Origin of the sequence: Microbacterium pseudoresistens (genome assembly GCF_013409745.1) — a bacterium.
Lineage (GTDB): Bacteria > Actinomycetota > Actinomycetes > Actinomycetales > Microbacteriaceae > Microbacterium > Microbacterium pseudoresistens.
On the sequence record NZ_JACCBH010000001.1, the window covers coordinates 2305761 to 2363431 of the forward strand.

At 69.5% G+C, this 57671-nt stretch carries 51 protein-coding genes and 1 tRNA gene (2 of these 52 cut by a window edge); 29 read left to right on the top strand and 23 right to left on the bottom strand.

What is annotated here, in order from left to right; all coding sequences use genetic code 11:
* On the bottom strand, positions 1-401 hold the 5' portion of the coding sequence (locus tag BKA02_RS11345; protein WP_179434121.1) for an MBL fold metallo-hydrolase. It extends 238 nt beyond the left edge of the window; 401 of the gene's 639 nt are visible here — the first part of the coding sequence; its start codon is at positions 399-401; the stop codon falls past the left edge of the window.
* A 143-nt stretch (positions 402-544) separates the two neighbouring features.
* Between BKA02_RS11345 and BKA02_RS11350 the strand changes: the two genes are divergently transcribed.
* Positions 545-617: transfer RNA gene (locus BKA02_RS11350), tRNA-Glu, on the top strand.
* 118 nt (positions 618-735) lie between these two features.
* Here BKA02_RS11350 and BKA02_RS11355 read toward each other — a convergent pair.
* Positions 736-1896 carry an IS481 family transposase gene (locus BKA02_RS11355; protein WP_370467900.1) on the bottom strand — a complete coding sequence of 387 codons (1161 nt, stop codon included), beginning with the start codon at positions 1894-1896 and terminating at the stop codon, positions 736-738.
* A gap of 321 nt (positions 1897-2217) precedes the next feature.
* Between BKA02_RS11355 and BKA02_RS11360 the strand changes: the two genes are divergently transcribed.
* From BKA02_RS11360 to BKA02_RS11370, 3 genes are read left to right on the top strand one after another with little or no spacing between them, the layout of a single operon-like run.
* Entirely contained in the window at positions 2218-5889 is a 3672-nt protein-coding gene (locus tag BKA02_RS11360) for a carboxypeptidase-like regulatory domain-containing protein (RefSeq protein ID WP_179434123.1), read from the top strand.
* The gene (locus BKA02_RS11365; protein WP_179434125.1) at positions 5886-6302 is read left to right on the top strand and encodes a hypothetical protein; all 417 of its coding nucleotides are present in this window, start codon (positions 5886-5888) and stop codon (positions 6300-6302) included. Before BKA02_RS11360 ends, BKA02_RS11365 begins: the two co-directional genes overlap by 4 nt.
* 25 nt (positions 6303-6327) lie before the next feature.
* Complete coding sequence (locus BKA02_RS11370) at positions 6328-8589, top strand: alpha-glucosidase (protein WP_179434127.1); 2262 nt, start codon at positions 6328-6330, stop codon at positions 8587-8589.
* Between the two features lie 31 nt (positions 8590-8620).
* Here BKA02_RS11370 and BKA02_RS11375 read toward each other — a convergent pair whose 3' ends face one another.
* From BKA02_RS11375 to BKA02_RS11385, 3 genes are read right to left on the bottom strand one after another with little or no spacing between them, the layout of a single operon-like run.
* Positions 8621-10243: a GMC oxidoreductase gene (locus BKA02_RS11375; protein ID WP_179434129.1), complete on the bottom strand. Its 1623-nt coding sequence runs from the start codon at positions 10241-10243 to the stop codon at positions 8621-8623.
* Positions 10240-11151 carry a YegS/Rv2252/BmrU family lipid kinase gene (locus BKA02_RS11380; RefSeq protein WP_343045398.1) on the bottom strand — a complete coding sequence of 304 codons (912 nt, stop codon included), beginning with the start codon at positions 11149-11151 and terminating at the stop codon, positions 10240-10242. Before BKA02_RS11380 ends, BKA02_RS11375 begins: the two co-directional genes overlap by 4 nt.
* Before the next feature lies 1 nt (position 11152).
* Positions 11153-12790, bottom strand: coding sequence for an FAD-binding oxidoreductase (locus tag BKA02_RS11385; protein ID WP_179434131.1), 1638 nt, complete (start codon positions 12788-12790; stop codon positions 11153-11155).
* Positions 12791-12816: 26 nt separating this feature from the next.
* On the opposite strand from BKA02_RS11385, the gene BKA02_RS11390 reads away from it, so the two are divergent.
* Complete coding sequence (locus tag BKA02_RS11390) at positions 12817-13422, top strand: TetR/AcrR family transcriptional regulator (protein WP_179434133.1); 606 nt, start codon at positions 12817-12819, stop codon at positions 13420-13422.
* Positions 13419-14978, top strand: a complete 1560-nt coding sequence (locus BKA02_RS11395; protein ID WP_179434135.1) for an FAD-dependent oxidoreductase — start codon at positions 13419-13421, stop codon at positions 14976-14978. Before BKA02_RS11390 ends, BKA02_RS11395 begins: the two co-directional genes overlap by 4 nt.
* Positions 14979-15000: 22 nt before the next feature.
* Here BKA02_RS11395 and BKA02_RS11400 read toward each other — a convergent pair whose 3' ends face one another.
* The 5 genes from BKA02_RS11400 to BKA02_RS11420 all read right to left on the bottom strand — a co-directional run bounded on the left by BKA02_RS11400 (position 15001) and on the right by BKA02_RS11420 (position 19842).
* The gene (locus BKA02_RS11400) at positions 15001-16311 is read right to left on the bottom strand and encodes an acyltransferase family protein (RefSeq protein ID WP_179434137.1); all 1311 of its coding nucleotides are present in this window, start codon (positions 16309-16311) and stop codon (positions 15001-15003) included.
* Positions 16312-16321: 10 nt separating this feature from the next.
* Complete coding sequence (locus BKA02_RS11405; RefSeq protein WP_179434139.1) at positions 16322-17620, bottom strand: MFS transporter; 1299 nt, start codon at positions 17618-17620, stop codon at positions 16322-16324.
* Positions 17621-17650: 30 nt separating this feature from the next.
* Positions 17651-18196: an ArsR family transcriptional regulator gene (locus tag BKA02_RS11410; protein ID WP_179434142.1), complete on the bottom strand. Its 546-nt coding sequence runs from the start codon at positions 18194-18196 to the stop codon at positions 17651-17653.
* A gap of 69 nt (positions 18197-18265) precedes the next feature.
* Positions 18266-19375 carry a DUF4349 domain-containing protein gene (locus BKA02_RS11415; RefSeq protein WP_179434144.1) on the bottom strand — a complete coding sequence of 370 codons (1110 nt, stop codon included), beginning with the start codon at positions 19373-19375 and terminating at the stop codon, positions 18266-18268.
* Complete coding sequence (locus BKA02_RS11420) at positions 19372-19842, bottom strand: RNA polymerase sigma factor (RefSeq protein WP_343045399.1); 471 nt, start codon at positions 19840-19842, stop codon at positions 19372-19374. Before BKA02_RS11420 ends, BKA02_RS11415 begins: the two co-directional genes overlap by 4 nt.
* Before the next feature lie 362 nt (positions 19843-20204).
* Here BKA02_RS11420 and BKA02_RS11425 point away from each other — a divergent pair, with 362 nt between their 5' ends.
* The 7 genes from BKA02_RS11425 (at position 20205) to BKA02_RS11455 (ending at position 27763) form a co-directional block, all read left to right on the top strand.
* On the top strand, positions 20205-21215 hold the full coding sequence (locus BKA02_RS11425) for a TerC/Alx family metal homeostasis membrane protein (RefSeq protein ID WP_179434146.1): 1011 nt from the start codon (positions 20205-20207) through the stop codon (positions 21213-21215).
* 147 nt (positions 21216-21362) lie between these two features.
* Positions 21363-22835, top strand: coding sequence for a 3-isopropylmalate dehydratase large subunit (gene leuC / locus BKA02_RS11430; protein ID WP_179434148.1), 1473 nt, complete (start codon positions 21363-21365; stop codon positions 22833-22835).
* 1 nt (position 22836) lies between these two features.
* The gene (gene leuD / locus BKA02_RS11435; protein WP_179434150.1) at positions 22837-23433 is read left to right on the top strand and encodes a 3-isopropylmalate dehydratase small subunit; all 597 of its coding nucleotides are present in this window, start codon (positions 22837-22839) and stop codon (positions 23431-23433) included.
* A 96-nt stretch (positions 23434-23529) separates the two neighbouring features.
* Entirely contained in the window at positions 23530-24885 is a 1356-nt protein-coding gene (gene murA, locus BKA02_RS11440; RefSeq protein WP_179435441.1) for a UDP-N-acetylglucosamine 1-carboxyvinyltransferase, read from the top strand.
* Positions 24885-25640: a lysophospholipid acyltransferase family protein gene (locus BKA02_RS11445; RefSeq protein WP_179434152.1), complete on the top strand. Its 756-nt coding sequence runs from the start codon at positions 24885-24887 to the stop codon at positions 25638-25640. Before murA ends, BKA02_RS11445 begins: the two co-directional genes overlap by 1 nt.
* Positions 25641-25650: 10 nt before the next feature.
* Positions 25651-26781 (top strand): NAD(P)H-dependent glycerol-3-phosphate dehydrogenase, encoded by a 1131-nt coding sequence (locus BKA02_RS11450; protein WP_343045400.1) that lies wholly within the window; start codon positions 25651-25653, stop codon positions 26779-26781.
* Positions 26681-27763: a D-alanine--D-alanine ligase family protein gene (locus BKA02_RS11455; protein WP_179434154.1), complete on the top strand. Its 1083-nt coding sequence runs from the start codon at positions 26681-26683 to the stop codon at positions 27761-27763. The genes BKA02_RS11450 and BKA02_RS11455 overlap by 101 nt, the downstream gene beginning before the upstream one ends.
* 18 nt (positions 27764-27781) lie before the next feature.
* Here BKA02_RS11455 and BKA02_RS11460 read toward each other — a convergent pair whose 3' ends face one another.
* Positions 27782-28285, bottom strand: a complete 504-nt coding sequence (locus BKA02_RS11460) for a DUF3515 family protein (protein ID WP_179434156.1) — start codon at positions 28283-28285, stop codon at positions 27782-27784.
* A gap of 23 nt (positions 28286-28308) precedes the next feature.
* Here BKA02_RS11460 and thiL point away from each other — a divergent pair, with 23 nt between their 5' ends.
* A complete protein-coding gene (gene thiL, locus BKA02_RS11465) occupies positions 28309-29304 on the top strand; it encodes a thiamine-phosphate kinase (protein WP_179434158.1) in 996 nt (331 codons plus the stop codon).
* A 2-nt stretch (positions 29305-29306) separates the two neighbouring features.
* Here thiL and rsmD read toward each other — a convergent pair whose 3' ends face one another.
* The gene (rsmD, locus tag BKA02_RS11470; RefSeq protein WP_179434160.1) at positions 29307-29882 is read right to left on the bottom strand and encodes a 16S rRNA (guanine(966)-N(2))-methyltransferase RsmD; all 576 of its coding nucleotides are present in this window, start codon (positions 29880-29882) and stop codon (positions 29307-29309) included.
* Positions 29883-29950: 68 nt separating this feature from the next.
* Between rsmD and BKA02_RS11475 the strand changes: the two genes are divergently transcribed.
* The 6 genes from BKA02_RS11475 (at position 29951) to mutM (ending at position 35203) form a co-directional block, all read left to right on the top strand.
* Entirely contained in the window at positions 29951-32152 is a 2202-nt protein-coding gene (locus BKA02_RS11475) for an ATP-dependent DNA helicase RecG (protein WP_179434162.1), read from the top strand.
* A 73-nt stretch (positions 32153-32225) separates the two neighbouring features.
* Positions 32226-32723: a pantetheine-phosphate adenylyltransferase gene (coaD, locus tag BKA02_RS11480; RefSeq protein WP_179434164.1), complete on the top strand. Its 498-nt coding sequence runs from the start codon at positions 32226-32228 to the stop codon at positions 32721-32723.
* Between the two features lie 73 nt (positions 32724-32796).
* Positions 32797-33345, top strand: a complete 549-nt coding sequence (locus BKA02_RS11485; protein WP_370467895.1) for a YceD family protein — start codon at positions 32797-32799, stop codon at positions 33343-33345.
* Between the two features lie 2 nt (positions 33346-33347).
* Positions 33348-33557, top strand: coding sequence for a 50S ribosomal protein L32 (gene rpmF, locus BKA02_RS11490; RefSeq protein WP_050721097.1), 210 nt, complete (start codon positions 33348-33350; stop codon positions 33555-33557).
* Positions 33558-33573: 16 nt separating this feature from the next.
* Positions 33574-34266, top strand: coding sequence for a ribonuclease III (rnc, locus tag BKA02_RS11495; protein WP_179434166.1), 693 nt, complete (start codon positions 33574-33576; stop codon positions 34264-34266).
* Entirely contained in the window at positions 34259-35203 is a 945-nt protein-coding gene (mutM, locus tag BKA02_RS11500; RefSeq protein WP_179434168.1) for a bifunctional DNA-formamidopyrimidine glycosylase/DNA-(apurinic or apyrimidinic site) lyase, read from the top strand. The genes rnc and mutM overlap by 8 nt, the downstream gene beginning before the upstream one ends.
* A gap of 3 nt (positions 35204-35206) precedes the next feature.
* Here mutM and BKA02_RS11505 read toward each other — a convergent pair whose 3' ends face one another.
* Entirely contained in the window at positions 35207-35872 is a 666-nt protein-coding gene (locus BKA02_RS11505; protein ID WP_179434170.1) for a TetR/AcrR family transcriptional regulator, read from the bottom strand.
* A 97-nt stretch (positions 35873-35969) separates the two neighbouring features.
* On the opposite strand from BKA02_RS11505, the gene BKA02_RS11510 reads away from it, so the two are divergent.
* A complete protein-coding gene (locus BKA02_RS11510; RefSeq protein WP_179434172.1) occupies positions 35970-37214 on the top strand; it encodes a M23 family metallopeptidase in 1245 nt (414 codons plus the stop codon).
* 16 nt (positions 37215-37230) lie between these two features.
* Here BKA02_RS11510 and BKA02_RS11515 read toward each other — a convergent pair whose 3' ends face one another.
* The 4 genes from BKA02_RS11515 to BKA02_RS11530 all read right to left on the bottom strand — a co-directional run bounded on the left by BKA02_RS11515 (position 37231) and on the right by BKA02_RS11530 (position 40801).
* The gene (locus tag BKA02_RS11515) at positions 37231-38550 is read right to left on the bottom strand and encodes an FtsX-like permease family protein (RefSeq protein WP_179434174.1); all 1320 of its coding nucleotides are present in this window, start codon (positions 38548-38550) and stop codon (positions 37231-37233) included.
* A complete protein-coding gene (locus BKA02_RS11520) occupies positions 38547-39257 on the bottom strand; it encodes an ABC transporter ATP-binding protein (protein WP_179434176.1) in 711 nt (236 codons plus the stop codon). Before BKA02_RS11520 ends, BKA02_RS11515 begins: the two co-directional genes overlap by 4 nt.
* Before the next feature lie 98 nt (positions 39258-39355).
* Entirely contained in the window at positions 39356-40486 is a 1131-nt protein-coding gene (locus BKA02_RS11525) for a GNAT family N-acetyltransferase (protein ID WP_179434178.1), read from the bottom strand.
* Positions 40487-40507: 21 nt separating this feature from the next.
* Positions 40508-40801: a hypothetical protein gene (locus tag BKA02_RS11530; protein ID WP_179434180.1), complete on the bottom strand. Its 294-nt coding sequence runs from the start codon at positions 40799-40801 to the stop codon at positions 40508-40510.
* A gap of 496 nt (positions 40802-41297) precedes the next feature.
* Between BKA02_RS11530 and smc the strand changes: the two genes are divergently transcribed.
* The 3 genes from smc to BKA02_RS11545 are packed head-to-tail and all read left to right on the top strand — an operon-like array spanning position 41298 to position 46373.
* Positions 41298-44933 carry a chromosome segregation protein SMC gene (gene smc, locus BKA02_RS11535; protein WP_179434182.1) on the top strand — a complete coding sequence of 1212 codons (3636 nt, stop codon included), beginning with the start codon at positions 41298-41300 and terminating at the stop codon, positions 44931-44933.
* Between the two features lie 22 nt (positions 44934-44955).
* A complete protein-coding gene (gene ftsY / locus BKA02_RS11540; RefSeq protein ID WP_179434184.1) occupies positions 44956-45831 on the top strand; it encodes a signal recognition particle-docking protein FtsY in 876 nt (291 codons plus the stop codon).
* A 41-nt stretch (positions 45832-45872) separates the two neighbouring features.
* Complete coding sequence (locus tag BKA02_RS11545) at positions 45873-46373, top strand: DUF2004 domain-containing protein (RefSeq protein ID WP_179434186.1); 501 nt, start codon at positions 45873-45875, stop codon at positions 46371-46373.
* A 22-nt stretch (positions 46374-46395) separates the two neighbouring features.
* Here the strand turns inward: BKA02_RS11545 and lipA are convergent, their stop codons facing one another.
* Together lipA and lipB are read right to left on the bottom strand one after the other, a co-directional pair.
* Positions 46396-47385, bottom strand: a complete 990-nt coding sequence (gene lipA / locus BKA02_RS11550; RefSeq protein ID WP_179434188.1) for a lipoyl synthase — start codon at positions 47383-47385, stop codon at positions 46396-46398.
* Positions 47382-48023 (bottom strand): lipoyl(octanoyl) transferase LipB, encoded by a 642-nt coding sequence (lipB, locus tag BKA02_RS11555; RefSeq protein ID WP_179434190.1) that lies wholly within the window; start codon positions 48021-48023, stop codon positions 47382-47384. The genes lipA and lipB overlap by 4 nt, the downstream gene beginning before the upstream one ends.
* Before the next feature lie 103 nt (positions 48024-48126).
* On the opposite strand from lipB, the gene BKA02_RS11560 reads away from it, so the two are divergent.
* A complete protein-coding gene (locus BKA02_RS11560; RefSeq protein ID WP_179434192.1) occupies positions 48127-48750 on the top strand; it encodes a TetR/AcrR family transcriptional regulator in 624 nt (207 codons plus the stop codon).
* 13 nt (positions 48751-48763) lie between these two features.
* Positions 48764-50317 (top strand): signal recognition particle protein, encoded by a 1554-nt coding sequence (gene ffh / locus BKA02_RS11565; RefSeq protein WP_179434194.1) that lies wholly within the window; start codon positions 48764-48766, stop codon positions 50315-50317.
* 106 nt (positions 50318-50423) lie between these two features.
* Here ffh and glpK read toward each other — a convergent pair whose 3' ends face one another.
* The 3 genes from glpK to BKA02_RS11580 form a co-directional block, all read right to left on the bottom strand.
* Positions 50424-51938: a glycerol kinase GlpK gene (gene glpK, locus BKA02_RS11570; RefSeq protein ID WP_179434196.1), complete on the bottom strand. Its 1515-nt coding sequence runs from the start codon at positions 51936-51938 to the stop codon at positions 50424-50426.
* A gap of 38 nt (positions 51939-51976) precedes the next feature.
* Complete coding sequence (locus BKA02_RS11575; RefSeq protein WP_179434198.1) at positions 51977-52732, bottom strand: MIP/aquaporin family protein; 756 nt, start codon at positions 52730-52732, stop codon at positions 51977-51979.
* 86 nt (positions 52733-52818) lie between these two features.
* Positions 52819-54528, bottom strand: a complete 1710-nt coding sequence (locus BKA02_RS11580) for a glycerol-3-phosphate dehydrogenase/oxidase (protein ID WP_179434200.1) — start codon at positions 54526-54528, stop codon at positions 52819-52821.
* Positions 54529-54682: 154 nt separating this feature from the next.
* On the opposite strand from BKA02_RS11580, the gene BKA02_RS11585 reads away from it, so the two are divergent.
* Complete coding sequence (locus BKA02_RS11585) at positions 54683-55657, top strand: sugar-binding transcriptional regulator (RefSeq protein WP_179434202.1); 975 nt, start codon at positions 54683-54685, stop codon at positions 55655-55657.
* 22 nt (positions 55658-55679) lie between these two features.
* Here the strand turns inward: BKA02_RS11585 and BKA02_RS11590 are convergent, their stop codons facing one another.
* Positions 55680-56810, bottom strand: a complete 1131-nt coding sequence (locus BKA02_RS11590) for a glutamate--cysteine ligase (RefSeq protein ID WP_179434204.1) — start codon at positions 56808-56810, stop codon at positions 55680-55682.
* A gap of 231 nt (positions 56811-57041) precedes the next feature.
* On the opposite strand from BKA02_RS11590, the gene rpsP reads away from it, so the two are divergent.
* Both rpsP and BKA02_RS11600 read left to right on the top strand, forming a co-directional pair.
* Positions 57042-57476, top strand: coding sequence for a 30S ribosomal protein S16 (gene rpsP, locus BKA02_RS11595; protein ID WP_179434206.1), 435 nt, complete (start codon positions 57042-57044; stop codon positions 57474-57476).
* Positions 57477-57491: 15 nt separating this feature from the next.
* On the top strand, positions 57492-57671 hold the 5' portion of the coding sequence (locus BKA02_RS11600) for an RNA-binding protein (protein WP_179434208.1). 51 nt of this gene lie beyond the right edge of the window; 180 of the gene's 231 nt are visible here — the first part of the coding sequence; its start codon is at positions 57492-57494; its stop codon lies beyond the right edge, outside the window.

The window sequence follows — 57671 nt, forward strand, 5'->3', positions numbered from 1 at the left end:
GCGTACGAATCGCCGGGGTAGTACAGCTCGTCGTTGACGAGTACGCCGACGTTCTCCACGACGGGCAGTGAGGAGTGGATGACCTCGTGCATGCCGCCGAAGAAGCGCAGTGTGAAGCTGCCCGCCGTGATCGTGTCGCCGGGCTCGACCGCCTGCACGGAGAATCCCTCGGCGAGGGCCGCCACGGCAGGCGGCCCGTAGATCACGGCGTCGGGCGCCGCATCGAGGATGCGCTCCAGATGCTCCGGAGTCCAGTGGTCGGGGTGCTCGTGCGTGATGACCACGGCGACGAGGTGCTCGAGGTCTTGGAGCGGGATCGTGAACGAGCCCGGATCGATGATGATCGTCTCGCCATGATCCTCGATGCGGAGAGTGGCATGTTCGTGCTTCGTGACGCGCATGAGATGAGTCAACCGCGTCGTGACGGACAGGGCAAACATGCCCGACACTCCCGGTAGCCCTGAGGGGCGCGTCGATTTGGCGCGCTCCGAACCGTCATGGCATACTTGAACGGTTGTCGCGAGGCGGAAACGCTGAGTAAGACGGCCCCATCGTATAGCGGCCTAGTACGCCGCCCTCTCACGGCGGTAACGCGGGTTCGAATCCCGCTGGGGTCACGATGTCCTGAGTCGCGACATAGTTTACGAACTGGTCGCGGCTCAGGGCTTTTTTGTTGTGTGGGGTGTTGACGTGTGACGCGGGGTTGGTGAGTCGGGTCATCGTTGACGGTGGGGGTCACGGGTTCTTGGCCTGGTAGTTCTTGTCGGGGTCGATGGTGAACTCGGCGATGATTTCTCCGGTGTTCATGCTGCTGACGGTGACGTCGCGGTTGTGGGTGAGTAGGAGCACCGGGGTGCCTGAGTGAGCGCGGCCGATGCCGAGGTGGCGGATCTGGCCGGCGTAGCGGAGGGTGACTTTCCCGTGCTGGTCGACGGTGTCGGTGCGGGAGCGCCATTCGGTCGTGTCGGTGGTCGTGGTCGGGGTGGCTTTCGGGAGCGCGGTGTAGGCCTGCTCGGGGGTGCGGCCTGCGAGCGCTCTGTGGGGGCGGGCGGTGTTGTACCAGGTCTGGAACTGTGCGAGCCGGGCGGCGAGGTCTTCGATCGTGTCGGGCAGTGGGCGTGCGGTGAGCCAGCGTTTGAGTGTCCGGTGGAAGCGTTCGATCTTCCCCTGGGTTTGCGGGTGACCGGGGCGGCCGTTTTTCTGAGTGATGCGGTGCGCGGTGAGGAGTTTCTCGAATCCGCCACGGGCGCCTTTGAAGCGGGCCAGGCGGGTGGTGAACACGAGGCCGTTGTCGGTGAGAGTCGAATACGGCGGCCCGTAGCGGGCGATCAGCTCGGTCATCGCGGTGACGACCATCGGGCCTGTGAACGCCGCCGCGGGCCGGATGTCGAGCAGGTAGCGGGCGTGGTCGTCGAGGAAGTCGAGGATCTCGACGCGGGTGCCGTTGGCGAGGAACCAGTGTGTGATGTCGGCTTGCCAGCATTCGTTGGGCAGATCGGCTTGGAATCGGATGTAAGAGCTGCGGGGGCGTTTGTGGGGTGCGGGGACGATGAGGCCGGCGTCGTGCAGGATCCTGCGGATCGTGGACGTGGATGGTGATCGGTGGCCTTCCTGCTCGAGGTACCAGGCGATCGTGACCGGCCCGGCGTCGGCTCCGGAGTGGGTCAGGTCGCTGCGTAGTTGGACGATCCGGTCGCGGATTGCGGGCGGGGTGGTGCCGGGCCGGTTCTTCGGGGCCCGAGAGCGTGGCGCGAGTCCGTCCGGGCCTTCGGCTTCGTAACGGTGCACGAGGGTGTGTACCCATTGGCGGGTCACCCCGAAGCGCGCAGCGGCTTCAGCATGGGTCAGGCCTTGATCGGTGACGGCGCGGACGATGACGAGATTCTTTGGTTTCACCCGTCAACGATGACCCGACTCACCGGTCAACGATCATCACCGGCAGAGCGTCGACGATGACCCGACTCAGGTGTCAACGATCACGAGCACGATCCGCGCGATCATCTGTCAACGATGTCCTGAAACCAGACACCGCTGGGGTCACGACGACATAGAGAGCCTCCGGACCAGACCGGAGGCTCTTTCTTTTTGCTCCGGCCCCGTCCGGGTCGCATCTGCGAGGCCCCTCGATTCTGAGGATAACCTGAGCATCTGGTTATACTCGTCTGGGTGCCGGGCCGAGGCTGAGGGAGGCCGACCGGCGCCAACCCAGGGGGATCCATGAGGTCGAAGTTCGCGGCCGCGTTCGTTGCAGCGCTGTTGATGATCGCATTGCCGGGGGCCGCGAACGCCGCGGTACCATCGACATCCGTTGCGGCGGAGGGCCTGACGGCGACGCCCGAACCTCGCGTCGACCCGAATGCGACGGCACACCCCGAGGCCACTCCTGCACCGGTGCCAAGCACGGCGCCGACCGAGACGCCCGCTCCGGTTCCGACCGCTGACCCCGAACCCTCGCCGAGCCCGGAGCCGACCGTCGCCCCGGAGCCCGACCGCAGTGACCCCTCCTCGCCGGCTCCGCGCTCGATACAGGCGCCCCGCGCGAAGGTGACCCCCTCCGACGAGGCCGCGGGTGCGAGCGTCTCCGGCACCGTGACGAAGGACGGCGGACAGCCGATCACGGGCGCTGACGCGCTCCGCGTCACGCTCGCCACGCCCGAGGGCGAGACGATCGACGCCCTCAGCAGCTCTGACGGCTCCTACTCGTTCACCGGCATCACCGCTGCTGCGGTCGTGGTCGGATTCGAGTCGAGCACAGGCCAGCTGGTCCGCGAATACTTCGACGGTGCCGATCGCATCACGTCGGCCACCGTGCTCGATTTCACGGATGACCCGACCGGCTCGCGCACCGCCGATGCCGATCTCGATTCGGCGGGGTTCATCTCCGGCACCGTCACCTGCGGCAGCGGCGATTGCCCGTCCAACAGCGTGACCGTGCACGCGCGACCGCTGGCCAATGGCGGCTGGAGCGGCTCGGCCAACGTTTCGGCAGACGGTTCGTACACGATCACCGGGCTCGCGGCTGGTGATCACGCCGTGGAGTTCGCCTCGACATCGTCGTACATGGGCGAGTTCTATGACAACGTCTGGAACAGCGCCGAGGCCAGCATCGTCAGCGTCACGGCCGGCGCCACGGTCAGCGGCGTCGACGCGCAGCTCGCTCCAGGAAGCACACTCCGAGGTCACGTCACTCGGGCCGACGGGGGCTCCTTTGCCACCAGTACGGTCGTCGTGTACGCATCGCCGATCGACGGCGAAGGACTCGATGTCAACATCCCCGTGGCATCCGACGGATCCTATGAGCTCACCGGCGTCGCCCCCGGAGACTACCGCGTCTACTCACTCGCGGATGACAACTCCACGAACCTGCTCGGCGGCTACTATGGCGGTTCGGACTGGGACACCGCCACGACCGTGACGATCCCCTCGGACGCGCCGATCGAGCGCAACGATCTCGACCTCACCATGGCCCTGGGCAGCGAGCTGCACGGTACTGTCGTGCGCGGCGACGGCGAGCCTTGGGGCGCATCGACGCCGGCTGTGTCGCTCTTTGAACTCGGCACCTCCGGCTCCGGGGGCACCCCGGTAGAAGCCGACGGCAGTTACGTCATCCACGCCATCCCTCCCGGTGACTACACGCTGAAGTTCCACGGTGTGAGCGACGGCGGTGTGATGTGGGGCGACCAGTGGTACAACGGTCAGATCACTCCCGACAACGCGGAGACGATCAGCTTCACCGAGGCCACGACTCTGACGGGCTACGATGCGACCCTGACCCCTGCCTACCCGATCTCGGGCACAGTGACGCTCGACAACGGCGCCGCCATCCGCGACCACGCGATCTTCACCACGCTGGAGACGCGCAGCGGCAGCACCGTGAGCTTCGGCGAGGTTCGTGTCGACGGGACTTTCGAGTTCACGAACGTGCCCGAGGGCGAGTACACCGTGAGATTCAGCGGAAATGATTGGGTGCGCGGCGCGTACTACGGCGGTGCGGAGTGGGTCGAGGACGCGACTTTCTTCGTGGTCGACGGTGCCGCGGTCACCGGCATCGACCAGGTCCTCGCTGCCGGTGTGCCGCTGTCGGGCACCCTCACCCGCTCCGACGGGGGACCCATCACGGATAACTCCGTATACGTCTGGGCGTACGACAGCGATTACCAGACCGTCGCCGGCGACTGGGTCGGCATCGGCGGCACTTACACGATTCCCGCGCTGCCGGTCGGCGAATACCGCCTCAACTTCTCTCCGCAGAGCAGTTCGCCGTTCCTCAGCGAATGGTACGACGACGCGCGCGACTTCTATACGGCCACCCCCGTGAGCGTCTCGGACACCGACACGCCGATCACGGGGATCGATGCGGAGCTCCTCGTCGGCGGTGAGATCCAGGGCACTGTGCGCGGCCCGGATGGCGAGCCGCTCGCAGACGTATCGGTGAACGCCTGGTCCGCGAGCGCGGCCATCGGCTCTTACGCATCCACGGATGAGAACGGCGAGTACACCATCGTCGGGGTTGCTCCCGGCGAGAACCAGGTGAACTTCTACGCGCCGTGGGGCTCGGGGCTTCTGAGCGAGTACTACGACAACGCACGCGATCCCGATGACGCCACCATGGTCGTCGTCGATTCGAGCACGCCCGCCACCGGCATCGATGCGCAGCTCGAGCAGGGCAGCTCGATCAGCGGTCAGGTGACTCTGCCCGAGGGTGACTATGCCGACTGCCGCATCCAGATCGCGCTGGTCGACGCATATCCCGACCCGAACCAGCAGTCGGGGGACAGCGGCGGCCACTGCGTGCCCGAGGACGGAACGTTCTCGATCAACGGCATCGCCCCGGGCGACTACAAGCTGCGACTGTTCGACAGCACGGGCGACCCGGCCCTGGCGACCGTCTGGTATGACGCCGCCAACTCGCGCGACGGCGCGCAGGTGATCACGTTCGTCGAGGGCGAGCCCACCGATCTCGACGGCATCGACTTCACCATGGTGCCTGGCGGCAGCGTCGAGGGCACCGTGTCGCGCTCGGACGGCGGGCAGGTGCGTCAGTTGACCGTGGACGCGCTCGACGCGGAGACCGGCGATGTTGTCGCCACCGGGTGGATTCCGCAGGTCGACGGTTCCTTCACGATCACGCGACTGCCCTTCGGGGACTACGTGTTCCGCACGTCCGCTCCGGGACTGCCGGACGCGTGGCACGGCGGCGACTCGCGCGAATCGGCCACGGTCGTGACGATCTCGAGCACGACGACGCTCACCGGCATCGATCTGGCCTTCGGCCAGGCCGTGGCCACGGAGCTCTCTGTGCTCAGCGGCGGCGGAGAGCAGGTTTCCACGGGACAGACGTTGAAGCGCCCGATTGTGCTCGCCACGGATGGCGACGGCAACGCCGCCTACGGGCAGACCGTTGAGTTCGTCGTATCCGGTCCGGCCGCCTTCGCGGATGGCACCACCGAAGCCACGGCGACGACGAACAGCGCAGGCCAGGCCGCCGCCCCCGTTCTCATCGCGGGCGGCGAAGCGGGCGAGGTCGTCGTGACTGCTCAGGTGCGCGGCGTGCCGGACTTGCTCGTCACGCTCCCCGCGTCCACGGTCGTCGAGGTTGCTGCGGATGCGTTGACGGCCGACATCACCACGGAGATCACCGTCACCAGCGGTCGCGCAACGCTGCTCGTCGACGTGACGAACACCAGTGACACGCCCGTCTCGGTGCGCATCACGACGCCGTACGGCACGCGGTACATCGCCGATGTCGCGGTGGGTGCGAGCATCCAGCGCAGCTTCGCCTGGGTGCTGCCGACCATCGCCGACGGGACGCTCACCGTGCGTTTGACCGATACCGCGCAGAACATCAGCGTCGACATCCCCGTCGACTACGAAGGGAACGAGGCATGACTGACACTGCGCAGACCACTCCGGGTGAGGGCGGGGGCGTCAGCCGCCGTGCCGTCATGCGCGCCGGCGTATGGAGCGTGCCCGTCATTGCCGCCGCCGTCGCGGTCCCGGCTCGCGCCGCGAGCGCCGGTGATGTCGCACGGGTGGAGTTCGAAAGCAACGACGTCATCGACGGGGCGTTCCCCTACATCTTCCTGTACGACGCGAACGACATCGGTGTGGAGGGGGTCGACGTGACCTTCACGGTCGTCTCGGGTCCGGTCGAGATCGATGGCGGTTCGATCGGTACGGCCACGAGCTTCACGGGAGGGGCAGTAGCGTTCCCGGGATACACCACGGGAACCGGGACCGCTGTGATCACCGTGCAGGTCGGGAGCCTGCCCACCCTCACCTGGAATCTCACGATCAGCTGATCCGTTCCACTGCTCTGATGTCTCTGTGACCAGGTCCGCTCCGGCATCTGCTTCGCGCCGACGTCTCGGACGTCGGTTCGCGTTCTCCGCCCTCGCGCTGTTGGCGGTCGGCCTTCTCGTCGGCGGCGTCTTCATCGCCGTCAAGCTGCCTGCGGCCTCCACGTCGCTGACCGATCCGCCGCGTGGCGACCTATCGGTCGACGCGCAGGCACGGGGCCAGTGGCGCGTCGGTGACTTCTCGGTGACGCTGGGTGCGGCGTTGACGGTCACGCACCCTGAGGCGGCGGTTCCGGTCTGGGAGACGGCGAGCGGCGACGCCTTCCTCAGCGCTGCCGAGGGAGACGCGGCCTTCATCGACGACCTCGGCCTCCTCCGCGTGCACGACGCACCGGCGTATGCGTGGGCGGATCAGACGGTCTCAGCGGCCCGGCTCGATCGCGACGTGCTCGTGCTCGCCGGCACGCTGGGCGACGATCTCGGCTGGGAGATGCGCCTGCGCGAGGGCGATGTCGGGCGACTGGATGTCGACGTCTCGGTCGATGATGCCGCGAACCGCATCTTTCTCAGCGCTGCGCTCGATGCCGACGAGGGCGTGCACGGCTTCGGCGCGCAGACGGCGGCGTGGGATCTGCGCGGTCAGCGCATCCCGCTCATCCCGCGCGAGCAGGGCATCGGACGCGGCGAGCAACCGCTGTCATTCCTCGTCGACCTCGCCGCGAGCGCCGCGGGAGGCCAGGACACGACCTACCTCGTCAGCGGCGTGAACGTCACGGATCACGGCAGGAGCATGGCGTACACGGGCACCGGCATCGCGGTCGTCGATCTCCGTCCCGATGATCGGATGATCTGGGAGGTGTGGTCCGCGGAGGCCTCGTTCTCCGTCGCTGCAGCCGACACACCGCTGGCAGCGCTGGAGATCCAGTCGGAGGGGGTCGGTGCCGCCGATGCGCCGCCGGCGTGGGTCTCCGACGGATTGATCGCCGGGTTGCAGGGCGGCACCGATGAGGTGCGCGAGCGTCTGGCGACCCTGCAGCAGGCGGACATCCCGGTCACGGCGGTATGGCTGCAGGACTGGGTGGGGCGACGCACGACCTCGTTCGGTGACCGCCTGCAGTGGAACTGGGTGCTCGATCGCGAGCAGTACCCCGGCTGGGAGGGGCTCGTCTCCGACCTGGCCGACGACGGCATCCGCGTGCTCACCTACGTCAACGCCTTCCTCTCGGAGGACAGCGGAGCCGCCTCGGCGGCCCGTGGCGACCGCGACCTGTACGCCGAGGCCGCCGAGCTCGGATACCTCGCTCTGGACGAGCATGGGGACGTGCTCGATGCAGACCAGCACGGCTTCACGGCGGCGAGTGTGGATCTGTCCAACCCGGATGCGCGCGAGTGGTTTGCGCAGGTGATCGCCGATGAGGTTGCCGGGGTCGGTGCGACGGGATGGATGGCGGATTTCGCCGAAGGTCCGCCTCCCGAGGCGCAGCTGTTCGGAGGCTCGGGCATCGAGTGGCGCGTGCGCTGGCCCGTGCTGTGGCAGGAGGTCAACCGCCGTGCCCTGGAGATCGCAGGGTTGCAGGACGACGGCTTGGTCTGGCACCGCAGCGGGGGAACGGCCTCGGCGGGAACGGCCGATGCGCTGTGGATGGGCGATCAGACGCAGGACTGGTCGCGCGAAGACGGTCTGGCCTCCACCATCACGATGACGCAATCGCTGGCGGCCACGGGCATGGCCCAGGTGCACGGCGATATCGGCGGCTACACGAGCATCGCGGTGCCGATCATCGGCGACGTGGCACGCGACGACGAGCTGCTGCTGCGCTGGGCCGAGGCGTCACTGCTCCAGCCCGTGTTCCGCACGCACGAGGGCAATCGTCCCGACGCATCCGCCCAGCCTGCGGAGGACCCGGAGCTCGCCGCGCGGCTCGCCCCGCTGCTGAGGGCTTTCGTCGCGCTCGGTCCGGAGCGTGAGCGGCTGGTAGCCGAGGATCCACTGGGGGCGAGCGCGCAGCATCCGTCGATGCTCGAGCCCGACGATCCGCTGCTGGCGGATGCCGACGGCGAGTTGCGACTGGGGCCGGATGTGCTGCTCGCGCCCGTCGTCTCGGCCGGCAAGGACGCGGTCGACGTCGTGCTGCCCGCGGGCGAGTGGCGACTGGTCTGGACGGGGGAGACGTTCGGCGAGGCCGGATCCTCGACCACGGTCACGGTGCCGGCGCCGCTCGGGCAGCCTGCGCTTCTCGTGCGCGTGGGCACGCAGGTCGATGACGAGCTCGCGGCGCTGCGGCGCTGACGGCATCGCCCGCGAGTGCTGTTCCCGGGAACTATCCCTGCGCGGGCCTGGCGTCCTCCTCGCCGCGCACAGGCCAGTGCGAGAGGGCGCGCTCGGCCATCGCGGTGATCGTGAGAGAGGGGTTCACGCCCGGATTCGCGGGTACCGCCGAGCCGTCGACGACGTGCAGGCCCGGGTAGTTCCACACGCGGTGGTACGCATCGACGACGCCGTGCTGCGGGTCGTCGGAGACGATCGCCCCGCCGAGGAAGTGCGCGGTCATGGGGATGCCGAACACCTCGGGCCATGATCCGCGCGCGTCGGCCCGCACTCCCGTCTCCTGCGTCATCCGAGCAGCGATGGCCCTGGAAGCGCGATGTGCTCCGGGGAGGTAGGTGGGGTTCGGCTCGCCTTCGCCCTGTGCGCTGGTGAGCATCCTGATGCCGAAACGGCGCGTGAGCGAGAGGGTCAGTGAGTTGTCGACGGTCTGCATGACCAGGGCGATGATGCTCCGCTCGCTCCATCGCCGCGGCGTCGCCAGGCGCAGCGCGCGCAGCGGGGCGCGGAGCGTGCGGCCCAGCAGCGACCCGATCCGCGCGGGCCACGGGCGGTCGCCGTTCACCAGTTCGGTGGCGAGCACGCTCATGGCGTTGGAGCCGGGGCCGTAGCGCACGTTCTCGACGTGCGTGCGTTCGTCGACGTGGAACGACGTGGTGATGGCGACGCCCTCGGCGAGCCCGGCATCGCGCGGCACGCGCACCGTGGTCGCCCCGTCGAGGGCTTCGGAGTTCGTGCGCGTGAGCGTGCCCAGTGCAGGGGAGAGGCGGGGGAGGGAACCGGCGCGCAGCCGGTGCAGGAGGTTCTGCGTGCCCCACGTGCCCGCCGAGAAGATCACCTGCTCGGCCGTGACGGTGCGGGTCGTGCGGATCCACGATCCGCTGCGCTTCGTCGTCACGGCGTATCCGCCACCGGGCAGTGGGCGCACGTCGACGACGGTGCGCAGCGGCTCGATGGTCACCCCGCGCCGCTCGGCGAGGGCGAGATAGTTCTTCATCAGCGTGTTCTTGGCTCCCACGCGGCAGCCGACCATGCAGTTGCCGCACAGCGTGCATCCGGTGCGCTCGGGGCCCTCGCCGCCGAAGAACGGATCGGCGGTGCGCACGCCCGGAATGCCGAGGAACACGCCGACCGGGGCATGGCGGAACGTGTCGCCGACGCCGAGGTCTTCTGCGGCGCCCTTCATGATGCGTTCCACGGGGCCCGTGTGCGGGTAGTGCTGCACGACGCCGAGCATGCGCGTCGCCTCGTCGTAGTGCTCGTCCAGCTCGCCGCGCCAGTCGTGGCCCTCGGGCCAGTGCGCGTCGGTGAAGAACTCGTCTCCGGGCCGGTACAGCGTGTTCGCATAGTTCAGCGATCCGCCGCCGACGCCGGCGCCCGCGAGCACGAGCACGTGCGGCAGCTTGTGGATGCGCTGGATGCCGAAGCAGCCCAGCGCCGGCGCCCACAGATAGCGGCGCAGGTTCCACGAGGTCTTCGCGAAGTCGTCGTCCTCGAAGCGGCGCCCCGCCTCGAACACGTGCACCCGGTAGCCCTTCTCGGCAAGGCGCAGCGCGGCCACCGAGCCGCCGAACCCGGATCCGACGATCACGACGTCGTGGTCGAACGCATCGCTCATGCGCGCCTCCCCGCGGGGAGCACGATGCGCAACGCGCCGGGCAGGATGCGGATGCGCACGGTGCCGCTGCCCACGCGCTCCCCGTCGGCGTAGACGAGCAGATCGGGCGCCGACACGGTCACCTCGCGCACGGGGCGCGAGCTCGCCTCGGGCAGAGCCAGGTGCGTGCCATTGAGCAGGCGCGGGAAGAGCCGCAGCAGCCGCAGCCGGCCGAGCGGGGCGACGCGCACGACGTCGAGCATCCCGTCCTGCGGGTCGGCGTCGGGGCACACCGGCATCCCGCCGCCATAGCTGCGGGTGTTGCCGACGGCGACGAGCGTGCCCGCCGCGGGTTCGGGCGCCTCGCCGTCGAAGGCGATCGTGAAGGCCGTGGGACGCAGGCGCAGCAGCTCGATCACCAGCGCGAGGTAGTACCTCGCCTTACCGCGGGGCCAGCGCAGGCTGTTCGTGCGCTCGCTGACCTTGGCATCGAAGCCGAGTGCCGCGATCGTGAGGAACCGGCGCGATCCTTCGGGACAGATGGCCTCGCCCACGTCGAGCGAGGCCGTTGCGCCGTGCACGATGAGGGCGGCGGCGTCCGCGGCGGCTTCGGGCGAGCCGTACGGGATGCCGAGCGCGCGGGCGAGGTCGTTGCCGGTGCCTGCCGGGATGAGCGCGAGGGGGATACGCGCCGCCGCGGCCTCGTCGACCACGGCAGCCAGGGTGCCGTCGCCGCCGACGAGCGCGATGAGATCCGGGCCGGATGCGATCGCCTCGGCCATGAGCCGCCGCGTGTCGTCCGCCGACTCGCCGGTCAGGCGCCGCGGTTCGACGCCCAGCTCGCGCAGCCGCGCTTCGGCCGCATCCGCGGCGGCGGCTCCCCGCCCGCGCCCGGCGGCCGGGTTGGTGATCATGACGACGTCGGGCACGTCACTCCGTCCCGGTCGTCGCTGCCGACCCGGAGGCGACGGGCAGCAGCGCCCCCGGGTTCATGATTCCGGTGGGATCGAGTTCGTCCTTCACAGCCCGGAGGATGCGCATCCCTCCCTCACCGATCTCGCGGGCCAGCCACGGGGCGTGATCCCGGCCGATGCCGTGGTGGTGGCTGAGGGTGCCCTCGTGGGCGAGCAGGGTGTCGTTGACCCGCGCCTTGATGCGCTGCCAGCGCTCGAGCACGTCGGCCGGCAGATTGCCGACGATCGTGAAGTACAGCGCGGCGCCCGTGGGATAGATGTGCGAGACGTGGCACATGACCAGGCACTTGCCGTCTTCGGCGGCGAAGCCGGCGCTCAGCGCATCCGTCACCGCCTCCTTCAGCGTCGGGATGTGCGACCAGGTCGTGGCGGTTTCCAGCGTCTCGCAGAACGCGCCGTGATCGAGCAGCGCATCGCGCAGGTACGGCGCGCCGAAGCGGCCCTTCGCCCAGTCCTCGGCCGGTGCGGCGCCCGTCGAGCGCCCGCCCGCCGCGGAGAGCACGGCCGCCGTGCGGTCGTGGCGCTCCTTGGTGATGCCCGCAGGGCCCTCGAACACGGTCACGGCGCTGCAGCCCTTGGAGAGCGCCTTGCCGATCCTGCCGTGCTGGGCCAGCCCGATCCCCGTCTCCGTCTCATCCGACAGGCGGATGACGGTCGGGCCGGTGCCCTGCTGCGCCACCTGGCGGAGCGCCTCGATACCGGTGGCGAAATCGGGGAAGGTCCACCCCTCGTAGCGGCGCTCCGCCGGGGTGCGATGCACGCGCAGGCCGAGCTCGGTGATCACGCCGAGCGTGCCCTCCGCGCCGACGAACACGCGCAGGAGGTCCGGCCCCGCCGCCGTGCCCGGAGCTCCGCCGAGCACGACCTCGCCGGTGGGGGTCGCCGCGCGCAACGATGTGATCATCGTGTCGAAGCGGCCGTATCCGGCGGAGTTCTGCCCCGACGAGCGCGCCGAGGCGAAGCCTCCCAGGGTGGCGTAGAGGAAGCTCTGCGGGTAGTGGCCCAGCTCGAAGCCCCGCTCGGCGAGCAGGCGCTCGGCCTCGGGCCCCGTGGTGCCGGCGAGGAACCGCGCCTCGCCGTTGACCTCGTCGAAGGCGAGCAGCCCGCTCAGCCGGCGCACGTCGAGCGCGACCACGGCTCGATGGGCGCCGCGCTCGGGGTCGAGGGCACCCACGACGCTCGTGCCGCCGCCGAACGGCACGACGGCGAGCGACGCGGCGGCGCAGTGCGCGAGCAGCGCCTGCACCTGGGCGTGGTCGGCGGGCGACACCACGGCATCCGGAGCCGTTTGCGCAGTCTCGCGGCGCCGCAGCAGGTCGGGCGTCGATCGTCCGCCGGCGTGCCGTAGGCGCGTCTCGTCGTCGGTGTGCACGGCGTCGTCGGACAGCGCGCGGAGCGTGGCGAGATCCTCGTCGTCGAGCCGTGACGGCGGGACGACGACGTCTGCGAGCGCCGCGGCCGGAGCCGGTTTGCGCACGCGTCCGACGACGGTGGGCAGCAACGCGCGCACGGCGAAGGGCAGGTCGCTCGCGAGGGCGGGATCGCCCCATCCGTTCCAGCGCGTTGTCGCGGCGGGTGTGGATTCGGAGGTCATGCGTTACAGTGTGACACATCATGCAAATGTGTCAATCATCGACCGTCGCGGATCAGGAGATCCGGCTGCCCACGTGGGAAGCCCCCGAGGCGGCGTTGCTCGACACCGCCAGCGGCATCATCGCGGCGCAGGGAACGGCGGCCCTCACCATCGCCGCGCTCTCGCGGGAAGCGGGGGTCAGTCGCCCCACCATCTACCGCCGCTGGGGGAGCGCCGACGAGATCGTGCGGGCCGCGCTGCTGCGCAGGACCGTCGGCGTGATCGCCCGGCTGGATCCGATCGCCGCCACGCGTGCCGAGATCGTCGCCGACGTGCTGCGATTCTCCGAGCTGTTCCGCGCGGATACCGTCTTCGCCCGGCTGCTGCAGCGCGAGCCCGAGGCGTTCACTCAGTACAGCATGGAGCGGCTCGGATCCAGTCAGCGGATCATCCTGCACTGGCTCGCGGTCGCGATCCGCACGGCGCAGGACCATGGAACGGTGCGCCAGGGAGCGCCCGACGACCTGGCCGTCATGGTGCTTCTCATCGCCCAGTCGGCACTGCTGTCGCACCGCGCGGTCGCCGCGTTCCTCGACGGCGAGCGGGAGCGCAACGAACTCAGCCACGCGCTCAACGGATACCTCGCGCCGTGAGCCGCGCACGCCGCCCCGTCGCCGAGCCGTCGACGTCGCCCCACCTGAACGCCGCGCGACGCTCACGCGAGCTGGATGCGGTCGCGGCAGGCACCGACATCGACCTCCTTGTCATCGGCGGCGGCGTGACCGGGGCCGGCGTCGCCCTCGACGCCGCCTCCCGCGGGCTGTCGGTGGTGCTCGTGGAGGCGCACGACCTCGCGTTCGGCACGAGCCGGTGGAGTTCGAAGCTCGTGCACGGCGGCCTTCGCTATCTGGCGTCCGGCGACATCGCCGTGGCCAAGGAGAGCGCCGACGAGCGGCACCTGCTGATGACCGCGATCGCACCGCATCTCACGCGTCCGCTGCCGCAGCTGCTGCCGTACGCACCGGGCATCGGCGTGCGCCAGAGCGTGCTGGCGAGCACCGGGATGCTGCTGGGCGACCTGCTGCGGCGCACCGCGCGCACCCCTGCATCCGTACTGTCCGCCCCGCACCGCATGACCTATGCCGAGGCGGCGGCGTCGTTTCCCGCGCTGCGCCGCGAGGGCTTGCGCGGCGGCATGGCCAGCGTCGACGGCCAGCTCGTCGACGACGCGCGGCTCGTGACCGCCATCGCCCGCACCGCCGCGTCCTACGGCGCTCGTGTGCTCACGCGGGTGAGGGCGCGCGAGGTCTCCGGCGACGGCGCCCTGCTCGAGGATGTCCTGTCCGGCACCTCTCAGCGCATCCGTGCCCGTGCGGTGGTCAACGCCGCGGGCGTGTGGGCGGGTGAGGTCGACTCCGGCATCCGGCTCCGGCCGAGCCGCGGCACTCACATCGTGCTCGATGCCGAGACCCTCGGCTTTCCCCGCGTTGCGCTCACCGTGCCGCATCCCGGTTCGATCAGCCGCTTCGTGTTCGCGCTGCCCGTGCAGCTCGGGCGGGTGATCGTCGGCCTCACCGATGTGGACGCCCCGGGCGCGATCCCCGATGTGCCCCGGCCGGAGGACGACGAGGTCGACTTCCTCCTCACCACGCTCTCGAGCGTGCTGGAGCATCCGCTCACCCGTTCCGACGTGCGCGGTGCCTTCGCGGGGCTGCGCCCGCTCGTCGACAACGGCGAAGACTCGACCGCCGACATCTCGCGCAAGCATCACGTGGCCGTCTCCGACGCCGGAGTCGTGGACGTGCTCGGCGGAAAGCTCACCACCTACAGGCGTATGGCGCAGGACGCCGTCGATCTCGCCTGTCGCCATGCCGGTCTCGCGGATTCCGGATGCATCACGCCGCGCATCGGGCTCGTGGGCGCCGCCGGGGCGACGGCGACGGATGCCCCCGCGAGCCTGCGCGCCCGATACGGCGGCGAGGCCGCAGAAGTGCTCGCGGCCGGAGGCGCACGCGGCGCCGAACGTGTCGCTCCCGACATCGACGTGACCCGTGCCGAGGTCGCCTTCGCCGTGCGCGCCGAGGGGGCGATGGACGCCGGAGATGTGCTTGACCGCCGCACCCGCATCGGCCTCGTCCCTGAGGACCGCGCCGCCGCGGAGCCCGTCGTGCAGGAGATCGTGACCGAGACCCTCGCCTCGCTCGCCTGACCGAATAGCCCCCCGCCCGGAGTCAGCGACGCAGCCGCAGTGCGCCGCCGAGGGCGAGGGCGGCGATGGTCGCCATGAGCGCGGCGGCGGCAAGGGGGAAGTCGAGCCCCCAGGCGGTGATCCCCAGGATCGGGATGACGAACACGACCACCGCGGTCGTCGTCGCCCAGTACCAGGTGCGATCGGACAACGGCGGCGCCTTCTCGAACCGCACCAGCCACAGCGAGAGCAGCCACACCGCGGCCAGCACGAGGAGCAGGAACGGAACCCGCGTCCACCACCACACGGCGCTGCCGGGGGCCGGCATCGGGATCGGGAGAAGCAGCTCGATCCCGATCAGCACCATGACCATCGGCAGATGCCACAGATACACGGTCATCAGGCGCGAGCCGATGAGGAACACGAATCCCTGCGCGGCGCGCGTGCGCATGATCGCGGTCAGCGGGCGGTGCAGCAGCGTGAGACCCGCCGCCTGTACTACGGCGAGCACGGCGAGAGGCGCGGTCGGCGGCCACTGGTTGGTGAGCATGTTCCACGAGTAGCCGCCGAGGGATACGAAGCCCCACACGAGGAGGTAGCCGGCGACGATGAGCGCGAGCAGCTGCCAGATGCGGCGCCGACGGAACCAGCCGTCGTAGAGGAAGAAGCCGACCTGCTGGGCGAACAGCCACACGAACAGCACGTTCGGCACGCCGAACAGCTCCTGGCCGAGGCCGTACTTGCCGAACTCGATGGGCTGGACGGCCAGGAGACCCCCGACCACCGAGAAGCGGAGCGTATCGACGAGCACGGCCCCGGCGAACAGCGCCAGCGGCGCCCACAGGCCGACGCGGGCATGCAACCGGATCATCCACGGCGCCAGCGCCTGTGCGAGCAGGTAGGCGGCGAGGAACCACAGCGGAGAGCCCACCCCGATCGCCACCGTCTCCACGAGCTCGGGGGCCAGACCCGACAGGCGCACGGCGCCGAGCACCACCGTGAAGAAGACGAACACGGGCAGCGCGGGGCGGGCGAGGCGGACGAGGCGTAGCCGCACGAAGTGATCCTCGTCCTCACCGCGGCGCTGAGCGGAGCGCCAGCCCGCGCACGCCGCGAACCCGCCGACCACGAAGAACAGCGGCATGATGTTCGCGATCCACGACGCGGCGTTGAACCACCCCTCGCCCTCGACGGTGCGCTCGATCACGAGGGCCCCGTCGGGCCCCTTGCCGACGCCGGAGAACAGGATGTGCGCGAAGACCACCAGCACGACGCAGACGACCCGCACGAGATCGAGCGTGAGATCGCGATCGGCCGGGATGCTCTTCTGCGCGGCGGCGGTGGGGGCGCTCATCCGCCCGACTCTATCCAGTCGGGGCGTCGCTTCGCGGCTCCGGCGCCGTGCTGTGGACGGCTGTCTCGCGCAACGACATCGTGCGGAAGAACGGTCGGGACAGGGGCAGCGTCATCAGAGCCGCCATCGCGCCGCCGTAGACGGCGAACGGAACCCAGAGCGGAGCGACCGCGGCGAGCGCGCCGAACGCGGCCATGGCCAGCGGCATCAGGCAGTCGTCTCCCAGCCGGGTGATCGACGACATCCGCCCGAGGTGATCCGGCGCGACCGTGCCGGCGAAGGTGGCGCTGAGCAGCACCGAGGCGAAGCCCGCGGTCAGACCGATGAGCAGGCATCCCGCACCCACCGCCCACGGCGAGCCGACGCCGAGCAGCACCACCGCGAGCCCCTGCACCAGCAGCGCCTGGAACCCGGCGAGCGCCTCGCGGCGCGGCCGCCAGCGCAGCACGACGACGGAGCCGATCATCGCGCCGCCGCCGATCATCGCCTCGAAGATCCCCACGGATCCCGCACCCCAGCCCTGTGCGGTGGCCTGCAGGGCGATGCCGATCGCGACCGCGGGGCCCGAGGCGAGGTTGAGCCCGGAGAGGGCGATGACGAGGATGCGGGTGGCGGGGTTCTCCCGCAGGTGGCGGAACCCCGCGGCGACGTCGTGCAGCACGGAGTCCTTGCCCGCGGTGCGCGGCAGCACGAAGCGCGGCCTGAGCCACAGGGCGAGGAAAGCGATGACCACGACGTAGGCGACCGCGTTCACCGAGGCGCTGCCGCCCAGGCCCGAGGCGGCGACGAGGAACCCGCCCACCGCCGATCCCGCCAGGGTGCCCAGTCGGGAAAGCGTCTGGCTCAGCGCCGAGTACGTCGGCAGATCGGCCGGACGCACCAGGCGCCGGGGGATCGTGCCCGCGGAGGGTTCGAAGAAGGCATCGCACACGCCGAACGCGATCGTGGCGACCAGCAGCATCGCGACCGTGGGAGCGGCCGTGAGCGTCCACGCCGCCGCACCCAGGAGTACGGCCGTGCGCAGCACGTTGACGATGATCATGACTCGGCGGGCGTCCGTGCGATCGGCGATGGCGCCGCCCAGCAGGAGCACGAGCGCACGGGGGATCGTGCCGGCCGCCACGACGAGCCCCGCCACGGCGGGCGAAGCGATCTGCACAGCCGTCCAGGCGACGGCGATGGTCCACACGGCGTCGCCGGCGTCGGAGAGCGCCTTGACCACGAGCCAGGCGTGCACGAGGCGGTCGCGGCGGAACGGCGGGGGGATGCGCAGCGCCTGCGGTTGCGCGGGTGCGTCTGTGGTGCTCATGGAGGATTCCGTGCTCATGGGTGGTGCCGATCAGATCTCGGTGGGGAAGCCGTGCGCGAAGAAGAACACCGGCTCGCGGTGCCGGCCGTCACCCGTGTCGACGGCGTCGCGCCATTCGTCGAGGGTGCGGGTGACGCGGGCCTGGAGGTCGCGCAGCTCATCCGGCGTCGCCCAGCCGATCGTGTCGGTGCTGAACGCCTGGTACTCGGCGATCTCGTCGTCGGGGCGGCGCCGGTACCGCTGCAGACGCTCGATCTGCCCGCGGATGTTCTGCCGCTCCGCCTCGCGGGCCAGCAGAGCGTCGGCAGGGGAGTCATCGAAGTCGGCACTCGACCAGCTGAGCTTCTCCCGCGACAGCGTCCACCAGCTCGCCCTGCCGTCGCCGTCGGGGGCATCGGCGCGCTCGACGACGGCGGCACGCTCCATCATCCGCAGGTGATGGCTGATGCTGCCCACCTGCGCATCCAGCCCACGGGCGAGCACCGTGACCTGCGAGGCGCCGTGCAGTCTCAGGTAGTACAGGATGCGGCGGCGCAGCGGATGCAGCACGGCGGTGATGACGGAGATCTCTTCCACATCGCCCACGCTAAGCGGGGATGTTCAACTCCACAAGAGTTCTTGTATACCCCGGAATCACGCGGAAGATCAGGTGTTTGGGCGCGCCTCGTCACGCGTCCGCGCACCTAGTCGTGCCCGCCGGACGCGCACGACCGCCCAGACGATGGCGCCGACGACCGCGGCGGCGGCCAGCCAGGGAACGAGGAACCCGAGCACGATGACGAGCCCGTTCAGCGCGGCGAGGAACCCGGCCCATCCCGCGGCGACTCCTTCGCCGAATCCGGTCGGATCGGCGCTCGCGGCCGGCGGCGTCTCGGTGAGCGAGACGGAGAGCGACGACATCGCCACCTGATCCTCGAGGTCGTCCAGCTGCTGCCGGTAGCCCTCCAGCTCGGCCTGGCGGTCGGTGAGCGTGGACTCGGCCTCGAGTAGGTCGGCCACGGATCCGGCCTGAGCCATGAGTTCCGTCAGTCGCTGCACCGAGGCCTCCGCCGCGGAGATCCGCGCCCGCAGGTCGACGGCGCTGCCGGTCACGTCGGTCTCATCGACGCTCGTGGACAGCACGGTGCCGATGCCGTCCAACACCGTCATGACCTCGACGAGGTCGGCGGCGGGAACCCGGACCGTCACCCAGCCGCTGCCGCGAGGGCGTACGGCCGAGTCGGTCGGGGCGGCGTCGTCGGAGCCGATGCGGAGCGACTCCACACGCCCGCCGTGCTCGGCAGCCAGCGCCGTGATCGCATCCGCCGCCGTGCGGAGTTCGTCGACGCGCAGGGTGGCCGAGCCGTTGACGATCACCTCGCGTGTCGCCGCGGCCGGAGCCTCGGCGACCGATCCGGCCGCGCCGCCGCCCATGTCCGCCGATTCGCGGGAATCGTCGCCGGTCACGAGATGCCAGCCCGCATTCGGACTCTCCGACGCCGCATCCGCGCCGCCGGCCGCGGCGCCCAGTCCGTTCAGCGCCGCCGGCGTCACCACGACGCCCACGGCGAAGGCTGCGGCGACCCCGGCCGCGGTGAGCCAGCCGCGACGTCGCGCTCGCGCCTTCGACGGCGATGCGGGTCGTGCGGCCCGGCGCTCGCCTGCGATGCGTTCGAACACCGCCTCTTCGATGCGTGCGATGCGCTCCTCCGACAGGGCGGGCAGATCCGGCCCTTCGGGCCGGTTCCCGGCAGGGGGGCGTGCGTCGGTGTTCATGCGGGCTCCGTCTTGGTGACCGTTCCGCGCAGGCGGGTGCGCACGCGGGAGAGACGATTGCGGATCACGGCGTGGCTGACGCCGAGCTCTTCGGCCGCCGCACCGTAGGCGTAGCCCTCGGTCGCGCACAGGCGGAAGATCTCGCGATCGAGTGCACTCATGCCGCCGAGTTCGTCGGCGATGCGGGCCGCGAGCTCGGCGGTCACGACCTGTTCCTCGACATCGACGGGATCGGGGATGGTCTCATCCGGCGCCTCGGTCGTCCTTGCTCGATCGCGGCGGATGCGTCGCAGCCGGTTGGCCGACTGGAAGCGGCAGATCGTCGCGAGCCACGGCAGCAGTGAGTCACCCGCGAGCACGAGGCCGGGAAGCTTGCGCCAGGCGACCACGAAGGTCTCCTGCACCACGTCCTCGGCCTCGCCGGGATCCTCGAGGATGCCGTGGGCGAGCCAGTACACCGGGCGCACGTAGGCGGTACAGCGTGCGGAAGGCGTGTTCGCTCCCGTTCACCGCCTGCGCGACGAGCACCGCATCCGACGCGTTCGTCATGTTCGCACCGCCCCCGTCATCCTGCTCCGATCGCTGTCCGCTGGAATCGCCCCTCGCTCTGAGAGTGTCGCGTGCAGACGAATCGTCTCAGATCGGCCGGCGACATCTTCTCGGATGACGGTCGAGCCGGTCGGATCGGCTAGCATGGCAGGGCGAGAGGGAGTATCCCGACTCACGCGTTCGTCATCACGGAGCCGTTCGGCTTCCGGGCGCGTGCCGCCTCGGCGGGGGAGAGACTTTCGGTTCTCCGCCGACCTCTCTCGAAAGGTGCCACGTCCTCGTGGAAATCCCCGTCTGGTTCGAAATCACCTCCATGGCGGTCGTCGTCGCCATCCTCATCGGCGACCTCCTGCTCATCCGGCTGCGCCCGCACATCCCCAGCGCCAAGGAGTCGACCCTGTGGGTCGTCTTCTACGTCTCGCTGGCGCTGATCTTCGCGGGGCTCCTCTGGGCGGTCTCCGGTGGGCACACCGCGGGCGACTTCATCACCGGATGGGCGCTGGAGTACAGCCTCTCCATCGACAACCTGTTCGTGTTCGTGCTCATCATGGGCCAGTTCGCGGTGCCCCGCCGTCTGCAGCAGCAGGTGCTCATGATCGGCATCATCATCGCCCTCGTGCTGCGCGGCATCTTCATCCTGCTGGGCGTCGCCGTGATCGAGCACTTCTCGCCGATCTTCTACCTCTTCGGTGCTTTCCTCATCTGGACCGCGATCCGGCAGGCCATGCCGGAAGGCGATCACGACGACGACGTGCGCCGCGAGAACTTCCTCGTGCGGCTCATCCGCCGCGGGGTCGACATCAGCGACGAGTACGACGGGAACAGGCTGCGCACGGTCGTCGACGGCAAGCGCATGTTCACCCCCATGGTGATCGTGTTCGTGGCGATCGGCGTGACCGACCTCATGTTCGCCGTCGACTCGATCCCGGCGATCTTCAGCATCACCTCGAACGGGTTCATCGTCTTCACCGCCAACGTCTTCGCTCTCATGGGGCTGCGTCAGCTGTACTTCCTGCTGGGTGGTCTGCTCGACAAGCTCCGTTACCTGCACTACGGCATCGCCGTGATCCTCGGGTTCATCGGCGTCAAGCTCATCCTGCACGCGATGAACCACAACGAGCTGGCCTTCATCAACGGCGGAAAGCCGATCGAGTGGGCGCCCGATATCAGCACGTGGGCATCTCTCGGCGTCATCGTCGTGTCGATGACGGTCGCCACGGTGGCGAGCCTGATCGCGGCGGCCAAGGACAAGCGCGCCGCCGCCCGAGACGACCCGGCTGTCCACGGGTGACCTCTGGGCCCTGCACGGCGGTGTAAACTGACCGCCATGCAGTCGGTGGCGCTCCTCCTTAGCAGCCGCGACGAGACCTCGTTCTTCTAGGCCTCCCTCGTCGCGGAGTTTCTGCGCGGGCCGCACCCGAAAACAGGAATAGGCAGCATGAGCACCGAAGCGAATACCTCTATCCGTCCGCGGACGCTGGCCGAGAAGCTCTGGGACGACCACCTGGTCGTCAAAGGCGAGAACGGCGAACCAGACCTCATCTACATCGACCTGCACCTCGTGCACGAAGTCACCAGCCCGCAGGCCTTCGACGGGCTGCGCTCCGAGGGGCGTCCGTTGCGGCGCCTCGACCTGACGATCGCCACGGAGGATCACAACACGCCCACGCTCGACATCGACAAGCCCATCGCTGATCTCACCAGCCGCACGCAGATCGAGACGCTGCGCCGCAACGCCGAGGAGTTCGGTGTGCGGCTGCACCCGCTGGGCGATGCGGAGCAGGGCATCGTGCACGTGGTCGGCCCGCAGCTGGGGCTGACGATGCCGGGGATCACGGTCGTGTGCGGCGACTCGCACACCTCGACACACGGGGCATTCGGATCGATGGCGTTCGGCATCGGCACCAGCGAGGTCGAGCACGTCATGGCCACGCAGACGCTGCCGCTGAAGCCCTTCAAGACCATGGCCATCACCGTCGAGGGCGAGTTGCGCCCCGGTGTGACGGCGAAAGACATCATCCTCGCCGTGATCGCCAAGATCGGCACCGGCGGCGGCCAGGGCTACGTGCTCGAGTACCGCGGCAGCGCCATCCGCTCCCTCTCGATGGAGGGGCGCATGACGATCTGCAACATGTCGATCGAGGCGGGCGCCCGTGCCGGCATGGTTGCCCCCGACGAGACCACCTTCGCCTACGTGCGGGGGCGCGAGCACGCACCCAAAGGTCAGGACTGGGAGGATGCGGTCGCGTACTGGAAGACGCTGCCGACCGATGAGGGCGCCGTGTTCGACGCCGAGGTCTTCATCGACGCGAACGAGCTCGAGCCGTTCGTCACCTGGGGCACGAACCCCGGCCAGGGCTCCTCGCTGTCGTCGTCGGTGCCGAATCCTGCCGAGATCGCCGACCCGAATCAGCGAGCCTCGGCCGAGCGTGCGCTGGAGTACATGGATCTGACCCCCGGCACCCCGCTCAAGGAGATCGCCGTCGACGCGGTGTTCATGGGCTCGTGCACGAACAGCCGCATCGAAGACCTCCGCGCCTTCGCGTCGATCATCAAGGGCAAGAAGAAGGCCGAGGGCGTGCGCGTCATGGTCGTCCCTGGCTCCGCGCGAGTGCGCCTGGAGGCCGAGGCCGAGGGCCTCGACAAGGTCTTCACCGAGTTCGGGGCCGAGTGGCGCTTCGCCGGATGCTCGATGTGCCTGGGTATGAACCCCGACCAGCTCGCCCCCGGCGAGCGCTGCGCATCGACCTCCAACCGCAACTTCGAGGGGCGCCAGGGCAAGGGCGGGCGCACGCACCTGGTCTCGCCGCTGGTCGCCGCGGCGACCGCCGTGCGGGGCACGTTGTCGAGCCCCGGCGATCTGGAGGCCGATGCCCTCGCCACCGCCGGCACCGAGCAGGGAGCACGCTGACATGGAGAAGTTCACCACGCACACCGGGATCGCCGCGCCGCTGAAGCGCTCCAACGTCGACACCGATCAGATCATCCCCGCCGTCTTCCTCAAGCGGGTCACGAAGACCGGGTTCGACGACGCGCTCTTCCACGCCTGGCGACAGGACCCCGACTTCGTGCTCAACCAGGAGCCCTTCCAGGGGGCCTCCGTGCTCGTCGCGGGCCCCGACTTCGGCACCGGCTCCAGCCGCGAGCACGCCGTCTGGGCACTGCGCGATTTCGGTTTCACGGTCGTGCTGAGCCCGCGCTTCGCCGACATCTTCCGCGGCAACAGCGGCAAGCAGGGCCTGCTGGCCGCGACGATCGACGAGGCCGATCTCGAGCGCATCTGGGCGCTCATCGACGAAGAGCCCGGTCGCAGCATCACCGTGGATCTCGAATCGCGCACGGCACGCATCGGCGACTTCCAGGCCGATATCGGCGTCGACGATTACACTAGGTGGCGGCTCCTCGAAGGGCTCGACGACATCGGGCTCACGCTTCGCAACGAAGACAAGATCGCGCAGTTCGAGGCGCGCCGAGAGGCGTGGCGGCCACGGACCCTGCCCGTTCACTGACGCGGCTCGCCGCCCGTGAGCCGAAGGGGGTATCCGCCCCACGTGGCTCCGGCTGCGGCCCGTGAACGAGGAGAGACCCTGGGTATGACGAGAGCGATGCAGGACGACACGATCGTCGACGCCGGAACCTCGCTGAGCGGCGACGTGCTGGCCATTCGCGGAGGGCATCCGCTGCGCGGACGCGTCGATGTCAAGGGCGCGAAGAACCTGGCGACCAAGGCCATGGTGGCTTCGCTGCTCGGCGAGACCTCCAGCGTGCTGCGCGATGTCCCCGTGCTCAGCGACGTGGCCGTGGTCCGTTCGCTGCTCGAGGTGCACGGCGTGCGCGTCTCCGAGGGCGACGAGACCGGATCGCTCGTGCTGGACCCGCGCGACGTCGAGTCGGCCCACTTCGAAGAGATCGACGCGCACGCGGGGGCCTCGCGCATCCCGATCCTGTTCTGCGGCCCGCTGCTGCACCGCCTCGGCCAGGCCTTCATCCCCGATCTCGGCGGATGCCGCATCGGCGACCGGCCCATCGACTTCCACCTCGACGCGCTGCGCAAGTTCGGCGCGATCGTCGAGAAGCTGCCCAGCGGCATCCGCCTCTCCGCCCCGGACGGGCTCAAGGGCGCGAACATCCATCTGCCGTACCCGAGCGTGGGCGCGACCGAGCAGGTGCTGCTGACGGCCGTGCGCGCCAAGGGCGAGACCGAGCTGCGCAACGCCGCCATCGAGCCCGAGATCATGGATCTCATCGCGCTGCTGCAGAAGATGGGCGCGATCATCTCCTACGAGCCGAACCGAGTGATCCTCATCGAGGGCGTCGAGACGCTGCGCGGCTACGACCACCGCTGCATCTTCGACCGCAACGAGGCCGCATCCTGGGCGAGCGCGGCCATCGCCACCGACGGCGAGATCTTCGTCGGCGGTGCGAAGCAGCAGGAGATGCTGACCTTCCTCAACGTGTTCCGCAAGGCGGGCGGCTGGTTCGACGTGCACGAGGACGGCATCCTGTTCCGCCGCGCCGGCGATCTTCAGCCCGTGATCATCGAGACGGATGTGCACCCCGGGTTCATGACCGACTGGCAGCAGCCGCTGACCGTCGCGCTGACCCAGGCGCACGGTCGCTCGATCGTGCACGAGACGGTGTACGAGAACCGGATGGGCTTCACCGACGCGCTCGTGAAGATGGGCGCCGACATCGTCGTGCACCCGCACGGGCTGCAGGACGGACCGCGTCGCGTGCCGCGTCGCGACCTCGAGCAGGCCGCCGTGATCACCGGCCCCACGCCGCTGCGCGGCGCGAAGATCGTCGTGCCCGACCTTCGGGGCGGGTACAGCCATGTGATCGCCGCGCTCACCGCCTCGGGCGAGTCGACGGTCTCGGGCGTCGACATCCTCAACCGCGGCTACGAGAAGTTCCTGGCCAAGCTCGGCGCACTCGGGGCCGACTTCGACGTTCTGGGCTGATGGCCGGCGCTTCGCAGGAGAAGACGCGCCCCAGCCTGTTCTGGCTGCTGGCCGTCGTGGTCGTGCCGATCGTGTCGTTCCTCGCGCGCGTGGAGATCCGCGGCAGGGAGAAGCTGCCTCTGAAAGGGCCGTTCGTGCTCGCGCCGAACCACTATTCGGAGTTCGATCCGCTCATCGTCGCGCTGGCCGTATGGCGGATGGGGCGTGCGCCGCGGTTCATGGCCAAGGAGAGCCTGTTCCGCATCCCCGTCGTGGGCGCCGCCCTGCGTCGTACGGGCATGATCCCGGTCGCCCGCAGCTCCTCGGCCGCGGCCGCCAAGGCCACGATGGCGCAGTCGGCGACGTTGGTGGAGCACGGGCGAGGCGTCATCGTCTACCCGGAGGGAACGCTCACGCGCGATCCCGACCTGTGGCCGATGCGCGGGAAGTCGGGCGCGGTGCGCCTCGCGCTGGCGGGGGAGATCCCGCTCATCCCCATGGTGCAGTGGGGCACCCAGAAGATCATGGGCAGATACGGCAAGAGCATCAGCTTCTGGCCGCCGCGCAAGCGCGTGCAGGTCGTCGTCGGCGACCCCGTCGATCTGTCGGACCTGCGCGGGCGCGCGGGGGAGCGCGGCGTGCTCACCGAGGCGACCGATCGTCTCATGGCGGCCATCACCGCGCTGTTGGAAGAGGTGCGCGACGAGAAGGCTCCGCCGACACGGTGGAACCCGGCCGACCACGGACAGAAGGAGACAGGTCGCCTTGACTCGTAAGACGCAACCGGTGCCCATCCCTCCGCCCGGGCCCCGCGTCGCCGTGATCGGCGCAGGAAGCTGGGGCACGACCTTCGGCAAGATCCTCGCCGACGGCGGCGCTCAGGTGGTCATGTGGGCGCGGCGCCAGGAACTCGCGCACGAGATCGACGAGGCCAAACGCAACTCCCGGTATCTGTCGGGGATCAACCTGCCGCGCACGATGGGCGCGACGCATCACCTCGCCGAGGCGCTCGACGGCGCCGAGCAGGTGTTCCTCTCGGTCCCGAGCCAATCGCTGCGCGAGAACCTCAAGGCGCTGCGGCCGCTGCTGGCCGACGTCGACGTCCCCGTGGTGAGCCTGATGAAGGGCGTTGAACGGCGCACCGGTCTGCGCATGAGCCAGGTCATCGAGCAGGAGCTGCAGTGCGATCCCGACCGGATCGCCGTGGCATCCGGACCGAACCTCGCCCTCGAGATCGCGCGCGAGCAGCCCACCGCCGCGGTGATCGCCTCCAACAGCCAGGAGACGGCGGATGCGGTGGCCCGGACGGCCCGCAACAGCTATTTCCGCACCTTCGTGAACACGGACGTGATCGGCACGGAGTTCGGCGGCGTGCTGAAGAACCTCATCGCCGTGGCGATCGGCATCGTCGACGGCGTCGGCTACGGCGAGAACACCAAGGCCTCGATCATCACCCGCGGGCTCGTGGAGATGACCGACTTCGCCGTGGCGAACGGCGCGCATCCCGAGACGCTGCAGGGGCTGGCGGGCCTCGGTGATCTCATCGCGACGTGCCAGTCGCCGCTGAGCCGGAACAACACGGCGGGCCGCCTTCTCGGTCAGGGATACAGCTACCAAGACGTGGTGAAGCAGATGCAGCAGACCGCGGAGGGCCTGGCTTCGGTCGCCCCTGTGCTGCAGCTGGCTCGCGCCGCCGGCGTGGAGATGCCGATCGTCGAGCAGGTCAAGATGGTGCTGGACGGCGCCATGGACCCGCGCGACATCGCCCCGCATCTGACCACCGACGACGACACCCCGCAGGGGGAGAGGACGCAGAATGGACAAGCAGGCGGTGGTGGTGCTCTTCGGCGGGCGCTCCAGCGAGCACTCGATCAGTTCCGCAACGGCGGGAGGGGTGCTGCAGGCGATCGACCGTGATCGCTACGACGTGATCCCGGTGGGGATCACGCGCGGGGGCGCCTTCGTGCTCGAAGACGATGACCCCGCAAAGTTCCCCCTCGATGCCGAGCACCTGCCCGAGGTCGTCGACAACGGCACCCGAGTGCACTGGCCGGAGCCCGAGGGCGAGCGCACCCTGCGCGTCGTGCGCGGCGACGGGTCGACCGTCGACCTCGGCGAGATCGACGTCGTGCTGCCGCTGCTGCACGGCACGCACGGCGAGGACGGCACTCTGCAGGGCTTCTTCGACACGCTCGAGATCGCCTACGCCGGCGGCGGAGTGCTGGATTCGGCACTGTGCATGGACAAGCACTTCATGAAGATCGCGCTCCAGGCCGCCGGCATCGCGGTCGCGCCGTGGGTGACCGTGCGACGCCGGCAGTGGGACGAGGCCGCGGATCGCGTGCGCACCGAGTCCGCCGCGCTGGGTTTTCCCCAGTTCGTCAAGCCCGCGCGTGCGGGCTCGAGCGTGGGCGTGTCGAAGGTGGAGGCGCCCGGCGAGCTGGATGCCGCGTTGGCGACGGCCTTCGCCGAAGACGACAAGGTGCTGATCGAGACGGGCATCGTCGGCCGCGAGGTCGAGGTGGCCGTGCTCGACGGCGCGGAGGGACCGCGCGCCTCGGTGCCCGGTGAGATCGTGCTCACCGATCGCGGGTTCTACGACTTCGAGGGCAAGTACCTCGGCGGCGACGGCGTGGAGGTCGTGTGCCCCGCCGAGCTCACCGAGGCCGAGGTCGCCGCGATCCAGGATGCCGGCATCCGCTCGTTCGAGGCCGTCGACGGACGCGGTCTCGCGCGCGTGGACATGTTCCTCGGCGTCGACGGCGGCATCGTCGTCAATGAGCTGAACACGATGCCCGGGTTCACCCCGATCTCGATGTTCCCGAAGTGCTGGATCGCCTCGGGGCTGAGTTACCGCGACCTCATCACCGAGCTCGTCGAGGCGGGTCTGCGGCGCTGATCAGCGTCGCCAGGGGCGTTACCCGACAGCGTCGTCGGGGACGGAGTCGGGATCGGAGCAGCGGTTCTCGGCGGGGATCGTGGTCACCGCGGCGACGAGGTTGCGGTTGGCGATCACGTCGTTGGCGCTGATCCGTGCGCTGTCGATGAACAGCTGCACGGCCGGGTCGCGGCCGTAGCTGGTGAGGGTGAGCTTCGGCATCCGGGAGTCGTCGACGAGCCAGTCGACGCCCTCCAGGGTCACGCACTGCAGCTCGCTCGTGGGCTGAGCCTTGGGCAGACCGCAACGCAGCAGCACGGCGGAGTCCTCACCGGGCGCGCCCCAGGCGGCGGTCGCCTGGGCATCGGTCCATCGGCGTTCGAGGTCGCCGATGCCCTTGACGTTGTTGAGCCGCACCGAGACGTCCGCGCAGGCGGGGTCGTTCGCGGCATCCGCGGGTTCGAGATGCACGGTCGTGCTGCAGCCGGCGAGAAGCCCCGCGGCGAGCACGAGCAGACCTGCGGAGGCGAGTCGACGGGGCATGCGTCCAGGCTACCGTTGACCCCATGGCACGACTTCCGGATCACGACCCGCGCATCGCCGACGTCTCCGAGGGCGAGCTGCTGAGGGTGATCCTCGCGCGCACGCCGCAGGCCGAGCTCGCGCAGCTCGGCCCCGGCGACGACGCCGCCGTCGTCGCGGCGCCGTCGCGATCTGTCGTGGCGACGACCGACACCCTCGTGCACGGGCCCGACTTCCGCCTCGCATGGTCGAGCGGGTACGACCTCGGCTGGAAGGCCGCGGCGGTCAACCTCGCCGATGTCGCCGCGATGGGAGCCCGGCCCACTGCTCTGCTCGTGGCCCTCGCCATCCCGCGCGACATGCCCGTGTCGTTCATCGAACGGCTCGCCGACGGCCTGCGCGAGGCCTGCGTGGCGCTGGCACCGGGATGCGCCGTGGTCGGCGGCGACCTGACCGCGTCGGATGTGCTCATGATCGCCGTGACCGCGCTCGGCGACCTGGAGGGCCGGCCCGCCGTCACCCGGTCGGGCGCGCGGGCGGGAGACGTCGTCGCCCTCGCGGGGGAGCTGGGGCAGGCATCCCGAGGCCTCGGGATGCTCTTCACCCGCTTCCGCGAGGACGGCGAGCCCGTTCCCGTGGACGAGAGCGTCCTCACCGACTCCGAGCGCACGGCCCTGGCGGCGCAGCTCCGTCCGAGCCCGCCGATCGGGCTCGGCATCGTCGCGGCGCGCGCCGGGGCGACGGCCATGATGGACGTCTCCGACGGTCTGGCGCTGGATGCGCGCCGGCTCGCCCGTGCGTCGGGCGTGAGCGTGGATCTTCACGGCGACGCTCTCGGCCCGGACCGGGCGAGCGCGCTGGGAGGCGGCGAGGACCACGGCCTGCTGGCGACGTTCCCGCGCGGATCCGTGCCCGACGGCTTCCGTGTGATCGGCGATGTCGTCGCAGCGGATGAGGCGTTCTCGATCCGGTGCGACGGACGGCCCGTCGAGGAGGACGGCTGGGATCCGTATCGCGACTGGGATGCCGCTGCCGGGTGAGCTCAGTCGGTGCCGGCGGGCCGCGCCCACCACAGCACGGTGTCGCCGTACGCGCGCTCGCGCATGGACTCGAGACCCGCGGCGCTCAGCGCCGGCGCGGAGGCGCGCCGCCCTCGTTCGATGACGACGATCGCGTCGGCCGACAGCAGCGGCGCGAGGGCGAGGAGGTCGCCGTCGACGTCGTCGGGGGAGAGGTCGTAGGGCGGGTCGATGAAGACGAGGTCATACCGGGCAGCGCCTGCCCGCCGGAGGTAGGCGCGGACGGGCGACTCGTGCACGCGGGCCGTTCCGGAGACCCCGGGGGCCTTGGCGACGTGCTGGGCGTTGCGGCGCACGATCGCCGCGGCGGGCCGTGCGCGTTCGACCAGATCGGCCGAGCGGGCGCCGCGGCTGAGCGCCTCGAGGCCGAGGGCGCCCGACCCGGCGTACAGATCGAGCACGCGTGCATCCTCGATCGCGTCGGCCGATTCGAGCCCGGAGAAGAGCGACTCCCGCACCCGATCGCTCGTGGGGCGCGTGCCCGAGCCCGGCACGTCGAGGCGCAGCCCGCCCGCCGCGCCGGAGATGATTCTCGTCACCCGCTCACCCTATGCGCTCCGATCGCGCGCGCTCCGGTCGTGTCGGCACCCGAGCCTAGACTCGTGGCATGCCCGTGAGCCTGGAGACCCCGCTCGATCTCGCGGTCGGCGCAAAGAACGCGGGCGCGCTGGAGAAGGCGTTCGGCATGACGACGACGGCCGATCTGCTCGCCCACTATCCGCGCAGGTACGCGAACCGGGGCGAGCTCACGCCCATCCTCGACCTCCCGGTCGGCGAGACGGTCACGATCGTGGCCGAGGTGATGTCGGCATCCATCCGCGACATGCGCAACCGCCGCGGCGCGATGATGGAGGTCACGATCGGCGACGGCATCGGCCGGATGTCGCTGACCTTCTTCGGCAAGCATCGCAGCCAGTTGGAATGGCGCGAGAAAGAGCTGCGCATCGGACGTCGCGGTGTCTTCTCGGGCAAGGTCGGGCGGTACAAGGGGGTCACCCAGTTCGCGCATCCGCAGTACGAGCTGTTCGATGATGAGCTCGAGGCGCGCACCAAGGCCGACACGATGGTCACCATTCCCATCCCCATCTATCCCGCCACGGCCGCATTGGCCACCTGGCAGATCCAGCGGATGGTCGAGACCGTGCTCGACGAGCTGGGAGACGTGCCTGAGCCGCTCCCGGAGACCCTTCGACGCGAGGAGGGGCTGCTGGATGCGCGCACCGCGCTCGAGCGCATCCACCGCCCGCGCACACGAGACCAGATCGCCCCCGCCGTGCGCACGCTGCGCATGCACGAGGCCCTCACGCTGCAGGCGGCGCTGCTCGAGCAGCGCCAGCGGGTGCGCTCGCTCGCGGCCGTGCGGCGGGAGGCGGCGCCGGGCGGGCTTCTGGAGCGCTTCGACGCCGCGCTGCCCTTCGCGCTCACCGACGATCAGCGCGCGGTGGGCGGGACCATCGCGGCCGACCTCGTCGCCGGGGCTCCGATGAACCGGCTCGTGCAGGGCGAAGTGGGATCGGGAAAGACGCTCGTGGCGCTGCGCGCGATGCTGCAGGTCGCCGAGTCCGGCGGTCAGGCGGCGCTCATCGCCCCCACCGAGGTGCTCGCGGCCCAGCACCTGCGCTCGATCACGGCCATGCTCGGCCCGCAGCTCGCCCCCGAGGTGATGCCCACTTTGCTGACCGGACAAATGGGCGCCGCCGCGCGTCGCAAGGCGGCGCTGCGTGTGGCCGCGGGCCAGTCCCTCATCGTGGTCGGCACCCACGCGCTCCTCGGCGAGAAGACCACGTTCGCCGACCTCGGGCTCGTCGTCGTCGACGAGCAGCATCGCTTCGGCGTCGAACAGCGCGAGGCGCTGCGGGCCAAAGGCACGAGCCCGCACGCGCTCGTGCTCACCGCGACGCCGATTCCCCGCACGGTGGCCATGACGGTGTTCGGCGACCTCGACACCTCGGTGATCCGCAGCATGCCGCCCGGGCGTGCGGGGATCGAGACGTTCGTCGCGCCGCTCGCCGATCATCCCGGCTGGTTCTCGCGGGTGTGGGAACGTGCAGCCGAAGAAGTGGAGCAGGGGCGGCAGGTGTTCGCCGTGTGCGCTGCGATCGACACCGACAAGCAGGGCGCCGTGGAGCAGGGCACGGTCGATCCCGGTGTCGAAGTCGACCCGGGCGTCGACGACGGCGAGGCTCCGACGGGACCGCGGTGGGGAGTGGTGCAGCTGCTCGCCGCGCTCGCGGTGCATCCGCGCATCGGCGGGTTGCGCGTGGCGGGACTGCACGGTCGGATGCCGGCCGACGAGAAGGACGCCGTGATGCGCTCGTTCGCACGCGGCGAGATCGATGTGCTGGTCGCCACGACGGTCATCGAGGTGGGCGTCGACGTCCCCAACGCATCGACCATGATCGTGCATGACGCCGACCGGTTCGGCGTATCGCAGCTGCACCAGCTCCGCGGCCGCGTCGGGCGCGGAAGTGTCCCAGGGCTCTGCCTGCTCGTCACCGAAGCCGAGCAGGGGACGACGGCGCGGGAGCGCGTCGAGGCGGTCGCCGCGACCCTCGACGGCTTCGTGCTCGCCGAGGTCGATCTGGAGCTGCGCGGCGAGGGCGATGTGCTCGGTGCGCAGCAGTCGGGCGCGCGCTCCTCGCTGAAGCTGCTGCGTGTCGTGAAAGACGCCGATCTGATCACGCAGGCGCGCGGGATCGCCGACGAGATCCTCAGCGCGGATCCGACGCTCGCAGAGCATCCGGGGCTTCGGGCGGCGATCGATCGTCGGCTGAGTGACGACGATCGTGCCGCCCTCGCCAAGAACTGAGGCCGGAGAAGACGCCGTGGCCGAGCCGGTAGGCTGAGCGCATGCGAGGCAGCGAGCGAGCGGGAGAGTCGAAGTGAGCAATCGGATCGCCGTCGTCCCCGGGTCTTTCGACCCGCCCACTCTCGGGCACCTCGACGTCATCCGCCGCGCGGCGTCGCTGTACGACGAGTTGCACGTGCTCGTGGTGCACAACCCCGACAAGCAGGCGATGCTGCCCGTCGCCCAGCGGCTCACGCTGCTCGAGCAGTCCATCGCCGAAGGCGGTGTGGACGGCAAGGTGATCGTCGGGTCGTGGAGCATGGGCCTGCTCGTCGATTACGCGCGTGACGTGGATGCGAGCGTGCTGGTCAAGGGCATCCGCTCGCAGGTCGACGTCGCGTACGAGTCACCCATGGCGATCGTGAACCGCCACCTCGCCGACATCGAGACCGTGTTCCTGCTGCCTGATCCGGCGCACGCGCTGGTCTCCAGCTCGCTCGTGCGGCAGGTCGCCGCCCTCGGCGGAGACGTGGAGCCGTTCGTGCCACCCGCGGTCGCCCGGTTCCTCGACACAGGGGCACGGGGCATCTGACCCGGAGCCGATAGCCACCGCTGTCCGCTCCTTCGCAGGCGGCGGCCGGTAGACTGGATCGGTGAAAACCCGACTGAACGGACCTTTCGTCATCCCGGTCCACGACATCGTGCGCCATCCCGGCGAGATGCGCGAGCACGAGCTCACCGTCTCGCTGAAGGAGCGCTGGGGCGAGGGGCTGGTGTCGATCGAAGAGGGCACCGACGTCGTTCTCGATGTGCGAGTGGAATCGGTGCACGAGGGCATCCTCGTCTCGGGAGAGGCCGCCACGACCCTGCGAGGGGAGTGCGGACGGTGCTTGGATCCGATCGAGGAGCCTGTCGAAGTCGAGTTTCAGGAGCTTTTCGCCTATCCTGGAGAGGAAGCGAACGACTTCGAGGTTCAAGACGACCACGTGGATCTTGAAACTCTGGTCAGGGACGCCACAGTTTTGGCGCTCCCGTTTCAACCGGTGTGTCAGCCCGATTGCCTTGGTCTCGATCCCGAGACCGGTGAGCGGATGACCGAGAGCACCGAGAAGGAGCAGGTCGCTCCCATCGATCCTCGATGGAGTGCGCTCCAGAAGATCACAGACCAAGGGAATGCGGCGGACCGCTCTCCCGAGAACACAGAAGGCAGCTGAACATGGCCGGTAACCCCCCGAAGCGCAAGGTCTCCCGTTCCAACACCCGCTCGCGTCGCGCGCAGTGGAAGGCGGAGGCTCCTGCCCTCGTCAAGACCGTCGAGAACGGCAAGGTCGTCTACAGCCGTCCGCACCAGGCGAAGGTCGTCACCGACTCGCAGGGTACGGAGCTGTTCCTGGAGTACAAGGGCCGCAAGGTCGCCGACGTCTGAGCGCGATCGCACGATCGTGGCAGACGAATCCGCGAAGCCTCGGCCTCTCGGTGAGAAGCTCGGAGTCGATATCGACTCCGAGCTTCTTGCGCTGGCTCTCACCCATCGCTCCTACGCCTACGAGCACGGCGGTATCCCGCACAACGAGCGCCTCGAGTTCCTCGGCGACTCGGTGCTCGGCCAGGCGGTGACCGTCATGCTCTACACGACGCTTCCCGACCTCGACGAGGGCGCGCTCGCCAAGCGCCGCGCCAGCGTCGTCTCCACGGTCGCGCTGGCCGAGGTGGCCCGTTCGATCGGGCTCGGCGAGCACGTGCTGCTGGGCCGCGGCGAGGAGCAGACCGGTGGTCGCGACAAGGATTCGATCCTCGCCGACACCACCGAGGCGGTGATCGGCGCGACGTATCTCTCCGCCGGGCCCGACGCGGCGACCGCGCTCGTGCTGCGGCTGATCGAGCCGTTGCTGGCCGATCCCGACCGCTACGGTGCGGCCGTCGACCCGAAGACGAGCCTGCAGGAGATCGCCGCGCGCATCGGCGCGACCCCGCCGCAGTATTCGGTCGAGTCGACCGGGCCGGATCACGACCGCCGCTTCACAGCGACCGTCGTCGTCGGCGATGTGACCGAAGTCGGCGAGGGCACGAGCAAGAAGACCGCCGAGATGGCCGCCGCACTGTCCGCGTGGCGCGTGCTCGACGCGCGTGCCTGAGCTCCCCGAGGTCGAGGTCGTCCGCGCGGGGCTCGCCCCGGCGCTCACCGGTTCGCGCATCCTCGCCGTCGACGTGCTCGATGAGCGCGCACTCAGCCGGCATCCGGGTGGTGCCGCCGACTTCGCTGCCCGCCTCGCGGGCGCCGGCGTGCGCGAGGTCGCGCGACGCGGCAAGTTCCTCTGGATGCCGTTGTCCGGTGAGTTCGGCGAGGCCGGTGAGACCGCGGAGGGGGAGCAGCGCGCCGTCGTCGGGCATCTGGGGATGAGCGGGCAGTTGCTGCTGCGCAGACCCGAGGCGCCGACGCAGCGGCACGAGCGCATCCGGCTCTTTGTCGCGCATCCGGATCACGGGGAGATCGCCGTCGTCTTCGTCGACCAGCGCACCTTCGGGTCGCTCGCCATCGACGTGCTCGTGCCCACGGTCGACGGCACGGCCGCGGGCTGGGGCACCGACCACGCCCTCGTGCCGTCGCAGGTCGCGCACATCGCCCGTGATCCACTCGATCCGGCCTTCGACGATGCGGGGTTCCGCGGGGCGCTGAGCCGGCGTCGCAGCGCGATCAAACGCGCACTGCTGGACCAGACGCTCGTCAGCGGCATCGGAAACATCTATGCGGACGAGGCGCTGTGGGCGGCGCGCATCCATCCCGAGACCTCGGCGCACGCCCTGTCGGCGGCCGCTGTGCGCCGTCTGCTCGCCGAGGTGCGAGCCGTGCTGCACAAGGCCCTCGCCGAGGGCGGCACGAGCTTCGACGCGCAGTACGTGAATGTCAACGGCGAGGCGGGCTACTTCGCCCACTCGCTCAACGCCTATGGGCGGGGCGGGCAGCCCTGCCCACGCTGTGGCCGACCGATATGCCGGGAGGCGTTCATGAACCGCTCCTCGCACTTCTGCCCGCACTGTCAGCGCAGTCGCGGAGCGCGCCCGGAGAGGTAGTCGTCACGGGCGTGTCGCGTCGCCGGAGCGGTTTCTGTGCATGGCGTTGTGGAAGGCCTCGGCCTCGACCGTGCCGCCACCCGTCAGCGGCGTGGGGCTCGGCGCCTGGAGCCCGTCGAGCAGGATGCCGTGGAGGCGATCCAGGAGCACGGTGCTGATCGGGGGCGGGAACGCACCGAGCGACGCGATCGCAAGGGGCGTGAGGGCGAGATCGTAGCCGGTGACGTCGGTGCGGAGCATGCCCTCCTCCTTCGCTCTCGCAGTGAGTTGTTCGATGGGGGCGACCCAGCGTTCGCCGGGGCGGTGAGCGGGATCGATCTCCATCATGCGCACCATCACGGGCAAGAGGATCGGGCTATCGCGGACGATGGCGATGGTGCCGGTGATCGCGGTACCCAGCTGTTCCCACCCGCTGGCCGTGTCGTGAATCGATGCGAACAGCTCGTCGAAGCGGGCGGCGAACCGGTCGTACAGGGCGCGGATCAGGTCGGCACCGGTGGGGAAGCGGCGGTAGAAGGTCGCCGGGCTGACCCCTGCGCGACGGGCCAGCTCGTTGAGCGGTGCATCGATCGTCCGTTCGGCGAAGTACGTCTCCGCTGCTGCGAGGATCTTCTCCCGGCTCTCCGCGACTTCGCGTCTCTCAGCGCGTTGACGTGCGTGGCCCGACATGAATCCAGGCTAGCGCGTCCACGCTTATCTGAAGTATATTGTTCGGATAACGTGGCAATTCTCGATCCCGTCGACGAGCGAGGACGTTCAGCGAATCATGCTCAGTGCACACTCACGCAGGCAGGTCCTCGTGCCGCTTGCCTTCCTGACGTTCGGCGCCATGCTCGTCTTCAGCGGATGCGCCCCCGACGGTCCCGCTCCCTCGGCGTCGGCGACAGCCGGGCCACAGGGTTCGGCGGCCGCCGACGAGGAGATCTTCACACCGCTGGTCGGCTCCGTGCTCGCGCCTCCGCTCGTCGTGGCAGGGACGGATGGGCTCGACCATGTCGCCTACGAACTGTTTCTGACGAACACGATCGGACAGGCGGTGACGATCGATGGGCTCTCCGTGGTCGGCGACGGTGCGGAACTGAGCAAGCTCGAGGGCGATGAGCTGTTGTCGTGGATCCGCATCCTGGGCTCGCCGGACCCGGGCCGGGTGCTGGTACCGGGGCAGAGCGCGACGGTGATCCTCGATGTGGCGATGGCCGAGGGAGTGACGGTTCCCCCGCAGCTGGAGCACGTCATCGAGTTCTCGCCGGCGGAGGCGATGCCGCCGATGATCACCGCTCACATGACGCAGACCATCATCGATGTCGGCGTCGATGAGTCGGAGCCCATTGTGATCGGTTCTCCGGTGAGCGGTGCGGGATGGCTCGACGGGAACGGATGCTGCGAAGCATCCGCGCATCGGAGCGCGATCAATCCTGTCAACGGCGCTCTGCATGCGCCGGAGCGGTTCGCGATCGATTTCGTGCAGCTGGATGAGGAGTCCCGCATCTTCGACGGCCCGATCGACGATCTTCAGAGCTACGCGTTCTACGGCGCGGAGATCCTCGCGGTCGGAGACGGACCCATCGTCTCGATGAAGTGGGATCTGCCCGATGAGAAGCCGGGAGCGCATCCGGTCGGCCTCGAACTGGGCGAGTACGGAGGCAACCACGTCGTGCAGAAGATCGGCGAGGGTCAGTACGCGTTCTACGCGCACCTGCAGGGAGCGAATCCGAAGAAGCTCGCCGTCGGCCAGGAGATGTCCCGCGGAGACGTGCTGGGATACCTCGGCAACTCCGGAAACACCGACATGCCGCATCTGCACTTCCACGTGATGGATTCTCCGCTGCCGCTCGCATCCAACGGGCTGCCGTTCGTGTTCGATTCGCTCACGCTCGCCGGCACGGTCGGGGATCAGGATCTGGATGTCTGCATGACGGAACCGCGACCGTGCACGATCGGCGGCCCAGGACCTGTCGGTCTGAAGAGCGTCATGCCGATTCAGCAGGACGTGATCGACCTCGCCGGGTGAGCGCGCCGCGGTCGCGTCAGCCCGCGAAGGCCGGGGCCAGCATTGCGCGGGTGGCGCGGGTCGCGAGCCACACGATCGCGATGCCGCCGGCGAGCACGAGCGCGATCGTCAGCAAGGACATCGGATCGACGATGAGCGCGATGCCCAGCAGCGGGAAGATCACGGCCACCGCGCACAGTGCCGAGCCCAGCGCGGTGATCAGCAACGGCGACATGATCGACCGGCGCCGGGCCGCGTCGACGGTGCTCATCGGCACGCCGAGGTCGTGCAGGCTGCGGTGCAGCTCACGCTGATCGAGGACCTCGGATGCCTGGGACACGCCGACCGACGAGGCGACCAGGAGGAACGACGCGACGAGGGTGATGATGAGACCGGTGCGCATGTCGGCGAGAAGCGTCAGCCCCGCGGCGTCGGCGCCCTCGGCGCTCATGGCATTCATCAGGGCGACACCGGTACCGGCGAACACGGCGACGAAGCTCGTCATCGCGACACCGGATACCTGTCGCCACGCGGCCTTCGAGTCATCCAGCACCAGGCGTGCTGCGAGCAGCCGATCGGGCGTCCGCGCACGGCGCACCTGACGACGGGAGAGCACCGACAGAGCCCATGGGCCTACGAGATTGAGCACGAGCAGCACGCAGGCGAACATCGCGGCGACCACGGCCACCATGACGACGACCTCGCGGAACGCGCTCACCTGCTGCATGACGACGACCGCGCAGACGATGACGGCGGCGGCGATGACGGCGCGAGCCCCCTTCATCCGCGGTGGGGCGGTGCGCATCCGCACGCCGAGCGGGGAGATCACCACGCGACGCAGGCCGAGCACGGCGCTCAGCGTGGCCAGCAGCAGCGTGGCCAGCGCGATCACCGCGATCCAGAGCGGGGAGAGGACGACGGCACTGGTCCCCAGCACGTGATCGCGGAAGGGAATGAGCCCGACGGCGGGCGAGATGGCGAGGTGGATCACGATGCCGACGACGATCCCGGCGGCCGCGATCAGCGTCGACTCGAGGATCGTGAGTCCCGCAACACCCGCGGGTGTGACGCCCAGCAGCCGCAGCGTCGAGAGGCGCTCATCGCGCCGCCGTGCCGACAGGCGTGCCGCACCGGCGCCGAGAGTGCCCAGAGGCACGACAAGCAGCACGAGGGCGATCGCGGCGAGCACCGGATAGGTGACGTCGCCGCCGTCGGCCCAGCCCCAGAACGACTGCGCACCGCCGACGACGGTGAGGATCAGCGCGCTCACGATCGCGAACGCGATCATCGGGATCACCAGCGTCGCGCCCTGCCCGCGTGAGGGGCGTAGCAGCATCCGCATGGTCGAGGCGTTCATGCGCGGGCCTCCTCGAGGATCGCACCGTCGCGCATCGACAGCACGCGGCTGCAGCGCGCAGCCACCTGAGGGTCGTGCGTCACGACGACCAGCGAGCGGCCCTGACCGGTCGTGGACCGCAGCAGAGCATCCATGACCTCACCGGATGTCGTGGAGTCCAGGGCGCCGGTGGGCTCGTCGGCGAAGACGACGTCGGCCCAGGTGACCTGGGCGCGGGCGATGGCCACACGCTGCGCCTGCCCGCCGGACAGCTCGCCGATACGGCGATCCTCCATGCCGGTGAGCCCCAGCGAGGCGAGCCATCCGGCTGCGCGCTGCGTGGCCTCGGTGCGCGAGACGCCGGTGATCATGGCGGCCAGCGCCACGTTCTCGATGGCGGTGAGCTCGGGGATCAGCAGTCCTTGCTGGAACACGAAGCCGAAGTGCTCGCGGCGCAGCGTCGAGCGGGCTGTCTCGGATCCGGCGGACACGTCGATCGCCGCGCCCGCGGAAGGTCGGAAGGTCACAGTGCCCGCATCCGGCACGATGATGCCGGAGAGCGCATGCAGAAGCGTCGTCTTGCCCGACCCGGATGCGCCCATGATCGCCAGTGACTCGCTGCGCTTCAGTGTGACGTCGACACCGGCGAGCGCGCGCGTACTGTCGAAGCTCTTGGTCAGTCCGCTCGCGAGGAGGACGGGGTCGGGAGATGTGGCGGAAGCATTCATGATCCCAGCCTCGTCATCGGGCGCTCCGATGTCGTCGGCCCGCAGAGTGAGGATCGGCGCGGCGCCTCATCCGCAAGGATGATCCTCACCCCGGCGAGTCACGACAGCAGTTTCTTCCACGCGCCCTCGTAGCCGATGGGGGCGAATCCGATCGCCTCGTTGATGCTGAGCATCGGGCGGTTCTCCTCCGCGTTGTAGGTGACCACGCGTGCGGACTCGGGGAAGCGCTCGTGCCAGCGCAGCAGCCCGGCGCACTTCACGAGCATGCCCAGCCGGTGACCGCGGTGCTCCTTGAGTACCAGAGTGTCGAACTGGTGAGAGCTGTCTGACGGGCGGTCGATACTGATGGCGAGCTCGTTGAACGCGCACAGCTCGCCGGTCTCGATGTGCTGCGCCGCCGTCACCTGCACGGTGAAGCCCTTGGCGGCTTGACGCTCCTCCATCTCGGCGACGCGGGCGGCATCCCACATCTCTTCGGGCATGCCCATCTCGGCGTCGGGGACGTCGGTCGACATGCGCGACTTCAGCCATGCGAAGCCATCGATGTGCTCGGGAGGGGTGGGCCACATCCACTGCACGATGCGATAGTCGCCCGCGTGCTCCTGCGCGCCGTCCCGGTGTGTGCGCAGCAGCCGTTCCGCGTCGGCGGTCCAGAAGAATGCGCTGACGCGTTCGATCTGTTCGAGGCCGAACCCCGTCTGCTGCAGGAATCGTGCGGAGTGGTCCAGAGGAATGGAGCCGAAGCCGGTCGGTGCCTCCAGACGCCCGTCGGAGCGACCGGTCGACCGGTGCTCGGCCCAGCCGAGGAGCTTGGTCACGCCGACTGCGCGCAGCTGCTGCTCGACCTGCGCGAGCGCGGTGGTGCCGATGCCGTGGCCGGAGTGCGCCGCGAGCACCGCGATCGTGAGGATGGCGGTCTCGCCGCCGGAGTCTCCGAGGATGTCGACCGCGACGCATCCGATGAGCTCGTCATCGCGTTCGATGTACCAGTGCTGCTTCCGGGTCGTACGCGATGAACGGAGCACGGGGAGGAGTTCGTCCGCGGTGAGAGCGTCGTCGGTGCGCCCGGTGGACTCCAGGATCGACGCGTTACGGACGTCGGCGTAGGCGCGCAGCAGAGCGGACGGCGCCGCGTCCGCCCGTGCGGGAAGCACGAGGGGACGCAGCGTCGCGCCGGCGGCGAGCAGAACCGGCTCGGCCGCGGCGATGGTGTCGATGTCGTTCGTCATGTCGTCTCCGTTCGATGCGCGTCAGCGCAGGGTGGTGAGTGGCGAGGCGTAGCGCAGCCGCTGCGCCTCGTACTCGGCGAGCAGGCGCTCGCGTTCGGTGTCGCGATGGTGCCGGGCGGCCAGATCGGCGTTGTCCCTGGCATGCCGCAGAAGTCGCAGCGCCAGGCGCAGCGAGAGCCGCTCGGCGAGGGAGAGCCGGCGCAGGTCTTCGTCGCGCGGCAGCTCTATGGACAGGGGACGGGTGCCCTCGGGGGGTTGCGAGAGGGCGAGATGCTTCCAGGAGTTCTCCTGGCGAGCGGGGAGCGTCGTGTTCACGATGTCTCTTTCGGTGGGGCGTGGCGTGCAGACGGATGTCTGACGCGGGGATGCCCGACCGCTCCGTCGACGACGAGGCGGAAGGCGTAGGAGGATGATGATCCGGAGCGGATCGAGAGGCGCGGACACCGGTCAGAGACGACGGCGATGCGCGGGTGTCACGGATGCCGAAGTCGGCGGAGCGGACACATCCGGTGGGAGCGTCGAGACGGACGCGGAACCGGGACGGGGAGCGGTGCTGCTACGCGACCGCGGGGCGGAGTCCGCCGACGGAAGCGACCGCGGACGCGCTGATCCCCGAGAATGGGGTGAAATCGATGCGAATCATCATGGCGGTGCCTCCTTTCCGGTGCCGTACGGTCAGTCACGCTAGCGAAGCGCGGGAGGGCGCGTCAAGCGAAACGCCGGAAACTGCCGTGACAGCGTGCCAGACGCGTCATCGCCGAGCCGTCGGATACCGTGGGAGCGTGATCCGACGCGGACCGATGGCGTGCGCATGCACCTGAAGAGCCTGACCCTCAAGGGGTTCAAGTCGTTCGCGCAGCCCACCGCTTTCGCGTTCGAGCCCGGCGTGACTTGCATCGTCGGCCCGAACGGCTCGGGCAAGTCCAACGTCGTCGACGGCCTGGCCTGGGTGATGGGCGAGCAGGGGGCGAAGACCCTTCGCGGCGGGAAGATGGAAGACGTCATCTTCGCCGGCACGTCGACGCGCGGCCCGCTCGGTCGTGCTGAGGTGCAACTGACGATCGACAATGCCGACGGCGCACTGCCGATCGAATACGCCGAGGTGACGATCAGCCGCACGCTGTTCCGCAACGGTTCCAGCGAGTACGCCATCAATGGCGAGAACTGCCGGCTGCTCGACGTGCAGGAGCTGCTGAGCGATTCGGGGCTCGGCCGCGAGATGCATGTGATCGTCGGTCAGGGCCGGCTCGACACGGTGCTGCAGGCCTCGCCCGAAGACCGCCGCGGGTTCATCGAAGAGGCCGCCGGCATCCTCAAGCATCGCCGCCGCAAGGAGAAGACCCTTCGCAAGCTCGACGCGATGGAGAGCAACCTCACCCGGCTCAGCGACCTCGCCGGTGAGATCCGCCGGCAGCTGAAGCCGCTCGGCAAGCAGGCCGAGATCGCGCGCGAGGCGCAGACCATCGCCGCCGTGGTGCGGGATGCGAAAGCCCGGCTCTTCGCCGACGACGTCGTGGCGCTCCGCGCCGCGCTGGCCGACCACACGCGCAACGAACGCGAACGCCACACCGAACGGATCGTGCTCAGCGAACAGGCCGATCAGATCCGCGCCGAGATCGCGCGACTCGAGGATGCGCAGAACTCCGCCGCCGTCGACGAGGCACGCCGCGTCGCCTTCGGGCTCGAGCAGGTGCAGGAGCGGATGCGCGGGCTCTACACGCTGGCGAACCAGCGTCTCGCGCTGCTGGGCACCGACGAGGACGATGCCGCCTCCGCGGTGACCGTCACCCAGGGCATCATCGATGAGGCCCGCGCGGAGTCGGACGGCATCGCCGCAGGTATCGGCGCCGCGCAGGACGCCGCCGAGGAGGCCGCGCGCGACGTGATGCGCGCGCGAGCCGAACTCGACGCGCTCGACGTCGACATCGCCGAGCAGAGCGCGCTCGTCTCGGCTCACGACATGCGACTGACCACGCTGCGCGGCCAGGCCGATGCCGCGGCGTCGGCGCTCGCCGCCGTGCGCGGTGCGGTGCTGCGGCAGCAGAACGCACTCGACGCGGCGCATGCACGACGCCGCGAGGCCGCCGAGGCGCGCGAGCAGATCGAAGAGGGCGAGGCGCCGCAAGGCACCGCGGCAGAGCACACCGAGGCGTACGAGCGCGCGCAGGCCGGGGCGACGGCCGCGGAGAGCGCGCTGGAGGCGCTGCGCGAGAAGCTGCACGCCGTGGAGCGAGAGGCCGAGGCGCTGACGGCGAAGGCCGCAGCGCTCAGCAGCGCCATCGCCGTGAGCGGGGGAGCGGCCGAGATCGCGGCAGGAGGCGGTTCCGGCATCCGGGGGCTCGTCGGCGATGCCGTGCAGGTGAAGGCCGGCTTCGAGGCCGCCATTGCCGCCGTGCTCGGCCCTCTCGCCGAGGGTGTTCTCGTCGACGATGTCGCCGCGGCCTTCGCCGTGGCCGGAGCCCATGACGACGTCGGCACCTATGACATCGTCATCGCCGAGTCGGAGGCGGGCATCGCGTCCGCGATCGCCGACCTCGACGTTCCCGGTGCGACTCCCGCCATCGACGTCGTCACCGCCCCGGCCGGGGTCATCGGGGTGCTCGCGCACGTGCTCGTCGTCGACAACCTCGACGGTGCGCGGCGCGCCCGTGCCGCCGCCGGCGCCCTGGACGGGCCGATGCCGACGATCGTCACCCGTGCGGGCGATGTGCTCGCGGCGCACACCCTGCGCACGGGTTCCGGGGGAGAGCGCTCCCGCCTGGAGCTCGTCGCCGAGCGCGACGCCGCGGTGGAGCGTCGAGATGCCCTTCGGCTCGACGTCGAGCGGATGCGCGCTGAGCGCGAGGACGCCGTCGAGGGCGTGGAGAGGGCCAGGCTCGCCGCCCGGGAAGCGCTGCGCACGCTGCGCGAACACGACGCCGCCTTGGCCGCGCACACCGAGCAGGTGAACCGGGTCACTCTGGGTCACGAGTCTGCGATCGCCGAGTGCGAGCGGCTCGAAGCGGGCCTGGCGCAGTCCCAGGCCGCCGTCGCCGAAGCCGAGGCGAAGGCGGAGGCGGCCAGAGCCGAACTCGATGAGACTTTGGAGCTGCCGCGGCCGATCCTCGACGCCTCCGCGCGCGACGGGCTCCTGGACGCGCTGGAGGCCGCGCGGGAGGCCGAGGTCGACGCTCGTCTGGGCGTGGAGACGCTGCGGGAGCGCGTGCGGGCCGCGCAATCGCGTGTGGCGAGCCTGGAGCGACAACGCGAGAAGGAGAAGGACGCCGCGGCCGAAGCGGCTCGCCGCGCCATCATCCGTCGTGCGCAGCGCGAAGCGGCAGGGGCCGTGGCGGAAGAGCTGCCCCGCGTGCTCGACTCGATCGCCGGTTCGGTGACCGAGGCGCGTGTGGTGCTCACGGATGCGGAAGCCGCGCGGACCGCGCAGAACGAGGAGCTCACGGCACTGCGCGGCAAGGAGAGCTCGATCCGTGAAAGGCTGGCCGGTCTCACCGAGAGCGTGCACGGGCTGGAGCTGCAGATCCACGAGAAGAAGCTGCATCTGACGAGCCTGCTCGAACGGGTGAGCTCGGAGCTTGCGCTCGACGAAGACATTCTCGTTTCGGAATATGGTCCCGATCAGCTCGTTCCGCGTGATCCGGCGATTGATGCCGATCGTGAGGAGTCCGTGGCCGAGGATTCCGTGGCCGAGGAGTCCGGAGAGGATTCCGCCCAGGACGACGCCTCGGACGACGAGGTCGTCGCGGGCATCCCGTACGACCGGCGCATCCAGGAGCGGCGCTTGCGAGAGGCCGAGCGCAAGCTCGCCCAGCTCGGCCGCGTCAACCCGCTGGCTCTGGAGGAGTTTGCGGCGCTCGAACAGCGGCACGCGTTCCTCACGGAACAATTGGCCGACCTCACCAAGACCCGGCAGGATCTGCTGACGATCATCGCCGATCTCGACGAGCGGATGCAGACGATCTTCGCCGACGCCTTCGAAGATACGAAGCAGGCCTTCTCCGAGGTGTTCCCGCTGCTGTTCCCCGGTGGCGCGGGCAGCATCTCGCTCACCGACCCCGACGACCTCCTCAACACGGGTATCGAGGTCGCGGTGCGGCCCGTGGGCAAGAAGATCGAACGGCTCTCGCTCCTGTCCGGAGGGGAGCGCTCGCTGGCGGCGGTGGCGCTGCTCGTGGCGATCTTCAAGGCCAGGCCCAGCCCGTTCTACATCCTCGACGAGGTCGAAGCGGCACTCGACGACGCGAACCTCGGTCGTCTGCTGACCGTGTTCGAGCAACTCCGTGAGAGTAGCCAGCTGCTGATCATCACGCATCAGAAGCGCACGATGGAGATCGCCGACGCCCTCTACGGCGTCTCGATGCGCCAGGACGGCGTCTCCGCCGTGGTGGGCCAGCGCGTCGGAGACCGCGCTTCCCGCGACGCCGCGCGTGCCGACGGCGACGCGGCCTGAACTGCCCGCTTAGGCTGGAGGCATGGCGGAGAAGTCCTGGTCCCTCACCCGCGCGCTGCGCGGCATGTTCGTCAAGCCCACGATCGACGAGACGACCTGGGACGACCTGGAGACCGCGCTCATCACCGCCGACTTCGGCCCGGACATCACCGAGCGCATCGTCGACGAGCTCCGCGAGAAGGTCGAGCGGTTCCGCACCACCGATCCCGCCGATCTGCAGCGGATGCTGCGCGAGACGCTCGAGGAGCACTTCGCCGCGTTCGACACCACGCTGAAGCTGACCGAGCGCCCCGCGGTGGTGCTCGTCGTCGGGGTCAACGGCGTCGGGAAGACCACCACGATCGGCAAGTTCGCCAAGTTCCTGCGCGGCTACGGCCGCAGCGTCGTGGTCGGCGCCGCAGACACCTTCCGCGCCGCCGCCGTCGACCAGCTCGCCACCTGGGCCGAGCGCGGCGGAGCGAGCATCGTGCGGCCCCAGCACGAGGGGCAGGATCCGGCGTCGGTCGCCTTCCAGACCATCGAGCACGCCAAGAGCACGGGCACAGAGATCGTGATCGTCGACACGGCAGGGCGGCTGCACACCAAGGGCGGGCTCATGGACGAGCTCACGAAGATCCGGCGCGTGATCGAGAAGCAGGCGCCGATCAGTGAGGTACTGCTCGTGCTCGATGCGACGACGGGGCAGAACGGCGTCATGCAGGCCGAGGCATTCCTCGAGCACGCGGGGGTGACGGGACTCGTCATCACCAAGCTCGACGGATCGGCCAAGGGCGGCTTCGTGCTGGCCGTGCAGGAGCGCACCGGCATCCCCGTCAAACTGCTCGGTCAGGGTGAGGGGATCGACGATCTCACCGGCTTCACGCCCCATGTCTTCGTGCAGGCACTCATCGATGGCTGAGAGGACTACCGCCTGGTCAGCAGGACTGGTTTCATAGCGGTATGGCGATCGAACACGACTTCTTCGGACTGCTGTCCTCGGGACCGGACGGGTCGATCTTCTGGTCGGAGACCGTGGAGTTCGGCGACCAGGCGGTGACGGTCGATCTGACCGCCCCCGACCAGGACGACGTGTCCTCTGCCGCGCTCGACATCGCCGCGGCGCTCATCGCCGGGATCGAGGACATCGACCGCAAGGCGCGCGAGGCGATGCTGTCGGAGACCGACTCGCGCACGAGCGAGGTCACCGAGTTCGTGCTGCAGCAGCAGGAGGAGCACGGCGACGACCTCGAAGACCTGCTCGTCGACGTCAGCGGCGACACAGCGGTGGACATCACGCGTTCGCTGCGTCTCATGAGCATGACGATCCTCGCCGACGAGCACGGCGGAAGCGAGCCGTTCGCGGTGCTGGAGTACGCCCTCGACCCCGACGCCACCGACGACGTGCTGCTCGTGAACTTCGGCTCCGACGGCGGCGTGCTCTCGGTCATGAGCGCAGACTGAGCCCGCCCGCTCACCGACGTCGTCAGACGGCTTGGGCGAACCCGCGATCGACGCTCTCGGCGATGTGCGCGAGATGAGCCGGAATGGGCCGCCCCTTCGACATCATCGACTGCGCCCACAGGCGTCCTGCCCGATACGACGAGCGCACGAGCGGGCCGGCCAGCACTCCGAGGAACCCGATGCGCTCGGCCTCCTCCTTGAACTCGACGAACTCGTCGGGCTTCACCCAGCGCGAGACGGGGTGGTGCCGTGGCGTGGGTCGCAGGTACTGCGTGATCGTGATGATGTCGCACCCGGCATCGTGCAGGTCGTGCAGGGCTTGCACGACCTCCTCCGGCTCCTCGCCCATGCCGAGGATGAGGTTCGACTTGGTGATCAGCCCGGCATCCCGTGCCTGGGTCAGCACGTTCAGTGATCGCTCGTACTTGAATGCCGGACGGATGCGCTTGAAGATGCGCGGAACGGTCTCGACGTTGTGCGCGAACACCTCGGGCCGGGCATCGAAGATCTGCCCCAGGAACGCCGGGTCGCCGTTGTGCTCGTTCGCGAGCAGCTCGACCCCCGTGTTCGGGTTCTGCGCGTGGATCTGGCGCACCGTCTCGGCGTTCAGCCACGCCCCTGTGTCGGGGAGATCGTCGCGCGCCACGCTCGTCACGGTGGCGTAGCGCAGCCCCATCCGCGTCACGCTCTCGGCCACGCGCCGCGGCTCGTCGGTGTCGTACTCGGCGGGCTTGCCGGTGTCGATCTGGCAGAAGTCGCACCGCCGGGTGCACTGCGAGCCGCCGATGAGGAAGGTGGCCTCCTTGTCCTCCCAGCACTCGAAGATGTTGGGGCAGCCGGCCTCCTGGCACACCGTGTGCAGGTCTTCGGACTTCACCAGCGAGTGCAGCGCCTGGTACTCCGGACCCATCTTCGCCTTGGTCTTGATCCACTCGGGTTTGCGCTCGATGGGCGTCTCCGCGTTGCGGATCTCGAGCCGCAGCAGCTTGCGTCCCTCCGGGGCGGCGCTCACGCGGCCACCTCCGTCGCGTAGACGGCCGAGAACGCCGCAGCAACGGCGTCGACGATGTCGGCGGGGGAGACCTCGCGCCCCGACGCCTCGCTCACCGTCGTGACTCCGGCATCCGTGATCCCGCACGGGATGATGCCGCGGAACCCGGACAGCGTGTTGTCGCAGTTGATCGCGAAGCCGTGCATCGTCACGCCCTGCTGCACCCGCACGCCGATGGCGGCGACCTTGTCCTCCGACAGCGGGCGTCGCACCCACACGCCGCTGCGCCCCTCCACCTGGTAGCCGTCCACGCCGAACGGGGCGAGGACGTCGATGAGGGTGCGTTCGATCCGCCGCACGTGCGCGACGACGTCCATCGGCTCGGTCAGACGCACGATGGGGTAGCCGACCAGCTGCCCCGGACCATGCCAGGTGATCTTGCCCCCACGGTCGACGTCGATCACCGGAGTGCCGTCCTGAGGACGCTCCTGCGGTTCCGTGCGCTTGCCCGCGGTGTAGACCGCCTCGTGCTCGAGCAGCAGCAGGGTGTCGGGGCGTTCGCCGGCGACCACCTCCGCATGGACCCTGCGCTGCAGCGCCCAGCCCTGTTCGTAGGGGATGAGATCGGGAGAGAGTCCGGCGATCTGGATGTCGAGCATGGGTGCGCCTCCGACGGTTCGGATCCGGGGTTGTTGGATTGCGTACAACAATACCGTGCCTCGTTCGAGGGCGCCGGCGCGGCACGCACGATACGGTGTGGATATGGCCAGCCCTGCACGCGCTTCCGGACACCCGCGTTCCGGGCGTCCGCGTGCGTCGTCGCGCGAGACGCTTGCCGAAGCGGCCTGCGAGCTGTTCCTCGAGCAGGGGTACGAGGCCACCTCGATCGCCGATATCTCCCAACGTGCGGGTGTGAGCCGATCGAGCTTCTTCAACTACTTCGGCTCGAAGAGCGATGTGCTGTGGTCGGGACTGGATGCGCGCATCGAGCGCATCCAGGAGTCGGTGGGAGCCGGGATGCCGGTCGCCGACGCGATGGGGGCCGCCCTTTCCGACTTCGTGCCCGACGCGCTGGCCGTCGCCCTCGTCAACGCACGCACGATGGGCGCCGACGATGAGCTCGAGCGCGATGCCGCGGTGCGCGCCGCGCGCGTGGCGCGTGCGGTGGCCGATCGGGCGCGAGGCGCCGGATCGGATGCGCTGCGCAGTGAGGTCGAAGGCGCGGTCGTGGGTGGTGCCCTGATCGCGGCCCTGCGCATCTGGGCCGCCGAGGGGCCGGGCACCACGTCGCTGCTCGAGGTCGTGACACGCGCTCTGGATGTCGCCGGTCGCGGCACGGCGCCCGCCGTCGGTGCGGACGGATCTGCGAGGAGCCCCTTCGCGTAGAATCGGAGGCACCATGGCTACCTTTGGCACGCTTTCCGATCGCCTCACCGAGACCTTCCGCAATCTGCGCACGAAGGGAAAGCTGAGCGCCTCCGACGTCGACGGCACGGTCCGCGAGATCCGTCGGGCGCTGCTCGACGCCGACGTCGCGCTCGAGGTCGTGAAGGAGTTCACCGGGAAGGTGCGCGAACGCGCCCTGGGCGACGAGGTCAACAAGGCGTTGAACCCGGCCCAGCAGGTGGTGCAGATCGTCAACGAGGAGCTCATCGGCATCCTCGGCGGCGAGCAGCGCCGCCTCGAGTTCGCCAAGACGCCGCCGACGGTGATCATGCTCGCGGGCCTGCAGGGCTCCGGCAAGACGACCTTCGCCGGAAAGCTCGCCAAGCAGCTCGAGAAGGACGGGCACACCCCGCTCCTGGTCGCCGCAGACCTCCAGCGCCCGAATGCCGTGAACCAGCTGCAGGTCGTCGCCGAACAGGCCGGTGCGACCATCTACGCGCCCGAGCCGGGCAACGGCATCGGCGATCCGGTCAAGGTCTCCCGCGACGGCGTGGAACACGCCCGCCGTCAGCAGCACGACGTCGTGATCATCGACACGGCCGGCCGGCTCGGCGTCGACGCGGAGCTCATGAAGCAGGCCGCCGACATCCGCAAGGCGGTCGACCCCGACGAGGTGCTCTTCGTCATCGATGCGACCACCGGCCAGGATGCCGTCAATGTCGCCAGGGCATTCCAGGAGGGCGTCGACTTCACCGGGGTCGTGCTGTCCAAGCTCGACGGCGACGCGCGAGGAGGCGCGGCGCTGTCGGTCGCGTCGCTGACCGGTCGGCCCATCATCTTCGCCTCCACCGGCGAGGGCCTCGACGACCTCGAGCCGTTCCACCCCGACCGCATGGCGAGCCGAATCCTCGACCTCGGCGACATCCTCACCCTCATCGAGCAGGCCCAGCAGGCCTTCGACGAGGAGGAGGCCAAGAAGGTCGCGGAGAAGCTCGCGACCGAGACCTTCACGCTGGAGGATTTCCTCGAGCAGATGCAGCAGCTGAAGAAGATGGGCTCGATGAAGAAGATGCTCGGGATGCTCCCGGGCATGGGCCAGATGAAGCAGCAGCTGGACGACTTCGACGAGCGCGAGATCGACCGCACCGAGGCGATCATCCGGTCGATGACGCCGGGGGAGCGGCACAACCCCAAGGTGCTCAACGGCTCGCGGCGTCTGCGCATCGCCAAGGGCTCGGGGATGACCGTCACCGACGTGAACCAGCTCGTCCAGCGCTTCGATCAGGCCGCGAAGATGATGAAGACCGTCGCGCGCGGCGGCACCCCGAACATTCCGGGCATGGGTCCGGTCCCCGGGATGGGCAGGCCGGGCGGATCGTCCAAGCGCAAAGGCAAGAAGGGCAAGGGCTCGGGCTCGCGTTCGGGCAACCCCGCCAAGCGCGCCGCGGAGAACGCGGGAGTCGCCGCGAGCGCACCTGCCACCGGATCGGGCTTCGGTCTGGGCGGACAGGCTGCGCCGAGCGAGAGCGATCTGGCCGAGATCCAGAAGCTCTTCGGCAAGGGCTGAGCCGCACGGTCGGTGCATCGACGACATCGCGCATCGGCGACGGTGCGCATCGACGACAGAGGGGCCGGGTCCTGGCGGACCCGGCCCCTCTGCGGTGCTCAGAGGATCACTTCACGTCGTCGTCGACCCAGTCCATCGACTTGGTGACGGCCTTGCGCCACAGGCGCAGCTGACGGTCGCGCTCGGCGTCGTCCATGCCGGGCTCCCAGCGAGCGTCTTCCTGCCAATTGGCGGAGAGGTCGTCGAGACCCGACCAGAACCCGACCGCCAGTCCTGCCGCATACGCGGCGCCCAGGGCGGTCGTCTCCGCCACGACGGGGCGCACCACCGGCACGCCCAGGATGTCGGCCTGGAACTGCATGAGCGCGTCATTGGCGACCATGCCCCCGTCGACCTTGAGCTCGGTCAGATCCACTCCGGCATCCGCGTTGACCGCGTCGAGCACGTCGCGGGTCTGGAAGGCCACGGCCTCCAGGGCGGCTCGCGCAAAGTGGTTCTTGTTCGCGAACCGGGTGAGCCCGACGATCGCACCGCGTGCGTCGGGACGCCAGTACGGCGCGTACAGCCCCGAGAACGCCGGCACGATGTACACGCCGCCGTTGTCCTCGACCTTCTCGGCCAGGTCCTCCACCTCGGGGGCGGAGGAGATGATGCCGAGCTGGTCGCGCAGCCACTGGATCAGCGATCCGGTGACGGCGATGGAGCCCTCCAGCGCGTAGTGCGTCGGCTGGTCGCCGAGCTTGTACCCCACCGTGGTGAGCAGACCGTTCTTGGAGTGGACGATCTCCTCGCCGGTGTTGAAGATGAGGAAGCACCCCGTGCCGTAGGTGTTCTTGCTCTCGCCCTTCTGGAACGCCGCCTGACCGAAGGTGGCCGCCTGCTGGTCGCCGAGGATGCCGGCGATCGGCGTCTCACGCAGCAGCGACGAGCTCTTGGCCTTGCCGTACACCTCCGAGGACGAGCGGATCTCCGGCATCATCGAGCGCGGCACGCCGAACGCCTCGAGGATGTCGTCGCGCCACTGGAGCGTCTCCAGATCCATGAACATGGTGCGCGAGGCGTTGGTCACGTCGGTGGCGTGCACGCCGCCCTCCGGGCCGCCGGTGAGGTTCCACAGCACCCAGGTGTCCGTCGTGCCGAACATCAGGTCGCCGGCCTCGGCCTTGGCGCGGGCGCCGTCGACGTTCTCCAGGATCCAGGCGATCTTCGTGCCGGAGAAGTATGTCGCCAGCGGCAGCCCCACGACCGGCTTGAACCGGTCTCCGCCGCCGTCCTCCGACAGGCGATCGACGATCGCCTGCGTGCGGGTGTCCTGCCACACGATGGCGTTGTAGACGGGCTCTCCGGTGTTCTTGTCCCACACCACCGCGGTCTCGCGCTGGTTGGTGATGCCGATCGCGGCGATGTCGTGCCTAGTGAGGTCGGCACGGCTGAGCGCCAGGCCGATCACCTCCTGCACGTTGCGCCAGATCTCGGCGGCGTCGTGCTCGACCCAGCCCGCCTTCGGCAGGATCTGCTCGTGCTCCTTCTGACCGGTGGCGATGATGCTGCCCTTGCGGTCGAAGATGATGGCGCGGCTCGAGGTCGTGCCCTGATCGATGGCGATGACGTAGTCAGCCATGATGTCTCCTTCGCTCTCTGGTCGATCGTGTGCGGATGTCAGCCAGCCAGGTGCAGCAGCACCGGGGCGGCGAGTGCGGCGAGGACGCCGCCGATGAGCGGACCCACGACCGGCACCCACGAGTAGGCCCAGTCGCTGGACCCCTTGCCCTTGATGGGCAGGATCGCGTGCGCGATGCGGGGCCCGAGGTCGCGGGCGGGGTTGATGGCATAGCCTGTCGGGCCACCGAGGGATGCGCCGATCGCGACCACGAGGAGCGCGACGGGCAGCGCCGTGAGCGGTCCGAGCCCCCCGGGGACACCGACCTCGATGTCGCCGTAGTCGGCGAACGCGAAGATCACGAAGACCAGCACGAAGGTGCCGATGATCTCGGTGACGAGGTTCCAGCCGTAGGACCGGATCTGCGGACCCGTCGAGAACACGGCGAGCTTGTTGGCGGCGTCCGGCTCCTCGTCGAAGTGCTGCTTGTAGGTGATCCACACCAGCACGGCGCCGACGACGGCGCCGATCATCTCCGCGGCGATCGCGAGGAAGAACATCGGCGCCGTGATGGTGCCCGCGATGAACATGCCGATGGCGACGGCGGGGTTGATGAGCGCGCCGGAGTAGGCGGATACCAGCACACCGGCGAAGACCGCCAGACCCCAGCCCCAGTTGATCATCAGGAACCCGCCGCCGAAGCCCTTGTTCTTCGCCAGCACGACGTTCGCGACGACGCCGCATCCGAGAAGCACCAGCATCGCGGTGCCGACGAGCTCTGACAGGAAGTAGAACCCGAGGTTGACCTCAGTCATGTCTTCTTTGACCTTTCGCAGTGCATCGGCCCCTCTGCCGATGCGTGTTCAGTGGATGCCGGATCGAGGGCGGCGGGTCCGGACGCTCAGCCGCGGGAGGCGGCGGTGAGCGTGAGTCCGTGACGTTCGTCGAGCAGTTCGCGGGTCTGGGCGATCTCCGCCTCCGTGCGGGTGCGGTCCCAGCCGCGCAGCGGTGCCAGCGCTTTCGCGAGCTCCTCGAGCGTCGGATCGTCGATGTCGCCGGTGAAGGCGAGGCTCGTGCGGCGCAGCACGATGTCTTCGAGGCGGATGACGAGCTCCTGCTCCACCATCCACTCCAGTTCGCGGGTCGACAGATCGCCGCCCGCGAGGGGGGAGTCGTCGCCCTGCTCGATGTGCGCCCACACGTCGGCGGCGCGGGTCCCGTAGCGGGTCAGCAGCTTCTCGGCCCGGTCTCCCGCCCCGGCGAGGTGCTGGGCGATCCAGGCGGAGCGGTCCGCCTCGGTGAGGGGGAATCCGCGTCCGCCGCCGATGGCGCGCCCGGCCGTCGAGACCGTGCGCGTGCGGCCGAGGAGGCCGAGGATGTCATCGCTCATCCGCTCGCCCAGAGCGCGGAACGTCGTCCACTTGCCGCCGACGAGGCTGATGTGCGGAACGGTGCGCGTGCGGTCGACCTCGACGCGGTAGTCGCGCGAGACGAAGCCCGGCGCGGTGTCCTCGTGCCGGGGGAGCGGACGGATGCCGGAGAAGCGGTACACGATCTGCTCCCGGTTCACCTCGATGGAGGGGAAGACGTGCGCGACGAGCTCGAAGAAGTAGTCGATCTCCTCCTCGGTGCACAGCGGCACCTCGCGGGGGTCGGCGTCGATGTCGGTGGTGCCGACCATCACATGCCCCTTGAGCGGGTAGATGAGCACGATCCGGCCGTCGCTGTGCTCGAAGAAGATCTCGCGCCCGGCGGTCGCCGCGAGCAGCTCGGGGTTGTCCAGCACGATGTGCGAGCCCTTGGTGCCGCCCATGAACCTCGTGAGCTCTCCCAGCGCCTCGTTCGTGAGATCCGTCCACGGGCCGGAGGTGTTGACGATCACATCGGCGGCGAGGGAGAACTCGGTGCCGCTCTCGAGGTCGCGCAGGAGCACCGTGCCGTCGCCGGCGCCGATCGCCTCGACGTAGTTCAGCGCGTGCGCACCCGGGTGAGCGGCTCGGCCGTCCTGCAGCACGTCCAGCGCGAGGCGCTCGGGATCGTGCATCGAGGCGTCGTAGTAGGTGGCGGTGTACTTGATCTTCGGGTCGAGGGCCGGCAGCGCCGCCAGCGACTTCTTGCGCCCGTGGAAGCGATGCCGGGGCACGGTGCCGCCGTCGCGCGAGAAGGTGTCGTACATCATCAGGCCGGCCTTGATGAGAAAGGCGCCGCGCTCCTTCGGCTTGCCCGACTTGTGGGTGAGGAAGCGCAGAGGGGCGGAGAGGATGCCGGAGAAGGTCGAGTAGATGGGGATCGTCGTCTCGAGCGGCTTGACGTAGTGGGGGGCGATCTTGAGCAGGCCGTTGCGCTCCTGCACCGATTCGCGCACGAGGCGGAACTCGCCGTTCTCGAGGTAGCGGATGCCGCCATGCACCATATGACTGGAGGCCGAGGAGGCGCCCGAGGCGAAGTCGCCGCGCTCGACGAGCACGACATTCACACCCTGCAGAGCCAGATCACGGAACGTCGAGATGCCATTGATGCCTCCGCCGATCACGAGGACGGACGTGCGCCCTGCCTCGCGGACGGCCTTGACCTCGTCGCGCTCCGGCGCGGAATGGATCTGCTCGTTCATCGTTCTCACACTGTCCCTTCGTCGGGATCGTCTCTTCCGTGGCGAGGCCCGGTCGGAGCCTAGGAGGTTCCTTGGAAGACAGCATCGACCCGCTCGGCAATCCGCGCAACACACGTGCACGTATGTGCAACAATCGCCGGGGAGGAGGCCCGGAATGAGTCCCAGACGTGAACGGACGCGCGACGACAAGGTCGTCGCCGCGCTGACGGCGGCCCAGCTGTACTACATGCAGGACAAGACCATGGAGGTCATCGCGCGCGAGCTGGACACGTCGCGCTCGTCGGTGTCTCGCCTGCTGAGCTATGCCCGCGAGGTGGGACTCGTCGACATCCGGATCAACTCGCCGTTCGAGCGGGTCGGGATGCTGGAGCAGACCATCCACGGGCGGTTCCGTGTGTCGGCCCACGTCGTTCCGATGCCCGAGAGCGTCACCGAGGTCGAGCGCCTCGAGCGCGTCGCGCTCACCGCGGGCCGGCTCCTGGGTCAGTTCGTCGAATCGACCATGATCGTGGGGGTCGCCTGGGGATCGACGATCAGCGCGGTGAGCCGCGAGCTCGGGCACAAGGAGACCCACGACACGGTCGTCGTGCAGCTCAACGGCGCGGGTAACACGCTCACCAGCGGCGTGGAGTACTCCAGCGACATCCTGCAGCGCTTCGGGCGGGCCTTCGGCGCGCAGGTGCAGCAGTTCCCCGTTCCCGCCTTCTTCGACGACCCCGCCACCCGCGAAGCGATGTGGCGGGAGCGCAGCACCCGCCGCGTGCTCGATCTGCAGGCCAAGATGGACGTCGCGGTGTTCAGCCTGGGCTCTCCCACCGCCGAGGTGCCCAGCCGCGTCTACGTCGGCGGGTACCTGAGCCGGGATGACTACCGCAGCCTGGGCGATGATCACGCGATCGGCGATGTGGCCACGGTGTTCTTCCGCGCCGACGGCTCGTGGCGCGACATCCGCGTCAACGCCAGGGCGACGGGCCCGGGCCTGGACCGGCTGCGCCGGGTGCCGCGACGCTTCTGCGTCGTGGCCGGCGCGCAGAAGCTCCCGCCGCTGCGGGCGGCCATCGCATCCGGGCTCATCACCGACGTCGTGCTCGACGAAGGGCTGGCCAGGCAGCTCACCGAACCCGTCTGAGCGTCGTCGCCGGTCGACGAGGTCAGGCGTGCCCGGCGTCGAACTCGTGGATGAGGTGCTGCACCACCTCGCGCAGCTCGCCGGTCTCCTCCGCCACGGCGAGCTGGCGTGCGTAGCTGGGGCCATGATCGAGGATGTGCGAGACCCCGGCGAGCTCCTCGGAGCAGCCGAGATCGCGTGCGACGGGCGCGAGGATCGCCAGCAGCTCGGCGAGGTGCGCGCCGAGCGCACGTTGCTCGCCGCCGGAGGACACGATCACGTCGGCGTGGATGCCATAACGGGCGGTGCGCCACTTGTTCTCGCGGTGGAACCAGGGCTGGAGCATCTCAAGCCGCTCTCCGGCGTCGATGCGCCGCGACAAGTGCTCGACGAGGCACTGCGTGAGCGCGGCCAGCGCGGCGAGCTCGGCGAGCGTCGGCACGCCGTCGCAGGCCCGGATCTCGATCGTTCCCCAGTGCGGGGCGGGGCGGATGTCCCAGCGCACCTCGGTCGCATCCGCGATGACGCCCGTGTGCGCCATATCGCTCAGGTAGCGCTCGTACTCCTCCCAGGTGTGAAGCGGCCAGGGGAGCCCGGCCGTGGGCAGCTGCTGGAAGACCAGAGCGCGGTTGGAGGCGTACCCCGTGCGCTCGCCGGCCCAGAACGGGCTCGACGCCGCCAGCGCCTGGAGATGCGGAAGGTAGGCGGTCAGCGCGCCGATGAGGGGGAACACCTTCGCGGGATCCTCCACGCCGACGTGCACATGGATGCCCCAGATCATCATGTTGCGCCCCCACCACTGGGTGCGTTCGATGAGAGTGCGGTACCGCGTCTTGTCGCTCACCCGCTGGTCGTACCACTGCGCGAACGGGTGGCTGCCCGCCGAGAGGAGGGCGATTCCGGCATAGTCGGTCGAGCGACGCACCATGCGGATCGCGGCGGCGATGTCGTCGACGGCCTCGCCGACCGTCGAGCCGACGCCACTGGTCACCTCGATGGTGTTCGTGAGCAGCTCTCCCGTGACCGTGTGACGCTCGTGGACGCTGTCGGCCTCGAGCTCGTCGAGCAGCTCCGGGGCGCGCCCGACGAGATCACCGGTCGTCGGATCGGCGAGCATCAGCTCCCATTCGATGCCGACCGTCGATCGGGCCGAGTCGGCGAAGCGGATCGTCACGTGCTCAGTGTGGCACGCGGACCGCGCGCATCCAGGAACTTCTCGTCGCGGGGCGTCACGGCGCGGCCGCGTCGCGTTCGCGGGAGGCGACGGGATCTGGCAGAATAGGGGGTCGGACGGCCCGCTCGACCCTCTATCCGGCGCGCCATCCACCCTCAGAGCTTCCACCGGGTGTGCACCCCACGCTCCAGGTGACCAGTTCGTCTCCCTTCCACACCATTCAGGAGAATCGTGGCTGTCAAGATCCGTCTCAAGCGCTTCGGCAAGATCCGTGCGCCCTACTACCGCATCGTCGTCGCCGACTCGCGCACCAAGCGCGATGGTCGCGTGATCGAGGAGATCGGCAAGTACCACCCCACCGAGGAGCCCTCGTTCATCGAGGTCGACTCCGAGCGCGCCCAGTACTGGCTGTCCGTCGGCGCCCAGCCGACCGAGCAGGTCGCGGCGATCCTCAAGATCACCGGTGACTGGGGCAAGCACAAGGGCGAGAAGGGTGCGAAGTCCACCCTGAAGACCGCCGAGCCGAAGGCCGCCTTCGAGGTCGATGACAAGAAGAAGTCGGTCATCAAGCCCAAGGCCGAGAAGAAGGCCGAGGCTCCCGCCGAGGAGGCTCCGGCTGAGGCCCCCGCCGAGGACGCGGCCGACGCCGCGACCGAGGCCGAGTAAGACGAGCAGTACGCCGTGCTCGCCGCCGCGCTCGAACACATCGTCAAGGGGATCGTCGATCACCCGGACGACGTCCGCATCTCCGCATCCGAATCGCCCAGGGGCGATCTGCTCGAGGTGCGCGTGCACCCCGACGATCGGGGACGCGTGATCGGGCGCGGCGGCCGCACGGCCAAGGCTCTTCGCACGCTGATC

What these genes read in the sequence shown, in the direction of transcription:
- BKA02_RS11360 (WP_179434123.1), top strand. Translation starts at nt 2,218, where the DNA reads ATGAGGTCGAAGTTCGCGGCCGCGTTCGTTGCAGCGCTGTTGATGATC.
- BKA02_RS11365 (WP_179434125.1), top strand. Translation starts at nt 5,886, where the DNA reads ATGACTGACACTGCGCAGACCACTCCGGGTGAGGGCGGGGGCGTCAGC.
- BKA02_RS11375 (WP_179434129.1), bottom strand. Translation starts at nt 10,243, where the DNA reads ATGAGCGATGCGTTCGACCACGACGTCGTGATCGTCGGATCCGGGTTC.
- BKA02_RS11385 (WP_179434131.1), bottom strand. Translation starts at nt 12,790, where the DNA reads ATGACCTCCGAATCCACACCCGCCGCGACAACGCGCTGGAACGGATGG.
- BKA02_RS11390 (WP_179434133.1), top strand. Translation starts at nt 12,817, where the DNA reads ATGTGTCAATCATCGACCGTCGCGGATCAGGAGATCCGGCTGCCCACG.
- BKA02_RS11400 (WP_179434137.1), bottom strand. Translation starts at nt 16,311, where the DNA reads ATGAGCGCCCCCACCGCCGCCGCGCAGAAGAGCATCCCGGCCGATCGC.
- BKA02_RS11405 (WP_179434139.1), bottom strand. Translation starts at nt 17,620, where the DNA reads ATGAGCACCACAGACGCACCCGCGCAACCGCAGGCGCTGCGCATCCCC.
- BKA02_RS11415 (WP_179434144.1), bottom strand. Translation starts at nt 19,375, where the DNA reads ATGAACACCGACGCACGCCCCCCTGCCGGGAACCGGCCCGAAGGGCCG.
- leuC (WP_179434148.1), top strand. Translation starts at nt 21,363, where the DNA reads ATGAGCACCGAAGCGAATACCTCTATCCGTCCGCGGACGCTGGCCGAG.
- leuD (WP_179434150.1), top strand. Translation starts at nt 22,837, where the DNA reads ATGGAGAAGTTCACCACGCACACCGGGATCGCCGCGCCGCTGAAGCGC.
- murA (WP_179435441.1), top strand. Translation starts at nt 23,530, where the DNA reads ATGCAGGACGACACGATCGTCGACGCCGGAACCTCGCTGAGCGGCGAC.
- BKA02_RS11445 (WP_179434152.1), top strand. Translation starts at nt 24,885, where the DNA reads ATGGCCGGCGCTTCGCAGGAGAAGACGCGCCCCAGCCTGTTCTGGCTG.
- BKA02_RS11455 (WP_179434154.1), top strand. Translation starts at nt 26,681, where the DNA reads ATGGACAAGCAGGCGGTGGTGGTGCTCTTCGGCGGGCGCTCCAGCGAG.
- BKA02_RS11460 (WP_179434156.1), bottom strand. Translation starts at nt 28,285, where the DNA reads ATGCCCCGTCGACTCGCCTCCGCAGGTCTGCTCGTGCTCGCCGCGGGG.
- thiL (WP_179434158.1), top strand. Translation starts at nt 28,309, where the DNA reads ATGGCACGACTTCCGGATCACGACCCGCGCATCGCCGACGTCTCCGAG.
- BKA02_RS11475 (WP_179434162.1), top strand. Translation starts at nt 29,951, where the DNA reads ATGCCCGTGAGCCTGGAGACCCCGCTCGATCTCGCGGTCGGCGCAAAG.
- rpmF (WP_050721097.1), top strand. Translation starts at nt 33,348, where the DNA reads ATGGCCGGTAACCCCCCGAAGCGCAAGGTCTCCCGTTCCAACACCCGC.
- BKA02_RS11505 (WP_179434170.1), bottom strand. Translation starts at nt 35,872, where the DNA reads ATGTCGGGCCACGCACGTCAACGCGCTGAGAGACGCGAAGTCGCGGAG.
- BKA02_RS11510 (WP_179434172.1), top strand. Translation starts at nt 35,970, where the DNA reads ATGCTCAGTGCACACTCACGCAGGCAGGTCCTCGTGCCGCTTGCCTTC.
- BKA02_RS11515 (WP_179434174.1), bottom strand. Translation starts at nt 38,550, where the DNA reads ATGAACGCCTCGACCATGCGGATGCTGCTACGCCCCTCACGCGGGCAG.
- BKA02_RS11520 (WP_179434176.1), bottom strand. Translation starts at nt 39,257, where the DNA reads ATGAATGCTTCCGCCACATCTCCCGACCCCGTCCTCCTCGCGAGCGGA.
- BKA02_RS11525 (WP_179434178.1), bottom strand. Translation starts at nt 40,486, where the DNA reads ATGACGAACGACATCGACACCATCGCCGCGGCCGAGCCGGTTCTGCTC.
- smc (WP_179434182.1), top strand. Translation starts at nt 41,298, where the DNA reads ATGCACCTGAAGAGCCTGACCCTCAAGGGGTTCAAGTCGTTCGCGCAG.
- ftsY (WP_179434184.1), top strand. Translation starts at nt 44,956, where the DNA reads ATGGCGGAGAAGTCCTGGTCCCTCACCCGCGCGCTGCGCGGCATGTTC.
- BKA02_RS11545 (WP_179434186.1), top strand. Translation starts at nt 45,873, where the DNA reads ATGGCGATCGAACACGACTTCTTCGGACTGCTGTCCTCGGGACCGGAC.
- lipB (WP_179434190.1), bottom strand. Translation starts at nt 48,023, where the DNA reads ATGCTCGACATCCAGATCGCCGGACTCTCTCCCGATCTCATCCCCTAC.
- BKA02_RS11560 (WP_179434192.1), top strand. Translation starts at nt 48,127, where the DNA reads ATGGCCAGCCCTGCACGCGCTTCCGGACACCCGCGTTCCGGGCGTCCG.
- ffh (WP_179434194.1), top strand. Translation starts at nt 48,764, where the DNA reads ATGGCTACCTTTGGCACGCTTTCCGATCGCCTCACCGAGACCTTCCGC.
- glpK (WP_179434196.1), bottom strand. Translation starts at nt 51,938, where the DNA reads ATGGCTGACTACGTCATCGCCATCGATCAGGGCACGACCTCGAGCCGC.
- BKA02_RS11575 (WP_179434198.1), bottom strand. Translation starts at nt 52,732, where the DNA reads ATGACTGAGGTCAACCTCGGGTTCTACTTCCTGTCAGAGCTCGTCGGC.
- BKA02_RS11580 (WP_179434200.1), bottom strand. Translation starts at nt 54,528, where the DNA reads ATGAACGAGCAGATCCATTCCGCGCCGGAGCGCGACGAGGTCAAGGCC.
- BKA02_RS11585 (WP_179434202.1), top strand. Translation starts at nt 54,683, where the DNA reads ATGAGTCCCAGACGTGAACGGACGCGCGACGACAAGGTCGTCGCCGCG.